Origin of the sequence: Duganella flavida (assembly GCF_009857445.1) — a bacterium.
Classification (GTDB): Bacteria; Pseudomonadota; Gammaproteobacteria; order Burkholderiales; family Burkholderiaceae_D; genus Rugamonas; species Rugamonas flavida.
The window spans coordinates 115,344-173,014 of sequence record NZ_WWCN01000001.1 but is presented as its reverse complement, the minus strand read 5'-3'; the positions used below and the strand labels follow the sequence as shown (position 1 = coordinate 173,014).

General features: G+C 63.0%; 43 protein-coding genes (2 of these 43 cut by a window edge). 25 read left to right on the top strand and 18 right to left on the bottom strand.

From position 1 onward, the window contains the following. Nucleotides 1-101, bottom strand: partial view of a hypothetical protein gene (locus GTP46_RS00710; RefSeq protein ID WP_161004729.1) — the 5' portion only. 214 nt of this gene lie to the left of the window's left edge; 101 of the gene's 315 nt are visible here — the first part of the coding sequence; it begins with the start codon at nucleotides 99-101; its stop codon lies beyond the left edge, outside the window. 386 nt (nucleotides 102-487) lie between these two features. Here GTP46_RS00710 and GTP46_RS00705 point away from each other — a divergent pair, with 386 nt between their 5' ends. From GTP46_RS00705 to GTP46_RS00675, 7 genes are all read left to right on the top strand, one after another. Then, the gene (locus GTP46_RS00705) at nucleotides 488-985 is read left to right on the top strand and encodes a winged helix-turn-helix transcriptional regulator (RefSeq protein WP_161004728.1); all 498 of its coding nucleotides are present in this window, start codon (nucleotides 488-490) and stop codon (nucleotides 983-985) included. Between the two features lie 222 nt (nucleotides 986-1,207). After that, the gene (locus GTP46_RS00700) at nucleotides 1,208-4,045 is read left to right on the top strand and encodes a diguanylate cyclase (protein ID WP_161004992.1); all 2,838 of its coding nucleotides are present in this window, start codon (nucleotides 1,208-1,210) and stop codon (nucleotides 4,043-4,045) included. Between the two features lie 4 nt (nucleotides 4,046-4,049). Continuing rightward, on the top strand, nucleotides 4,050-4,610 hold the full coding sequence (locus GTP46_RS00695; protein ID WP_161004727.1) for a DNA-3-methyladenine glycosylase I: 561 nt from the start codon (nucleotides 4,050-4,052) through the stop codon (nucleotides 4,608-4,610). Next, complete coding sequence (mnmC1, locus tag GTP46_RS00690) at nucleotides 4,610-6,256, top strand: FAD-dependent 5-carboxymethylaminomethyl-2-thiouridine(34) oxidoreductase MnmC1 (protein ID WP_202414096.1); 1,647 nt, start codon at nucleotides 4,610-4,612, stop codon at nucleotides 6,254-6,256. Before GTP46_RS00695 ends, mnmC1 begins: the two co-directional genes overlap by 1 nt. 56 nt (nucleotides 6,257-6,312) lie before the next feature. Further along, nucleotides 6,313-7,035, top strand: a complete 723-nt coding sequence (locus tag GTP46_RS00685) for a sensor histidine kinase (RefSeq protein WP_161004725.1) — start codon at nucleotides 6,313-6,315, stop codon at nucleotides 7,033-7,035. Between the two features lie 14 nt (nucleotides 7,036-7,049). Beyond that, nucleotides 7,050-8,771: a tetratricopeptide repeat-containing response regulator gene (locus GTP46_RS00680; RefSeq protein ID WP_161004724.1), complete on the top strand. Its 1,722-nt coding sequence runs from the start codon at nucleotides 7,050-7,052 to the stop codon at nucleotides 8,769-8,771. Nucleotides 8,772-8,894: 123 nt separating this feature from the next. Next, nucleotides 8,895-9,110 carry a hypothetical protein gene (locus tag GTP46_RS00675; RefSeq protein WP_161004723.1) on the top strand — a complete coding sequence of 72 codons (216 nt, stop codon included), beginning with the start codon at nucleotides 8,895-8,897 and terminating at the stop codon, nucleotides 9,108-9,110. 5 nt (nucleotides 9,111-9,115) lie between these two features. On the opposite strand, the gene GTP46_RS00670 is transcribed toward GTP46_RS00675, so the two are convergent. Next, nucleotides 9,116-9,814 (bottom strand): PhaM family polyhydroxyalkanoate granule multifunctional regulatory protein, encoded by a 699-nt coding sequence (locus GTP46_RS00670; RefSeq protein WP_202414089.1) that lies wholly within the window; start codon nucleotides 9,812-9,814, stop codon nucleotides 9,116-9,118. 120 nt (nucleotides 9,815-9,934) lie between these two features. On the opposite strand from GTP46_RS00670, the gene GTP46_RS00665 reads away from it, so the two are divergent. The 5 genes from GTP46_RS00665 (at nucleotide 9,935) to GTP46_RS00645 (ending at nucleotide 16,811) form a co-directional block, all read left to right on the top strand. Further along, nucleotides 9,935-11,053 carry a DUF3108 domain-containing protein gene (locus tag GTP46_RS00665; protein WP_161004722.1) on the top strand — a complete coding sequence of 373 codons (1,119 nt, stop codon included), beginning with the start codon at nucleotides 9,935-9,937 and terminating at the stop codon, nucleotides 11,051-11,053. Further along, on the top strand, nucleotides 11,050-11,787 hold the full coding sequence (locus GTP46_RS00660; protein WP_161004721.1) for a DUF3108 domain-containing protein: 738 nt from the start codon (nucleotides 11,050-11,052) through the stop codon (nucleotides 11,785-11,787). Before GTP46_RS00665 ends, GTP46_RS00660 begins: the two co-directional genes overlap by 4 nt. A gap of 82 nt (nucleotides 11,788-11,869) precedes the next feature. After that, nucleotides 11,870-13,231, top strand: a complete 1,362-nt coding sequence (locus GTP46_RS00655) for a hypothetical protein (protein ID WP_161004720.1) — start codon at nucleotides 11,870-11,872, stop codon at nucleotides 13,229-13,231. Next, entirely contained in the window at nucleotides 13,224-13,973 is a 750-nt protein-coding gene (locus GTP46_RS00650) for a hypothetical protein (protein WP_229258745.1), read from the top strand. The genes GTP46_RS00655 and GTP46_RS00650 overlap by 8 nt, the downstream gene beginning before the upstream one ends. A 3-nt stretch (nucleotides 13,974-13,976) precedes the next feature. Then, nucleotides 13,977-16,811, top strand: a complete 2,835-nt coding sequence (locus GTP46_RS00645; protein WP_161004719.1) for an ATP-binding protein — start codon at nucleotides 13,977-13,979, stop codon at nucleotides 16,809-16,811. Here the strand turns inward: GTP46_RS00645 and GTP46_RS00640 are convergent. Together GTP46_RS00640 and GTP46_RS00635 are read right to left on the bottom strand one after the other, a co-directional pair. Beyond that, nucleotides 16,808-17,305, bottom strand: a complete 498-nt coding sequence (locus GTP46_RS00640; RefSeq protein WP_161004718.1) for a hypothetical protein — start codon at nucleotides 17,303-17,305, stop codon at nucleotides 16,808-16,810. The genes GTP46_RS00645 and GTP46_RS00640 overlap by 4 nt on opposite strands. Before the next feature lie 65 nt (nucleotides 17,306-17,370). Further along, on the bottom strand, nucleotides 17,371-17,895 hold the full coding sequence (locus tag GTP46_RS00635) for a CcdC protein domain-containing protein (RefSeq protein WP_229258744.1): 525 nt from the start codon (nucleotides 17,893-17,895) through the stop codon (nucleotides 17,371-17,373). Nucleotides 17,896-18,016: 121 nt separating this feature from the next. Here GTP46_RS00635 and GTP46_RS00630 point away from each other — a divergent pair, with 121 nt between their 5' ends. Beyond that, on the top strand, nucleotides 18,017-20,473 hold the full coding sequence (locus GTP46_RS00630; RefSeq protein ID WP_161004716.1) for a S9 family peptidase: 2,457 nt from the start codon (nucleotides 18,017-18,019) through the stop codon (nucleotides 20,471-20,473). 145 nt (nucleotides 20,474-20,618) lie between these two features. Here GTP46_RS00630 and GTP46_RS00625 read toward each other — a convergent pair whose 3' ends face one another. Next, on the bottom strand, nucleotides 20,619-25,100 hold the full coding sequence (locus GTP46_RS00625; protein WP_161004715.1) for a translocation/assembly module TamB domain-containing protein: 4,482 nt from the start codon (nucleotides 25,098-25,100) through the stop codon (nucleotides 20,619-20,621). Beyond that, on the bottom strand, nucleotides 25,100-26,839 hold the full coding sequence (locus GTP46_RS00620; protein ID WP_229258766.1) for an autotransporter assembly complex protein TamA: 1,740 nt from the start codon (nucleotides 26,837-26,839) through the stop codon (nucleotides 25,100-25,102). The genes GTP46_RS00625 and GTP46_RS00620 overlap by 1 nt, the downstream gene beginning before the upstream one ends. Nucleotides 26,840-27,019: 180 nt before the next feature. On the opposite strand from GTP46_RS00620, the gene queC reads away from it, so the two are divergent. Beyond that, nucleotides 27,020-27,727, top strand: coding sequence for a 7-cyano-7-deazaguanine synthase QueC (gene queC, locus GTP46_RS00615; protein WP_161004713.1), 708 nt, complete (start codon nucleotides 27,020-27,022; stop codon nucleotides 27,725-27,727). Further along, nucleotides 27,728-30,781: a CHASE domain-containing protein gene (locus GTP46_RS00610; RefSeq protein ID WP_161004712.1), complete on the top strand. Its 3,054-nt coding sequence runs from the start codon at nucleotides 27,728-27,730 to the stop codon at nucleotides 30,779-30,781. It abuts the gene before it with no gap. Between the two features lie 4 nt (nucleotides 30,782-30,785). Here GTP46_RS00610 and GTP46_RS00605 read toward each other — a convergent pair whose 3' ends face one another. Then, nucleotides 30,786-31,178: a hypothetical protein gene (locus GTP46_RS00605; protein WP_161004711.1), complete on the bottom strand. Its 393-nt coding sequence runs from the start codon at nucleotides 31,176-31,178 to the stop codon at nucleotides 30,786-30,788. A 201-nt stretch (nucleotides 31,179-31,379) separates the two neighbouring features. Here GTP46_RS00605 and GTP46_RS00600 point away from each other — a divergent pair, with 201 nt between their 5' ends. Beyond that, the gene (locus GTP46_RS00600; RefSeq protein WP_161004710.1) at nucleotides 31,380-31,619 is read left to right on the top strand and encodes a hypothetical protein; all 240 of its coding nucleotides are present in this window, start codon (nucleotides 31,380-31,382) and stop codon (nucleotides 31,617-31,619) included. 58 nt (nucleotides 31,620-31,677) lie between these two features. Here the strand turns inward: GTP46_RS00600 and GTP46_RS00595 are convergent, their stop codons facing one another. Both GTP46_RS00595 and GTP46_RS00590 read right to left on the bottom strand, forming a co-directional pair. Then, on the bottom strand, nucleotides 31,678-32,313 hold the full coding sequence (locus tag GTP46_RS00595) for an Npun_F0296 family exosortase-dependent surface protein (RefSeq protein WP_161004709.1): 636 nt from the start codon (nucleotides 32,311-32,313) through the stop codon (nucleotides 31,678-31,680). Between the two features lie 124 nt (nucleotides 32,314-32,437). Further along, the gene (locus tag GTP46_RS00590) at nucleotides 32,438-33,505 is read right to left on the bottom strand and encodes a porin (RefSeq protein ID WP_161004708.1); all 1,068 of its coding nucleotides are present in this window, start codon (nucleotides 33,503-33,505) and stop codon (nucleotides 32,438-32,440) included. 80 nt (nucleotides 33,506-33,585) lie between these two features. Between GTP46_RS00590 and GTP46_RS00585 the strand changes: the two genes are divergently transcribed. From GTP46_RS00585 to GTP46_RS00575, 3 genes are all read left to right on the top strand, one after another. Beyond that, nucleotides 33,586-34,074, top strand: a complete 489-nt coding sequence (locus GTP46_RS00585) for a hypothetical protein (RefSeq protein ID WP_161004707.1) — start codon at nucleotides 33,586-33,588, stop codon at nucleotides 34,072-34,074. Nucleotides 34,075-34,264: 190 nt separating this feature from the next. Next, nucleotides 34,265-36,208: a GAF domain-containing sensor histidine kinase gene (locus GTP46_RS00580; RefSeq protein ID WP_161004706.1), complete on the top strand. Its 1,944-nt coding sequence runs from the start codon at nucleotides 34,265-34,267 to the stop codon at nucleotides 36,206-36,208. A 67-nt stretch (nucleotides 36,209-36,275) separates the two neighbouring features. Then, on the top strand, nucleotides 36,276-36,821 hold the full coding sequence (locus GTP46_RS00575) for a hypothetical protein (RefSeq protein WP_161004705.1): 546 nt from the start codon (nucleotides 36,276-36,278) through the stop codon (nucleotides 36,819-36,821). A gap of 1 nt (nucleotide 36,822) precedes the next feature. Here GTP46_RS00575 and GTP46_RS00570 read toward each other — a convergent pair whose 3' ends face one another. The 3 genes from GTP46_RS00570 to GTP46_RS00560 all read right to left on the bottom strand — a co-directional run bounded on the left by GTP46_RS00570 (nucleotide 36,823) and on the right by GTP46_RS00560 (nucleotide 41,771). Next, the gene (locus GTP46_RS00570; protein ID WP_161004704.1) at nucleotides 36,823-37,725 is read right to left on the bottom strand and encodes an SAM hydrolase/SAM-dependent halogenase family protein; all 903 of its coding nucleotides are present in this window, start codon (nucleotides 37,723-37,725) and stop codon (nucleotides 36,823-36,825) included. Between the two features lie 12 nt (nucleotides 37,726-37,737). Beyond that, nucleotides 37,738-40,176 carry a TonB-dependent receptor plug domain-containing protein gene (locus tag GTP46_RS00565; protein ID WP_161004703.1) on the bottom strand — a complete coding sequence of 813 codons (2,439 nt, stop codon included), beginning with the start codon at nucleotides 40,174-40,176 and terminating at the stop codon, nucleotides 37,738-37,740. An 89-nt stretch (nucleotides 40,177-40,265) separates the two neighbouring features. Then, nucleotides 40,266-41,771, bottom strand: coding sequence for a response regulator (locus GTP46_RS00560; protein WP_161004702.1), 1,506 nt, complete (start codon nucleotides 41,769-41,771; stop codon nucleotides 40,266-40,268). Between the two features lie 311 nt (nucleotides 41,772-42,082). Here GTP46_RS00560 and GTP46_RS00555 point away from each other — a divergent pair, with 311 nt between their 5' ends. After that, nucleotides 42,083-43,006, top strand: coding sequence for a LysR family transcriptional regulator (locus GTP46_RS00555; protein WP_161004701.1), 924 nt, complete (start codon nucleotides 42,083-42,085; stop codon nucleotides 43,004-43,006). Nucleotides 43,007-43,776: 770 nt separating this feature from the next. Here the strand turns inward: GTP46_RS00555 and GTP46_RS00545 are convergent. Both GTP46_RS00545 and GTP46_RS00540 read right to left on the bottom strand, forming a co-directional pair. After that, a complete protein-coding gene (locus GTP46_RS00545; protein WP_161004699.1) occupies nucleotides 43,777-45,438 on the bottom strand; it encodes a methyl-accepting chemotaxis protein in 1,662 nt (553 codons plus the stop codon). A gap of 184 nt (nucleotides 45,439-45,622) precedes the next feature. Then, nucleotides 45,623-46,543: a LysR family transcriptional regulator gene (locus tag GTP46_RS00540; RefSeq protein WP_161004698.1), complete on the bottom strand. Its 921-nt coding sequence runs from the start codon at nucleotides 46,541-46,543 to the stop codon at nucleotides 45,623-45,625. Between the two features lie 101 nt (nucleotides 46,544-46,644). Between GTP46_RS00540 and GTP46_RS00535 the strand changes: the two genes are divergently transcribed. Then, the gene (locus GTP46_RS00535) at nucleotides 46,645-47,850 is read left to right on the top strand and encodes an MFS transporter (protein WP_161004697.1); all 1,206 of its coding nucleotides are present in this window, start codon (nucleotides 46,645-46,647) and stop codon (nucleotides 47,848-47,850) included. 92 nt (nucleotides 47,851-47,942) lie between these two features. Then, on the top strand, nucleotides 47,943-48,434 hold the full coding sequence (locus GTP46_RS00530; RefSeq protein WP_161004696.1) for a DUF3016 domain-containing protein: 492 nt from the start codon (nucleotides 47,943-47,945) through the stop codon (nucleotides 48,432-48,434). A 3-nt stretch (nucleotides 48,435-48,437) separates the two neighbouring features. Here the strand turns inward: GTP46_RS00530 and GTP46_RS00525 are convergent, their stop codons facing one another. After that, nucleotides 48,438-48,881: a thioesterase family protein gene (locus GTP46_RS00525; RefSeq protein ID WP_161004695.1), complete on the bottom strand. Its 444-nt coding sequence runs from the start codon at nucleotides 48,879-48,881 to the stop codon at nucleotides 48,438-48,440. A gap of 118 nt (nucleotides 48,882-48,999) precedes the next feature. Here GTP46_RS00525 and GTP46_RS00520 point away from each other — a divergent pair, with 118 nt between their 5' ends. Together GTP46_RS00520 and GTP46_RS00515 are read left to right on the top strand one after the other, a co-directional pair. Then, nucleotides 49,000-49,464: a hypothetical protein gene (locus GTP46_RS00520; RefSeq protein WP_161004694.1), complete on the top strand. Its 465-nt coding sequence runs from the start codon at nucleotides 49,000-49,002 to the stop codon at nucleotides 49,462-49,464. Between the two features lie 55 nt (nucleotides 49,465-49,519). Next, nucleotides 49,520-51,355 carry a GGDEF domain-containing protein gene (locus GTP46_RS00515; protein WP_161004693.1) on the top strand — a complete coding sequence of 612 codons (1,836 nt, stop codon included), beginning with the start codon at nucleotides 49,520-49,522 and terminating at the stop codon, nucleotides 51,353-51,355. Here GTP46_RS00515 and GTP46_RS00510 read toward each other — a convergent pair. From GTP46_RS00510 to GTP46_RS00500, 3 genes are all read right to left on the bottom strand, one after another. Beyond that, on the bottom strand, nucleotides 51,352-52,047 hold the full coding sequence (locus GTP46_RS00510) for a dienelactone hydrolase family protein (RefSeq protein WP_161004692.1): 696 nt from the start codon (nucleotides 52,045-52,047) through the stop codon (nucleotides 51,352-51,354). The genes GTP46_RS00515 and GTP46_RS00510 overlap by 4 nt on opposite strands. 53 nt (nucleotides 52,048-52,100) lie before the next feature. Then, complete coding sequence (locus tag GTP46_RS00505; RefSeq protein ID WP_161004691.1) at nucleotides 52,101-55,286, bottom strand: DUF6701 domain-containing protein; 3,186 nt, start codon at nucleotides 55,284-55,286, stop codon at nucleotides 52,101-52,103. Nucleotides 55,287-55,350: 64 nt separating this feature from the next. After that, nucleotides 55,351-56,958 (bottom strand): M28 family peptidase, encoded by a 1,608-nt coding sequence (locus GTP46_RS00500; protein WP_161004690.1) that lies wholly within the window; start codon nucleotides 56,956-56,958, stop codon nucleotides 55,351-55,353. Between the two features lie 66 nt (nucleotides 56,959-57,024). Between GTP46_RS00500 and GTP46_RS00495 the strand changes: the two genes are divergently transcribed. Continuing rightward, nucleotides 57,025-57,671: the 5' portion of an SDR family oxidoreductase gene (locus GTP46_RS00495; RefSeq protein WP_161004689.1), read on the top strand. Its footprint extends 157 nt past the window's final position; only the first 647 of its 804 coding nucleotides appear in the window; the start codon lies at nucleotides 57,025-57,027; its stop codon lies off the right edge, out of view.

Here is a 57,671-nt window from a genome sequence, read left to right as displayed (position 1 = left end):
AAGGTCACTTGCATGGAGGCGCTGGCGCTCTTGCCAGCAGCGTTGGCCAGCAGCGGCAGGGTGATCAGCGAGAGAGCAACGATTTTAGTAAAAGTTTTCATATTTCACACACGTTTTCGGGGTGCGTAGCTATCGGTTGAGAGCCACGTTATCCGGGTAGCCCTCAAGGCCGCGGAAGTTAATCTACAGGAAGAATTTTATCCTGAAGGAACATTCTCGCGAATATTCACATTTTACATAGAAATTTACGTGTGGAAATATCGTGATTTTTGGAGAGTTTTTGATGTGCGTTTTTGGCCTATTTTGGAAGCTAAGAAAAACCGCCGAAAACCAGGGTTTTCATAGGAGAAATCCATAAAAAAGCAGTGCAAAAAAGGAGGCGAAATTGGCGCTTGAATATACACACATTGTCACTGATGTTGCATCACCTAAAAAAGTCACACTTTCTTGCATCAATCATGCAAGTCACCCTTAAGGAGCCGCAAACATGAAACATACCGACTTTGGCAGCATGCCTTGCCCGATCGCTCGCAGCCTGGGGAAAGTAGGCGAGTGGTGGAGTATCCTGATCCTGCGTGACGCCTTCTACGGCTTGACGCGGTTTGACGAATTCGAGAAGAGCCTGAAGATCGCGCCTAATATGCTGACCCGCCGCCTGGCCGGGCTGGTCGAGGGCGGGCTGATGGAACGGCGCCAGTACAGCGCCCGTCCACCGCGCTATGAATATGTGCTGACCAAGGCCGGCCGCGACTTCAAACCGGTGCTGTTGGCCTTTGTGGCCTGGGGCAACGATCACCTGGCGCCGGAAGGGGCCAGCCTGCTGGTGGTGAGCCGTGAAACCGGCAAGCCGGCCGACCAGGTGCTGGTGGACGCCAACAGCGGCCTGGCCATCAACGACGAGGACTATATGTTCGCGCCGGGCCCGGCGGCCACCGAGGGAATGCGCTCGCGCCTGATCCAGATCAAGCAGCCGGCCAACGTCTGAGCGCCAGCAAGTCGAAACGGCGCCGGCGCTCCCCGCCGGCGCCGTTTTTTTGTCCGTAAATCGTGTTGCTTCCATCAAACTAGTTTCCGTGAGGAACTAAAAACGCTTTGATATCAGGCACTTAAAAGCGAGCACCAGGACTGCCTGCAAACTGTGGAATAATGCGGTAGCAGCGCAACGGCGCGCTGCGGCGACACAGTAGAGGAAAGTCACTTGGTGGACATGTTTGCGCTCGACGAAGAGCTGGCGCAGTGGGATTCAATATTGCAAGAAGCGCAAGGCGCAGGGCGGCTGCCGCCGCTGGCCTCGCTCGCTTGGCATTTACGCCAGCGCGATCCCGCGCGCGCGCAGCAATTGTCGGTCGAGATCACGCCGTTGCTGGACCAGTTGCCGCCTGCCGAAGCTGCGGTGCAACGTGCCCGCCTGCTGCTGGTCGCCGCTGAACAGGCCTGGCTGCGCGGCGAACTCGATACCGCCCAATACCACCTTGAACAGGCGCTGCTGCTGTGCGAACAGGCCGCAGCGGCACTGCCCACCGCCGCTGCCGCCTGCCGCGCCGACGCTTGCTGGACGCTGGCCTGGGTCTCCAACGACCGCGGCGTCAGCGCCGCTGGCGATAGCTGGCTGCGCAAAGCCGCCGCCGCCGCCCGCATTGCAGAAGACCCGCTACGTATCGATGTGATCGACGCCGCTTCCGGCATCTGCGACGCCTTTGGCGACTGGCAGGCCGCGCAGCAGCACTGGAACGGCCGCTTCGGCACCGACCTGACCGGCGTGCCACCGATTGCCGCCGGCTGGATCAGTGACTTCTTCGGCACTTGTGCCTTCCAGCGCAGCGAATACGGCCGCGCCATCGGCCACCTGATGCTGAGTTTTGAAACGGCGCTGGCCACCGGCCAGATCCGCCGCGCCATCATCGTTGCCACCAACATCGGCAACGGCTTCACCAGTCTGAATGCGCACGAAGCGGCGCTGGAGTGGATGCAGCGCGGCCTCGATCTCGCGCGTCCGACCGGCTGGCCGCTCAGCATCGGCATGTGCTTGATGCAGACCGCCGAAACCCTGCGCCAGCTGGGCCAGCGCGACGCCGCGCAAAGCCTGCTGCGCGAAGCGCTCAACACTTTGTCGCTGCTATCCGGTTCACGCGCCTATGCAGTGGCGCTGGAGTATCAGGGCGACCTGGCGCTGGACCTTGGCAACCACGTGGCGGCGCTGGACAGCTTCACCCGTCTGGCCGCGCGCGGCGATGCCTTGTGCCAGAACGATTTCCAGAGCAGCGCGCGGCGCGGCCAGGCGCACGCGCTGTCGCACCTGTCGCGTCCCGACGATGCGCTGGCTGCTGCACAAGCGGCGCTGGCGCTGGCGCGCGATCATGGCGATGCATCGAGCCAGATCGCTGCCTTGAATGTGCTGGCCGATATCCACACCCGCCACGACTTGCCGGGCCCTGAACTGATGATGGCGCCCAACGCCGTGCTGCACTACCTGCAGCTGGCGCTGGAAATCGCCGCCACCATCGAGGGCTACACCGTGCCCGGCGCGCTGCTCGACGTGGCGGCGCGCGAGTACGCCGCCATCGGCGATTACGAACGCGCCTACACCATCGCGCTGCGCGCCAACGCCGCACGCGACCAGACGCACAGCAAGGAAGCCACCAACCGCGCCATCGCAATGCAGGTGCAGTATCAAACCGAGCGCGCCCAGACTGAGGGCGAGCACCATCGCCAGCTGGCAGCCGCCGAAGCGCAGCGCGCCGAAGTGCTGCAACAAACCAGCGCCACGCTGGAGCACTTGAGCGCGATCGGTCAGGAGATCACCGCGCATCTGGATGCAGCGGCGGTGTTCCGCGCGCTGGATCGCCATGTGCATGGCCTGCTCGATGCGACGCACTTCTCGATCTTTCTGCTGGAGCCGGACGGCGAAACGCTGGTCTGCACCTTCGGCATTGAAGCAGGCAAGCCGTTGCCGGCGCTCCGCGTGCCACTGTCGTCGCCGAGCGCCAACTCGGCGCGCTGCGTGCGCGAACGGCGCGAGATTTTGATTGAACTGGATGAGAAGGGCGTCACGCCGCACCTGATCCCCGGCACCTTGCCGACGTTGAGTTTGCTGTTTGCACCGCTGCGCGTGGGTGACCGCGTGCTGGGCGCCATGACGGTACAGTCGCTGCAAGCGCATTCCTACGGCGAGCGCGAACGCCTGATCTTCCGTACGCTGTGCGCTTACGGTGCGATCGCGCTGGATAACGCCAGCGCCTATCGCCAGGTAGCGGCAACGCAGGAGCAACTGCTGGAAAAGAACCTGGAACTGGAGCAGGCCTACAAGGCGCTGGAAGAAGTCAGCCTGACCGACCAGCTGACCGGCTTGCGCAACCGCCGCTTCTTCCTGCAGAACGTGGATGCCGACGTGGCCTTGTCGCTGCGCGGCTACGAGGCTGGCCAGCATCGTGAACTGACCGAGTGCGATATCACGGCGCCGAAGGACCTGGTGTTCTTCATGGTCGACCTGGATCACTTCAAGGAAGTGAACGACCGCTATGGCCATGCGGCCGGCGACTCGATCCTGGTGCAGATGCAGGAACGGCTGCGCGAAGTGTTCCGCGAATCGGACTATGTGATTCGCTGGGGCGGCGAGGAATTCCTGGTGCTGGCGCGCGCCACCCATCGCGATGAAGCGGCGGGTGTGGCGGAGCGTATGCGCCGCGCGGTGGCCGAGCGCGATTTCGAATTGCCGGATGGCGGACGCTTGGCTAAGACATGTTCGATCGGCTTTGCGTGCTTCCCGTTCCTGCCGGATCAACCGCGCTTGCTGTCATGGTCACAGGTGGTGGAGTTGGCGGACCAAGGGTTGTACATCGCCAAGCGCTCCGGCCGCAACGCGTGGGCGGCGCTGTACAGCACCGAGTCCACGCGCGCCGAGGGTGTGTTCCCACGCCTGATGCAGCAGTTGGGAGATGCAGTGGCGGACGGCGAGGTGCGCCTGGTCACCAACCTGGAAGGCCCGCTGGTGCTGGGCGGCGAACGTCGCCGCATCGGTTTGTCGAGCGATCTGGAACTCGGTTAATTTCATGGAAAAGACGCGCTGCAGCTGGGCCAATCCGGCTAATCCTTTGTACCTCGACTATCACGATACGGAGTGGGGCGTGCCTTGCCACGACGAGCGCCGTTTGTTCGAGATGTTGAACCTGGAAGGCGCGCAGGCGGGTCTGAGCTGGGAGACCATCCTCAATAAGCGCGAGAACTATCGCGCAGCGTTCGACCAGTGGGATGCGGAGAAGATTGCGGCGTATGGACCTGAGAAAGTGGCGGAGCTGCTGGCCAATCCGGGCATTGTGCGCAATCGCCTGAAGGTGGCGGCGGCGATCACCAATGCGCAGGCTTATCTGCGCTTGGTGGAGAGCGGCAGCAGCCTGGATAAGCTGCTGTGGTCCTACGTCGGCGGCAAGCCGATGGTGCGCGGTAAGGAAGCGCGTCCGGCGAAGACGGAATTGTCGGACCGAATTTCCAAGGACCTGGCCAAGCTGGGTTTTAAATTTGTCGGCTCGACGATTATTTATGCTTACATGCAGGGCATCGGCATGGTGGACGACCATGCGCCGGATTGCTTTTGCAGGAAGGCGCGTAAGTGATGATGCGGGTGGTGCTCGACACGGAGTTTTGTGGCGAGCGTTTTGCAGCGGCGCGCGCGCAAGGCGGGCGTTTGCATTACATCGCGGTGGCGACGACGTTGCCGCAGCCGCCGGCCGGCATGAGCGCAATGTGGCCGCTGAATGTTCCCGGCTTCCATCGTGTAATCCTCAATGATGACGTGACGCTGGACCTGCTGGTCGGCGCGGCGGATGCCGTGCTGCCGCAAGTGACGGCGCGTGTGAACGAATTCCATCTCGCCTCCGGCGCATCGCCCGCGTGGGCGCGTATGTTCGCCAAGCTGGCAGTACAAGGCGCGACATTGCTCGCGCAAGCAGCCGATGAAGCGCTCGTATGGGCGCTGACGGCGGCAGGCTTTGTGTGCCGGCTGGCAGGCGAAGCGGACATCGCAGCAGTTTATCGCAGCTGCCGGCCGCAGCCTGCGCTCGCGCCGGAGCCGGAGCCGGTACGGCGGGCGGTGGTGATTGGTGCTGGGCTGGCTGGATCGTCGGCGGCGCATCGCTTGTGCGCGCGTGGCTGGCAGGTCACGCTGGTTGAGCGCCACGCGCAGCCAGCGCAGGAGGCATCCGGCAACCTGGCCGGCATCTTCATGCCGCTGCTGTCCAAGGACGACAACATTCCGACGCGTTTGAGCCGCGTCGCCTACCTGTTCGCGCTGCGCGAGTGGCGGCGTCTCGGCGGCGTTGGCCGCGCATTTGAAGGCGCCGATTGCGGCGTGCTGCAACTGGCGCGCGACGCGCGTCACGCAAGTGTGCAGCAGGAAGCGCTGGCAGCATGGAACTACCCACAGGAATACGCCCGCTGGGCCGACGCACAGGAAGCCAGCTCCTTGATCGGCGCAGCCACGCCACACGGCGGTTGGATGTTCGAGCAGGGCGGCTGGGCGCGGCCAGCGTCGCTGTGTGAGGCGATGCTGGCGGCATGCGGCGATCGCCTGCAACGCGTGTTCTGCACCGAAGCTTTGAACCTGCAGCGCGTGGACGGAGAATGGCAAGTGCGCGGTGCGGACGGCGCGTTGATTGCGCAAGCGCCAACCGTGATCCTCGCCAGCGGCGCTGCCGCCAACAACATCGTACAGGCCGCCGAACTGCCGCTGTCCAAACTGCGCGGCCAGGTAACCCACCTCGCGGAAGATGCAGGACCACCGATGCTGCCGCTGGTGGTCTGCCGCGAAGCATACGTGACGCCGGCCGCCAACGGCATCGTCTGCGCCGGCGCCACCTACGACAATGACGACGATCCGCAACTGCGCGCCAGCAGCCAGCTGGAAAATCTGACACGCCTCGCTGAAATCATCCCCGGCGAAGACGTCGCGGCACTGGCCCACAGCGCACCGCTCGACGGCCGCGTAGGCTTCCGCTGCGCGGCGCCGGACCGCCTGCCGCTGGCCGGCGCGCTGCCGGACTATCCCAACGCCGGCCGCCTCGAATTCCTGCCCGACGTGCCGCGCCACGAGGGCCTGCATTGCCTGCTGGGCTACGCCTCGCGTGGCCTGATCTGGGCGCCGCTGATGGCAGAACTGCTGGTGTCGCAACTTGAACACACGCCGCCACCGCTGGAGGCCGCGCTAATCGACGCCCTCGACCCCGGCCGCTTCCTGCTCAAACAACGCCGCCGCAGCCAATAAACGCTATAATCGGCTTCAGAACAACCATCCCGCGCCGTTAGTGGAGAATCACCGCAATGGATGAACAAGAAGCGCCGCAGAACGAGGGCTCACCGGAGCTGTTCATGTTTTTGGCGTCCACCGTCCACGACATGAAAAATTCGATCGGCGTCCTCAGTGGCACGCTGGAGAACCTGCTCGCCGACCATCCATCCAACAGCGCCCCCGAATACGGCCAGATGGCGCACATGCTGTACCAGACCAAGCGCCTCAACGACAACCTGATCCAGCTCCTCGCGCTGTACAAAGACGTCGGCAAACCCGGCTACCCCTTCGACCCCGCTCCGCGCAGTGTGCGTGAGCTGGTAGAACAAGTCTCCGGCCAGGCTCACATGCTGCTGCAATCGCGCGGCATCGCCTTCGACATCGAATACCCGCAGCACGCCATCTGGACGCTGGACGAAGACCTGGTGATCGGTGTGCTGGTCCACGCCATTAACAACGCCATCCGCTACACGCGCGATCGCGTGCGCCTCGCCATCCACATCGACGGCGATTTTCTCGAACTGCGGGTGGAAGACAACGGCGACGGCTTCCCCGCCGCCATGCTGGAAGCAGGCGTCAGCGCGATGGACCCGCAGCGCGCTCACATCGACTTCCTCAGCAACAGCAGCGGCCTTGGACTGTACTTCTCCAGCGAAGTGGCGAAGATGCACAAGCACCGCCAGCGCAGCGGCAGCATAGCGCTGGACAACGGCGGCACGCTGGGCGGCGGCTGCTTCATCCTGCGGCTTCCATGATAATGAGCGAAATCATGACCTCCTCCTCGAATCCTGCAGAAAGCGGCATCGACTGGGCGGAGAAGCGCTACCTGATCATCGACGATTTCGTCGGCATTCGCCAGCTGCTGCGCGAGTCGCTGCGCAACCTCGGCGCCAAGCATATCGACCAGGCTTCCAGCGGCGGCGAGGCGATGGTGCTGCTGGCCAAAACCCGCTACGACGTGGTGCTGTGCGATTACAACCTCGGCGACGGCAAGAACGGCCAGCAGGTGCTGGAAGAAGCGCGCATCCGCAACCTGATGCTGCCATCCAGCGTGTGGCTGATGGTCTCCGCCGAAAAAAGCGTGGAGTCGGTAATGGGCGCAGCCGAGCACCAGCCGGACGCCTACATCATCAAGCCGATCACCGAAGGCGTGCTGCTCACGCGCCTGAACCGCGTCTGGATCAAGAAGCAAGTCTTCCGCGAAATCGACCAGGCCTTTGCAGATAAGGATTACCTGCGCGCGGCCAAACTATGCGAAGAGCAGATCACCCATCATCCGCTGCACGCGATTGACCTGCACCGCATGCGCGCCACGCTGCTGCTCAAGAGCGGCGATATCGAACGGGCAGGCCTGGTCTACGAAGATGTGCTGCAAGAGCGCGAGTACAACTGGGCACGTTGCGGCCTCGGAAAAATCCGCATGGCCAACGGCGATCCCGATGCGGCGCGCATGATGTTCCAGGCCGTGATCACTGATAACCGCTTCTACATCGACGCCTTCGACCAGCTGGCCGAATCGTTCCAGCAGCAAGGCAAGACCGAAGAGGCATTCGACGTGCTGCAAAAGGCTGCCAAGCTGTCGCCCAATTCGGTGCCACGCCAGCGTGCGCTGGGCACCACGGCGCTCAAGCTGGGGAATATCCCGGTGGCGGAAAAGGCCTTCCGCAAATGCATCGAGATCGGTGAATTCTCGGTGCGCAAAACGGTGGATGCATATCTGGGCCTGGCCCGCGTGTGCGGCCAGAAAAACGACACCAAGGAAGCCATCCGCCTGCTGAATGCAGCAGTCCATCAATTCGGCGGCGACCAGGTCACGCTGCGCGCCAAGATCACCGAAGGCCTGGTGTATCACGAGAGCGGCGACTTCCGCCGCGCGCGCAAATCTGGCGATGAACTGGAAGTGATGCTGGCCGACGAAAACCGCCAGCGCCCAGACACGGAAACCTGTCTCGATATGGCGACCCTGCTGTTTGCTGTCGGCGTGAAGGAAGCGCCGGTAAATCTGCTGTGCTATGTCACGCGCAACAACCACGATAACGCGCCACTGCTGGAAGACGTGCAGAAAATTTTCGAGCGCGCCCGCATGGCCGAAGAAGGCCAGGAACTGATCAAGTCCGCGCGCCAGGAAGCGGCGGACCTGATGAACAAAGGCGTGCTGCTGTGGAAGACCGGCAAACTTGCAGAAGCGGTGGCGTGGATGCGCGACGCGCGCAAGCAGCTGCCGCACAATATGCGCATCCTCTTCAATTCGGCGCAGATTCTGATCTCCCATTTGCAGGAAAACGGCTACGACCGCGCGCTGGCCGATGAAGCCATTGCGGTGCTGATGCACGTCGACGCGCTGGCGCCAGGCCAGCAGCGCTTCGCCCAGCTGATGGAACAGCTGGCGATGCTGGCGCCGGTGTCGGGCGTGGTGGCTGCAGCAGCTGCTAGCGAGTATGAAGCGGCCAACGGCCCGGTGCCGGAGTCAACCCGCTGGAGCGGCGATTGACCGTCCGCGCCACGCAACAGCAAGCTTGTTTCAACGCCCCCAAATGATTACACTGATTTTGGCGCAGCCCTGTCTGCGCTTGATACGCTGTCAATATTAAGGGCAAATTAAGGGCACAAAAATATGCGCGATATCGCACAAGAAGTGTACAAAAAAATGAAGGTGGGGAGTGTGGCGTGGATACGTCCGGTCAGCGCCAAAGGAGATACCGTGGACAGTTTTCAGTCCGCCCACGACAGCGCCAAGCTGCTCGAAGAAGAGGGCCTGATCGATATCGAGAAGGTGCAGCGTCAGGCCGACGGCTTGATCGACGCCATCCGCATCCAGCGGCTGGCGTAACTCCGTTACGGTTTTTCCGCAGCCGGCTTGGCGGCGGCTTTCTTGGCGGCCGGCTTTTTCGCGGCTGGCTTCTTGGCTGCTGCCGGTGCTTTACCTGGCGTGGCGGCACTGGACGCATCCGCTGCCGGCTTGGCCGCTGGCGGCGTACTGGCGCCGGCTGCGGCGGCGGCGAATTTGACGGCGGCATCGGTCATCATGGACTCGGACGCCATCGCAGTCGATACGGCTTGCTTAAACTGGTCCTGTAGCAGGTTCCACCACGCGTTAGGCTGGGCGCCGGCTGCGCTGGCGGTTTGCTTTGGCGCTTCCGGCTCCGGGGAGGCCTTGGCTTCTGGCGCAGGCGCAGGTGCTGCCGGTGCGGCTTGCGTCTTGTCGGCTTCGCGCGCATGGTGGAAGAAGGCGGAGGCGTATGGATTGGCATCGAAGATCGATTTGTCGCTCGCGCCGGTGTTGACCGCGGAGGCCAAACTGGCGCCCACCGATTTCAACGTGGCGATGGTGCCGCGCTGGACTTCCAGCGCCTGTATGCTCCCGCGCAGCATGCTCATATTCAGATTGAGCCAGGTTTCAACGGCTTTAAGGTCGTTGATTTTTTTGTCCAGTTCTTCCACCGACAGGGTGGGAGCGGTCAGCCCTGGCACGCTCATGCTGCCCCACAGGTTTTTTACGAAATCCAGCGTGTCGTTCATCGGGTTATGCGGCATGACAATCTCCTGTGGGATGTGGGCTTAGCGTAGCAGATATTTGTTTTGCATTCAAAAGGTTTTGACAACATTTCAGCGCCGGTTCGGTTGAGATGGTGGATACCGTTTAAACTAGCGGCCATGACGATTGCCTCCTTCCTTTCCCGACACCGGCGCGTAGTGGTTTTGTGTGCCGTTACGGCGGTGCTGCACTATGCCGCCATTGATTGGGTAGGCGGGCGACTGAGCGCGCAGACGCATCGGCCTTCGGAGCTGCCAGCATCGTTGATGACGGCGCAGCTGCGGCTTGCGCTGCCCAAGCGGGTTGAAAGCGCGCGGGAGGTAACGGTCGAACCACTTGCGGCCGCACCGCGCAAGCCGGCCGTCCCGAGCCGGCCGGTGGTCGAGCCAGTCGTTGCGCCCGATGCCGCGCCGACCGCTGTGGTGGAGGAGGTCGCGGCGGCGATGGGCAGCATCGAACAAACCGGGGCGGCACAAGCGCAGACTGGTACGCCGCCGCCGGCGGTGGCGCAGGGCGAGACGCCGGCGGCTGTGGTGCCCGAGCCCGCGCCGCTCCAGGGCATGCGCCGTTACAAGGTCAACCTGCCGCCGTCGGCCGTCTTCGACATGTCGGTCGACCGTGTGGATGCCGACGGCACCAAATGGACGGGCTCCGCGACCATGACGTGGCATACTGACGGCAGCCGTTACCAAGCCTCGGTGGAAGCCGGCGTCAGTGTGCTGATCACGCGTATCAACCTGCTGGTGCTGCGCAGCGAAGGCGAGATCGACGACTACGGCATTGCCCCTGCCAGCGCTACCGAAAAGCGCGCGCGCCGTGCCGAAACCGCGACCCACTTCAATCGCGCCGACGGCACCATCACCTTCTCCGCGTCGGAACGCAGCTACCCGCTGCTGGTCGGCGCGCAGGACAAGACCACGGTGCCGTTCCAGCTGGGCGGCATCGGCCGCGCCGATGTCAACCAATTCGGCAGCGACATCGATATACAGGTGGGCGAGGAAAAGGAAGCCACCATCTTCCGCTTCCAGCTGGTGGGCGAAGAGGAAATCGACACCAAGCTGGGCAAGCTGGTGACCTGGCATTTGAGCCGCCCGCCGAAACCGGGCACCTATTCATCCAGACTGGATATCTGGCTGGCGCCGGGCATGAACTGGTATCCGGTCCAGATCCGCAACACGGAGGCTAGCGGTGCGCTAACGACGCAGACCGTCTCCAATATTAAGATGACTGACAAATGAAAAACCTGAGTACTTTATGCGCGGCCTTGATGCTGTCGGCCGCAGTTCACGCAGCCGATGAACACCCGAGCGCCAAGCGCCCGACCAACCCGCCGCCATCGGCGGACTTGAGCTACAACCTGAAAATCAAGCAAAGCGGCCTGTCGCTGAGCGGCGTGGCCACAGTGCAGTGGCGCGCCGGCGATGGCAAATACAGCATCGTCACTGAAAGCCGCGCCGCCATCTTCGGCAAAGTGGTGGAGAACCGCAGCGAAGGTGCGATCGACGATTTCGGCCTGGCGCCGGTCTCCTTCTACGAAAAGCGCATCCGCAAGGACCCGTACACCACCTCCTTCAAGCGCGCCGAGAAGACTATTGCATTTACTGAAAGCGACGTCACCTACCCGATATTGGGGGGTGAGCAGGATCGCAGCAGCGCCCAGTGGCAACTGGCCGCGATGGCGCGTGCCACGCCGGACAAGTTCAAGCCGGGCAGCGAGTGGCATCTGTTTGTGGCCGGCCGCCGTGACGCCGAGCAGTGGAGCTTCAAAGTAGTGAAGACCGAGACCGTGGACATCGGCACGGGCGAGGTTAGCGCGGTTCATCTGGTCAAGGCGCCGCCGCCGGACGACAAGGGCCAGCAGGTCGACCTGTGGCTGGCGCCATCGCTGGACTGGTATCCGGTGCGCGTGCGCTTTAACGACAACGACGGCGACTTCGTCGACCAGACACTGGAAAAGGTCGTGAAAAAGTAGCCGCCTGCTATACTGGCGCCCCCGCGACAATGACGCTTTAATTGCAATTAATGCAATGGCGGGGAGCACAGAATGGCAAAGAATGATCGAACCTATAACTAGTGAAGCCGCACCGGACCCGCAGGTTCAAGACAGCCTGCAGGCCCACTTCCAGCCGCACATATCCGCCGACGAGATCGAGCAGGTCTACCACCTGAAGCGCGCGCAGCCGCTGCTGCAGGTGTTCACGGCCCTGTTCCACGGCGGTTTTGATGGCGTGCTGGTACGCCTGCTGGTGCTGCGCGAGCTGGCCTCGGACACCGCGTCGACCAGCTTCACCCGCCCGGACATCAACACCCGTCTCGCGTACCTGCTGCCAGAGTCGCTGGAGACGGTGCTGATGCGCCTGCGCTCCAACCAGCTGCTGGCCTGGGATGCGCAGCAGGCCGTGTACCGCGTTACGCCGATGGCGCGCAACGTGCTGTCGGCCATCGACGCGCTGCTGGCCTTGGGCAAAGAAGAAGACGACAACGCCGAAATGGGCTTCCTGCTGTCGCAGGTGGCCGGCGCCCAGGTGATGGGTGGCGTCACCGTCGACCAGCTGAATCACCTGCTGGGCCGTCTGGTGGAACTGACCGAGGAGTTTTCGGACGCGATTGCATCCGGCTCCGAATTCCGCCTGCGGGCCTCGCAGGCCAAGTGGCATATGGCGTGCGACTGGGTGGAGAAGGGCTCGGAAATCCTGCGCGCCATCACCACCGACGAAAACGCCGACAGCGCCACCCACAAGGCGGCGCAGGCCATCGGCCGCGCGCAATCGGCGCTGCTGAACATGCAGGGCATGTTCTCGCGCGCCCTGAACCAGATCGAGCGCCAGCGGGTGCACCTCGGCCAGTCCGGCCTGTCCACCACCGACATCAAGCGTTGGCTGCTGGAACACGAAGACCTGGCCTCGCTGGCCATGGACGCCATCGACCAGCCGGTGGTCCCGCTGTTCATGACGCCCGCAGAAATGATAGACGTAGCAGAAACTGAATTAATGGCCGACCGCGTAAACACCATCGTATCCAACGGCCTGCCGACCGGCACCGATGCACCAACCACCGTCAGCGAAGGCCCTGCCATGCAGCAGGAGCTGGACGACTGGCTGGCGCGCCTGTCCGACTTTGCCGCGCTGGGAAATTTCCCGAGCATCGCGGAAGAAGCACCGAAATCCATCCAGGCGCACGAATCGCTGCTGCCGGCATCGTTTGCCGTGGCCTCTTACCGCGCTTCGCTGCTGCCGCTGCTGGGCGACGCGGACGAAGCACGCCTGCAAGGCGCTACCGCCGCGCTGGCGCGCCTGCCGGTGAAGTTCGCGCCGCAAGATGAAATGGTCCAGCTGCCCGACCTCGAAGTAGCCGCCATGTCCCTAGCCTCCCTCTCACTGTCTTTGAATCCGGAAGGCGACAAGTCTGATGAATGACGATTCCCAAATCCTGATCGCGCGCCTGCTGTCGCATCAAACCCTGCGCCGCGACGATAAACTCGTGAAGCGCGTGCTGTCGGACGAACAGTTCCGCACCGAAGTTGACGCACGCCTGCTGGCCGTTGGCCTCAAGCTGCTGGACAACGTCTATGCCGACCACGTAACGGTGGCCCTGCACCGCGCCATCGAGCCGAAGATTTTCGGCGCCAAGGACGTCTGGCAAAACAATAATTTCGGCTTGTCGCGCGATGGCGTGGCGCTGCTGGTGGTGCTGTGGGCGCAGATCATCTTGCCCAAGCGCGAACGCCAGGAGACCCACCAGCACGCGGAGGACAATCAGAACGACATGTTCGGTACCGACAAGCCGCTGCCGCGCGCGGAAGACACTTCCATCGGCATTGCCTACAAGGCGCTGCTGGCGGACTTCGGCGATAAGCTGGGCAAGAAGACCCGTCTCGATATGAATCTTGGTATTTTGTCCAAGCTCGGTTTCATCGAGCGTCGCGGCGATGTGATCGTCGAAGGCCCGCTGCTGGACCTGCTGATGGATACCGACGTGCTGAAAGAGCGCATCGTCAACGGCGCGCTGGCCGACGTGTTTAAACGTTCGCCGCCGCAGATCGTCGCGGTGCCGCGCAGCGAGCCGCCGATTGAAGTTGAAGAAGAAATCCTGCCCGTCTTCGACGCGCCGCCGCCTGCACCCATCGTCATCGACGAAGACACTCCAGCCAAGGACTAAGCCATGTTTCACATTAAATCGCTAGAACTGGTCCACTGGGATTACTGGCAACGCATCAAGAACATCCCGCTGGACGCCAAGATCATCACCATCGCGGGCCAGAACGGCTCCGGCAAGACCACCTTGCTGGACGCGCTGCGCACCCTGTTCGGCCTCGATTGTTCGATGGGCCGCACGTATAAACACTATGCGCGCCACAGCGGCCAGCAAACCGCCTGGCTGCGCGCCGTGGTGGACAACAAGTCGATGGGCCGCCAGCTGTCCAACCGTCCGTTCCGCAGCTCCGGTTTCTTCAGCGATGATGAAGTCACGCTGTTCTGCCAGATCCAGAAAAACGGCGGCGACTGGAAGCGCCAGTACCTTATGCGTCCTGGTAACGTGCAGATAGAAGACATCGGCGAACCAGTCGGCGACTGGCTTGGCGTAGAAAACTACCGCAAGCGTTTGGCCATGGCCGGCCTGTCGCCGGCCATGGCCAAAGTGCTGGCGCTGGAGCAGGGCGAAACCGATAAGCTGTGCGAATACGCACCGCGCCAGTTGCTGGACCTGGTGTTCCAGGTGTTCGGTGACAAGGAAGTGCTGGACGCCTACGACGAAGCGAAACGCCATCAGCGCGACACCGAGACGGAGCTGAAACGCTTTGAAGCGGAACTGGAAGCTTCCAAGACCAACCTGGAAGGCCTGCGCCTGCGCGTCGCCAACTATCACCAGTGGGAAGACCTGAACAAGGAGCGCCGCAATCTGCAAGAGGAAGTGCTGCCGTCGCTGGAATATCACGAGGTACGCGAGAAGCACGCCAACATCAGCCGCCAGCTGCGCGAAGCACGCAAGCCGCTGATGCAGGCCGACGCGCAACTGGCCGACAAGCGTTCCATGCTGGCTGCACAAGCCAAGGCGCTGTCGGACGCGCAAAGCCACGAGACGGTGCTGGAGCAGGAATCGACCTCGCTGCAAACCCGCCTGACGCACATCAACGGCAAACTGAAGCCGCTGGAAAGCCTGATGGAGCAAAAGGCGCGTCTGGAAAAGCTGGCGTCGGACTCCGGTTCGGACCTGGCCGAAGTGGCGAAGACGCTGCAGGAAAAAGAAATCGAACTGGCACGCCAGCGCACCGCGCGCGACGCCGTCGCATCGAAGATCGCCGGCGAACTGTCGACCATCGCCGCGCTGCAAGGCAAGACTGCGATGCCGGAACCGGAAGCACAGCGCTCCATGCGCAAGGTGCTGAACGACGCCGGCATCGGCCACATGATGCTGTCGGACGTGGTGGAAGTGACCGATCCGAAATGGCAGGGCGCGATTGAAGGCGTGCTGTCTGGCTATGCCTCCGTGGTGCTGCTGGATAAATCGTCGGATGCCGCATCGGCTTACCGCCTGGCGGAGAAGGAGCGCTATCGCCACTTCATCGTGCCAGACCTGGTGAATGCGCCGAACGTCAAAGACGACACGCTGATGTCGGTGGTGAAGTTCTCGGCCAAGGTGCCGGCGTGGCTGGTAGAGCAGCTGTCGCGCATCACCCGCGTGGACAGTGTGGACCAAGGCGCCAAGCTGGGTAGCCATGAAGAATGGATTACGCCGGAAGCCTACCACCGCGAGCGTCGCGGCGGCCGCTCGCTGTTCGTGGAAGTCTCGCGCTACCGTTTCGGTTCCGCCGGCCGCACGCAGCGTATGGAAGCGATCCAGAAATCGCTGCCGGCGCTGGAGGCACAGGAAGATCAACTGACGCTGCAAGTGTCCAAGCTGGCGACCGAAATCAGCTCGCTGAAAACTCGACTCGCCGGGGTGGACGCAGCCAAGGAACTGGCTGCTCGCGCGGAAGAATTCGACGAAGCAGTACGCAATGCCGGGCCGCTGCGCGCCGAGCGCACCGAAGTTGGCGCGCGTTTGGGCGAGCTGCAAAACCTGGTCAAGACTGCCGTGGTCACGCGCACCCGCGCGGACACCACTTGGCAGAACGCGCGCTTTGCTTTGTCGGAAGCGGAAGCCGGTATGCGCCTGAATCACAAGCGCCAACTGGAGCAGCGCAGCGATCACGCCAAGGTGTTGCTGGGATTACGCAAGAGCTGGCGCAATATGCCGCAAGGCTGGCGTCGTCCTGCGCGCCGTGCCGCGCTGGTGAAGGAACACCAGAATGCGCACCAGGTCACGCTGCGTGTCCACAGCCTGGAAGCGAGCCTCGCGCGCAGCGACTGGGAACTGGACGCCACCGTGATCGACCAGTACCAGCGCCTGAACGACCAGCTGCATGCACGCCAGTCGGAAACCGAAGAGCGCCGCTACCAGAACAACCGCGCCATCGAAGCGACCGGCAATGCACGCGGCGCCTACATGGAGCGCCTGCGCTACACCATCAAGACCTACGCCGCCAACATCAAGGAGCTGGGGCAGCTGGCTGGCATTGAGGTGAGCGCGGATCCGGTGCGTCTGGAGAACGATGACGTGCAGCTGTCGCAAGCCGGCCTGCACGTGCGCTTCAAGTTCGACGGCAAGGGCGTGATCGGCATGAACGACGGTGAAGCGTCGGGCGGTCAGCAGGTGATGAAATCGCTGGTGCTGCTGATTGGCTTGCTGAAGTCGGAAGATGGTTCCGGCGGCTTCGTGTTCATCGACGAACCGTTTGCCCACCTGGATATTCGTAACATCCAGCTGGTCGGCGAGTTCCTGAAAAACACCGACGCCCAGTACCTGATGACGACGCCGCTGACCCATAACACCGACGTCTACGACCCTTCCGAACTGACGCTCATCACGAGCAAAAAGAAGAAGGACACGGAATGGGCGGCGCCTATCTTCGTGCTGCAGCGTCGCAAGCAGGAAGCAGAGAAGGCCGCAGCTTAATTCGCGAGTAGTTGATCGAGTTGCTGTGCCAGGAGGGCCGCGGTATCGCGGCCCTTTGCTTTTTGGACGGCTTCCACGTAGGGATCGCGCAGCTGGCGCAGTTCATCCACCGAACCGGCTTTTTCCACTTTCAACTGCAGGGGAAAGCCGCGCAGGCCCATGGTGCTCTTGATGGTCTTGTTATAGAAATCGTAAACTGAACGGAATTGCTGCACCGGGTCGGCAGCGGAGGGCGGCTCGGGCGGCGCCACTTCCTGCTCAGGCTCCGGCAACGAAATATAACTGGTAGCCAGCAGGATGTAGCCCTGCTCCTGCAGCTCCTGCAAGGCACTTTCCGTCAGGCCGAGTCCCGCCACATTGCGCAGCAGTTCTTCCTCCGGCCTGTGGCCGTCCACCAACACCAGCAAGGCACGCAAGCGCGAGGCAAGCTGGTATTTGCGAGTGGCAATTTCCTCGCGGCCCTTGGCGGTTTTATCGTAAATAGACGTGTTCATAACAGTGCTATGTGTTGCCATGCGGATATATCCAGCATATCACCAACTAAGATAGCACCGCCGGTTTATTTGATGTCGAAAATGTCAATTGGACGCGGTACCGGTTTCTGCGTGCGGCGCCACTGGACCAGCTGCCACGAGTACAGGCCGTAGAAACCGCCCAGCAAACCAAACAGCCACGGCGAAATCGGGTTGTCGAAGAAATCCGTCAGCGGCAGGCCGTTGTGCATGTGCAGGTAAGCCTCGAACAGGCGGTGGATCAGGCGGCTGATGAATAGCATCACCACCAGCAGGCCGAGCTTGCGGTCCTGGGTGTAGAAAAAGCCGTCCGGGCGATTCTCGAGGCGGCTGCGCTTAATACTGCGCTGGCCCAGTAGGGCACCCACCACCGCGCCAGCCGCCAGCGCTGCCATGGCGATCCAGTTGCCGAACACTTGCACGGCCACTGCCAGCACCATCCCCACCATCACGGCCAGCGTGGCATAGTGGCGCCACAACTCGGACTTGGTGCGCCCCAGTACCACCTTCAGGCGCGAGTAAATGCGCCAGACCGCCAGTGGCACCAGCAACAACAATACGAGTGTGGTCATTTCCATAATCTGTCCGAATGCGAAATCTTTAAAACCGTGATTGTACGGCACTCCATTGACAATCTCGGCTGGCATCAGCAAACTGGACCGCAGCAGCCCCGTTCGGACCGAAAGGATCTCCATGAACAAACCATTACCAATGCTGCCCCTGAATTTAGGCCTGATGGCCGCCTCGCCGCAAGCCGGCGCCCAAGAGGGTGGCTATCGCCTGCCGCCTGCTGTCTTGCAAGCCATCGTCGACGCGCCGCGCGCACCTGCCCTGAGCCTGAGCCCCCAACGTAACATCGTCGCAGTAGTGCAAACGCCGCCGCTGCCCGGCATCGCCGAAGTGGCGCAGCCGGAACTCAAGCTGGCTGGCTTGCGCATTAATCCACGTACCTGTTCTTCCTCGCGCTTTTCGTTCGGCACCGACTTGTCGCTGCTGGATGTGGGCACGCGCAAGGAGAGCCGCTTGCGCGGTTTGCCGCGCGGCTTGCGGCTGGCGGATTTGAGTTGGTCGCCGGACCAGCGCTATCTGGCTTTCACGCACATGGCGCTGAAGGGCGATCGCGGTGCGGTGGAGTTGTGGGTGCTCGATATCGAAGCACGCAAGGCGCGCAAGTTGTCGCCGCAGCCTTTGTCTGCGGTGCTCACGCGCGGCTTTAACTGGCTGCCGGATAGTAGCGGGCTACTGGTGCACTGGCGTCCGTCCGGCATCGGTAAGCCGCCGGTGGCGAGCGGAATTCCATTCGGCCCGATAGAGCAGGACAGCACGTCGGACGGCCATGTGCGCCAACTGCGCACCTATCAGGATTTACTGAAGAACGAGGAAGACGCGCGCCTGTTCGAGTACTACATCACGGTGCAGATGGCGATTCTGGATTTGCACGGCAAGGCGCGATTGGTCGGTGCGCCGGGGCAGTACTCGCGCACTTCGATTGCGCCGAGTGGAGAATACCTGCTCACGCAAAGTATCACGCGGCCGTATTCCTACATCGTGCCGGCATCGAGTTTCGGCGAGCGGCTGGAAGTGCGCGACATGCACGGCGAGGTAGTGCATCAAGTGGCCAACCTGCCGCTGGAAGAAGGCCTGCCGCCTGGGAACGACGCGGTGTCGGAAGGCGTACGCCATGTGTCGTGGCGTGCCGATGCGCCGGCTTCGCTGGTATGGACCGAGGCACAGGATGGCGGCGATCCATCGCGCGAAGTGATCGATGGCATCCGCGACCTGGTGCTGCTGCATGCGGCGCCGTTCCGCGAACCGCCGCGCGTGCTGGCACGCCTGACGATGCGCTACGCCGGCATCGCATGGGGGCGCGACGATGTAGCGCTGATTAATGAGCGCTGGCACAAGACGCGCGACTACAAGCAGTGGATGATCACGCCCGGTCATCTCTCCACGCCGCCGGAGTTAATTTACGCCGGTTCGTACGAAGACCGTTACAGCAGCCCCGGTTCGCCGGTGATGCGGGCGGATGTGAATGGCTTCCCGCGCTTGCTGATCGGCCCCGGCACCACACTGCTGCTGGATGGCGCGGGTGCGACGCCGGAAGGCGACCGTCCATTCATCGACCGTTTGAGTTTGACCACCAAGCAGAAAGAACGCCTGTTCCAGAGCGCCGCGCCGTATTTTGAAAATGTGGCAGCGGTGTTGAACGACGAAGGCACGCTGCTGCTTACCACACGCGAATCGCCGACCGAGCGGCCCAATTACTACCTGCGCGATTTAACCAAGCCGGAAGGCGAGCAGCTCACCGCGCTGACCAACTATCCGCATCCAACGCCGCAGTTGAAGGATGTGGTGAAAGAGCAGATCCGCTATCCGCGCAATGATGGCGTGGAGATGACAGCCACGCTGATGCTGCCACCGCAGTACGATGCAGCGCGCGATGGTCCGCTGCCGATGCTGATGTGGGCTTATCCGCAGGAGTTCAAATCCGCAGGCGCTGCCAGCCAGACCACGGGATCGCCGTATCGCTTTAACTCGGTCAGCTACTGGGGACCAGCGGTGTTCCTGGCGATGGGCTATGCGGTGCTGGATAACCCGTCGTTCCCGATTGTCGGCAGTGGCGACGATGAACCTAACGATACTTATCTGCCGCAGTTGGTGGCGTCGGCCGAAGCGGCGGTGGAGGAGGTGGTGCGGCGCGGTGTCGCGGACCGGCATCGCATCGCCATCGGCGGGCACTCATATGGCGCGTTCATGACGGGGAATTTGCTGGCGCATACGCGCCTGTTCCGCGCCGGGATCGCGCGCAGCGGCGCCTATAACCGTACGCTAACGCCGTTCGGTTTCCAATCCGAGGAGCGGCCGTACTGGAAGGCGCCGGATGTTTACCAGACCATGTCGCCGTTTAATAACGCCGACAAGATCAAGGATGCGATGCTGCTGATCCACGGCGCGGAAGACAGCAATTCCGGTACCTTCCCGCTGCAGAGTGAGCGCATGTTCCAGGCCATCAAAGGCTTGGGCGGCACGGCGCGGCTGGTGATGCTGCCGAACGAGTCGCACGCCTACCGCGCGCGCGAATCGATTATGCAGATGCTGTACGAAACCAATGCCTGGCTGGAGAAATACGTGAAGCACGCAACGGCGTAGAATGGACGCACAGTTCTTAGCCAGGAGTGATGATCATGAAATTATTCCACCGTGCCCCGGATCCTGTTCCCGTGGATGATCCTGCGCCGCCGCATGCTCCGCATCCGGTGCCGCAGGACGATCCGGTCCCGGATCATAATCCCAGCTAGTCGAAGGCCCAGGTGTAGAGCACATCCAGCGCGTTGTTGGTGCCGGTCTGGAATTGCAGCGTGATGCGCGGGTTGAGTTTGTATTTGAGCTTGACCAGGCTGGTCGCCGTTCCCGCACCCTGTTCAAAACTCAGGTAGGCGCGCGATGAGATACGCTTGCCGACTGTGACCACGGTATTCTGCAATCCCGTCGCTGCGCCGGCGGTTGAGGTACCTGCTGCTTGCCCCACGCCCAGTTCATCCACGCCCAATGCGTTTGCCAGTTTGCCTTGTCCCGCGCCGCCGAACAGCGCACCGGCCGCGGTGCTGAGCAAGGCCATATCATTTCCCGCCGTGTTGTCGATGCCATGGCCCAGTACCAGCCACGCCAGCTTGTCGCTGTCCGAGACGGTCGGCGTGGACACCAGCTTGGCCTGCGGTGCCAGTGCGGTGCCGCGTACTTCCACGCCGGCTTCCACATTGGTTTCACTCAGTGCTTCGCCTTCGGGGCGGCGGCGTACGGCGAGGATGTTGAGGCCCGGGTTGTCGTAGGCGCCGGTGAAGTTGATCACGCCGCGATCAATCGCCAGCTTCTGTCCATACGCCGCATAGGTGCCGCTCACCACGCGGATGCTGCCGTTGACGCGCGGTGGGCGGCGGTCGGCCACGCGGATGCGCACCGTGCCTGCCAACTCGGCGTCCAGCCCTTTGCCTTTGAGTTTGAAGTCGTTGCCGAGATCCGCTTCGACGTCGATATTTAGTGGCATGCCTTGCTGCGTTTTCACCGGTGCTTTGCCTTTGCCGAGGATCACCACGTCGTCGCTTAGTGTTGGCGTGTCGGCGCCGGCCAGTTCGATGCTGGCGCGGTCGGCGCGCAGTTTGCCGTCCAGCTGGAAGTGCTTGGCGTCGCGTGTCAGGCTGGTGGTGCCGCTGATGGTGAGGATGCGGTCGGGGCGTGACAGTACTTCGAGTTTGTCGGCGCTGAGTTTGAGCTGCATGGTGGCTTCGTTGCCGGCGTAGCGTATCCAGCCATCGGCTTGGGCACGTCCTTCTGCACCGTCGAAAGCGAGTTTTTGCAGTTGCAGCTGGTCGCCGGTGAGGTGGGCTTGCAATTGGCCGTTGCGTAGCTTGATGCCTTGGTCCAGCCAATTGACGCTGAGTTTTTCACCGGTGATGTCGCCGGCCAGCTGCGGTGCGGCGATGGTGCCGGTACCGCTGATGGCCATCTTCAGCGTGCCGTCGATTTCGAGGCCGGGCTGGCCGGCCAGTGGCGCGAGCCAGGCGAGGGAGCCCATATTGGCGCTGCCGTTTAACGTGAAGGTGCTGTCGTCGGCCAGACGGCCGTCTTGCAGCTGGGCGCTGCCTTCGAGTTTGGCTTGGCCGGCGCGGGTGCCGTCGACGTTGAGCTGCACGCGCAGCGTGCCGTCGTTGACGTCAGCGCGGGCGTCCAGCGTTTTCAGGCCGAGGGCTTGCGGCAGGTCGGCGCCGGTGATGGTCAGGTCGCCCTGCTCGCGGTAGACGTGGACGTTGCCGGCCAACGTGCGGGAGGCCGCTTGCAGGTTGATGCCCCAGTCGGCGCCGATGGTCATGCTGCTGCGGACGTTGTCGCGCCAGGCTTCGGAGAGTTGGGCCAGGTAGTTGACCGGCACGCCGGCGGCTTGGCCTTTGCTGCGCCAGGTGCTGGCGTTTTTTTCGAGGTAGTCGATGCGCACCGAGCCGGCGGGCAGGTTGATGGTGGTGCTGCCCAATGCGATCTGTTCGGGCTTGAGCAGGCCGGCGACGCCGGTGTCTTCCGGCGCGACCAGTTTCAGCGGCGCTGGCGCGGCGAGGGTGAGGGCAAAGCGGCCACGGTTTTGCAGGGTGTCGATGGCGCCGGTCCAGGTGTCGTTGGCCCAGTTGCCTTTGACGCGCAGCGCGGCGTCAAAGTCTGGATTGGCGGCGTTGAGCTGGATGACGTGCGCCGAGCGCGTGCCGCTGGTTTGTAGCCGCAGCTTGTCGAGCGAGATGGCTGGCGACACGTAGCGCGTAATCTCAATGTCGCTCACCAGCGGCACGTCGGCCATGACCTCAGCCGCCGCGCCACCGCGCACCGCGCTACGAGCCGCGCCGCCCGTCGCACCACGCGCTGCATCGGCCGCCGCTATGCCGCCGGTCGCGCCGGTTGCCATCGCAATCGTGTTGCCGAGCGTGGCGTTGCCTTTGATGCTGCCGATTTCCTGCTGGCCCGGTGCGCGCAGGTTGCTGCCGTTGAGGGTAAGCGCGAGGGCGGGGCGGGCGCTGGTGCCGGACAGGGTGCCGCTGGCTTGCAGTGCGCCGCCGAACTGCGGTCCGAGCGCGCCAAGTTGCGGCGCGTCGAGCTTCCACTCCAGCTTATCGAGCGCGCTGCCAAAGCTGCCCTTGGCCTGCAAGCTGTTGGATGCCAGATGCAAGTCCACATCCGCATTGCTCACACTCCCTTTGGATGCCGACAGCTTTGCATAGCCCGACAACGGCGCATTGGCAAACGTCGAGGGCTGCAAGGTCAGGTTCACGCCCGCGCGCCAATCGCTGGTCAACCGCGCTTCCGCGCTGAAGGCCGCATTCACTGCACCCGCCTGCGCCGCGCCAAACGACGCAGGATTCAAGCGCTGCACGCTGCCGTTCATTTTCAACTCCGGCGTGCCCTTAGCCACCACCACATCGCCGCTGGCGTGAATCAAACTGTCCGACGGCCGCTTGGCCGACGCAAAGCCTAGTCCTTTGGCGTCAGCTTCAAAGCTGCTGCGCGGCGCATCGAGCGTGCCGGTGACTGCGCCGCTGGCGGCAATCGCGCCAAGCAAATCGCTGCTCACTGCCGACAGCTGGCGTGCATCGATCTTCCAGCGCAGTTGCTCGCCTGGCGCGCCGAAGCTGCCGCTGACATCTGCCGTGTTCTGCGCCAGCGACAGGTGCGCATCCACGCCGCTGATGTGCTTCGCGTCCGCATTCAGCTTGCCGTTGCCAGCCAGCGGTTGGCCCATCAACTTGCTGGTCTTGATCTGGAAGCTTGCTGCCACCTGCCACGCCGGCGTCAGCGCGCCGCTGGCGTTGATGTCCGCATTCAGGTCCGCAATTGGGTAGCCGCTGCCTAGCGCGGACGGATCGAAATGATCGGTGGTCAGTTTGGCGCTAAAGGCTTGTTTGTCTTTCAGTGACAGCTGACCGGTGGCGCTGATGCTGCCTTTCTTTGCTTGCAGGCGTGCCTGATGCAGTTGCAGCAGCGCGTCGGCCAGCGTGGCTTGCAGGTCGAGGCGCAGGCCTTTGTCGGCCAGTGCCGCAGATAGCGTTTGCTTCTTCGGCGTGCTGGTGAGCGTGATGTCGCCGGCGACGGCGGTTTTATTAATGCTGGTGTGGAGGTTCTTCAGGTCGATGCGGTCGGTGTGCAGCTTGAAAGTGGCGGCGTCGATGCCGGCTTCCGGGCCGCTGCGCTGGATCTTACCGCCGCCGGTGAATTTTCCTGCCGGGCCGAGGTCTAGCAAAACGTTGTCCAGCAGGGAGGTGGTGAGGGTGCCGTCCAGGCGTCCGCTGAAGGTTTGCAGCGGCAGGCCATCGCGGTCCAGCGGTGCGGCCTTGCCTTGGTTGATCAAGGCGAATTGGCCGGAGAGTTTTTGGTCTTTGGCGATAACGGCGTTCAGTTTGAGCCCGAATTTCGCCTGCGGCCAGGCGGCGTCGAAGCCCGCAGGGTCAAGATCGCGGCCGGTCAGGTCGATGGAGTGCAGGATGATCGTGTCGAACGGCGCCAGCGTCACCAAGGCCTCGCCGCTCGCGCCATTGGCCGAACCCTGCGCCTTCAACTGCAGCAGCGCCAGATCGCCGCTGGCCTGTACCGCCAGCTGCGCGCCGCCCGCCGTCGCGCCGCTGGCCAGCGTCGCTTTGCCTTGTAGTGCGAAGGGCTTGGCGCCGGCGATGGCGGCTTCTGCATTGATGTCGCCGAACGCCGTGTGTGCGGAGGCGTCCTGCACGTGCCACGCCGTGCGATCACCATCGAGCTTGAAGCGCAGGCGCTCAATCACATCGCTGCCACTCTCGCTGGTCAACGTCAGCTTGTCGAGCCGCCCGTCGGAGATGCTAAGTTTGATCGGCGAGGCCAGTGACGCAGGCATGGTCGACGGCGTTGAAGGCCCCATACTCTGCACGAGCAAGCTACGCGCATGCAGCTCGCTAATCGTCAGCCCTTCCGAAAAATACTGCAACGGCGACCAGTTGATATCAATCTGCTCCGCCGTCACCACGGTGCCTTCACTGCGATACACCAGCTTATCGATATGCATGCGGTGATACAGCGAGCCACTCACACCGGTTACCGTAATCGTGCCACCGCTGGCAGTGGAAATCCGCTGCACCAGCTGCTGCAAGGTCGACTCCCGTCCCAGCAGCCAGAAAGCACCAAACAACAGCGCGGCCAGCAGCGTAAATCCGATCGCCAGACGTTGCGGCCAACGCCGGCGTGGCAAAACTGCTTTGTCGTCTTGATCAGCCATCAGAAAGTGAATCCCAGCGAGAAGTGCAAACGATATTTTTGAACCGCGTGGCCATACGCGATGTCCACATTGATCGGCCCCACAGGACTCTTCCAGCGCGCGCCAACACCATAGCCCGATTTTGGATGCAAGGAACTGAAGGTATCACCCGCATTACCCGCATCGTAGAAAATCGCCGCGCCATACGCAGGCTTGAACCAGTACTGGTATTCCGCACTCGCCGTGGCCAGATAGCGCCCGCCAGTGGTCGCGCCATTCACCGGTACGCCCAGCTCTTGGTAGGCATAACCGCGCACCGACTGGTCGCCACCGGCGCGGAACAGATACACCGCTGGCACGCCACTCTTGTCGCGCGACGCCAGCGCCCCAGCCTCGCCACGGAAAATTGCATTCGAACTGGAACCCAGCGGCAGGTAGGCCACGCCGCGCAGATAGCCGCGCACAAACGCTTCATCGGTCAATATCGGCAGCAGCGCGCCGCCCAGCTGCGCGTTCAAGGCGTAGCCCTTGGTCGGGAACAGCAGATTATCCAGCTTGCGCCAGGTAACGCCATACGTCAGCGGCAAACTCTTACTCTGGCTGGACGGGATGCCGCCGATAGACTTGGTCTCGGTCAGCAGCTCCAGCGTCAGGTTGCGCTCCAACAGCGGCGTGCCCCAGGTGCGCTTGCCGGCGATACTGGCCACGCTGGTCACCTCGCCCGAAATATCGCTACGCTCAAAGGACGCGCCGATACTGTCGTTGTAGCCTTCCGGCGTAATCGGGAAGTAGAAATTGCTGCTGGCCGTCTGCTTCTTGGTCTCCAGCGTCAGCGCGCTCTTCATGCGCAGGCCGAACACCGACAAATCGTCATACGTCAGCGATGCACGGTTACCCGTGTTGGTCGAATAACCCACACCGGCGCTGACGTTCTTGCGCTTGTTCTCCACCACGCGCACCAGCAGCGGCAGGGGCGCCATCGTTGCCGCTGCATTCTGCTCCGGCGTCATCGAAGCCGCGTCCAGCTGCTCGCTCAGGATCGCGCTCATGTCGCCGCTCACTTCCACGCTGGCGAAATAGCCGGTGTCCTGCAAGCGCGATTGATACGACTGTAGCGCTGCCTCGCTGTAGTAGTCGCCGGAATGAATCTGATTCAGGTTGCGCACCACCGACTCGGGATAGCGCTTCAAGCCCTCGATGCGCAATTCGCCGAAGCGCATCTCCGGCCCGCTGTCGATCACCACGTGCAGGTTAGCCAGACGCGCCTCCGGATCGACCGTGGCCTGGCTATCCACCAACTGCGCGCGCGGGTAGCGCGTCTGCACCACCGAGCGTAACAGCGTGCGCTTGGCCGATTCCCACTCATCCTGCCGGAACACGCGGCCTTTCTTCAGCGTCCATGTGTCCTTGAGCGCATTCACTTCGGGATTGGCGGCAAAGCCTTGCAGTTCGAGATCGATTTCGCCCACGCGCACCGGTTCGCCCGGCTCCGCCTTGACCTGCACCAGCGGCACGCCGGTCTCGCGGTCCAGCCGCGCGCTGATCACTGGCGAGTAGTAGCCATCGGTCGCCACCAGCGTGCGGATTTGTTCCGGCGCCACGCGCACCAGCCGTTGCAGCTGTTCGCGGTCGATGCGGTCGTTGCCGCGAAAGCGCACCAGGTCCAGGTTATGCTCCAGCAGTTCGCGCACATCGCCCGGGGCATCGATATGGACCTCGTACTTGAGGCCTTCCGCTGCCAGCACCGACCCGGCCAGCATGGCCGTAGCAAGGCCGCCGGATACTTTTGCCACAACTTGTGCCAAAATTCGTGATCCTGCCCGTTTTTTTGCTGGCGATGCCGGTAACATGAGACTCCATAAGGTGTACGCTAGTGAGTATGTTACCGGATCGCCCCAAAAGATGGCGTACTAATAATATTGCTTCATCTGGAAAGAACTATGCTGCCTACCGATTCCGCCCTGGTCCTGTTTAGCGGAGGTCAAGACTCCACCACCTGCCTCGCCTGGGCGTTGAAACATTACGCGCGCGTTGAAACCATTGGTTTTGACTATGGCCAGCGCCACGCGGTCGAACTGACTGTGCGTCCGACACTGCTGCAAAGCCTGCGCGAACAATCATCCGACTGGAACGCCAAGCTGGGTGAAGACCACATGATCGACCTGTCGCTGATTTCGGCTATCTCGCAAACCGCGATGACCCACGATATCGCCATCGAAACGCAAGCCAATGGCCTGCCGAATACCTTCGTCCCGGGCCGCAACCTGCTGTTCATGACCGTTGCTGCCACCGTGGCCTATCGCCGCGGCCTGACGGTGCTGGTGGGCGGCATGTGCGAAACCGATTTCTCCGGCTACCCGGACTGCCGCGACGACACCATGAAGGCGCTGCAGGTCGCCCTCAATCTCGGCATGGACACCCGCATCAAGCTGGAAACGCCGCTCATGTGGCGCGACAAAAAGCAGACCTGGGAACTGGCGCAGGAACTGGGTGGCCAGCGCCTGGTGGACCTGATTCGTGACGGCACCCACACCTGCTACCTCGGCGAGCGCGGTGCGCTGCACGATTGGGGCTATGGCTGCGGCACGTGCCCGGCCTGTGCGCTGCGCGCCCGCGGTTATCACCAGTACGTGGGCACCGAGGTGTAAATGCTCACCAACCCCCAGGCACGGCTGCGCCGTTTGCTGCAGGATCTGCTGTCACCAGCGATCTTGCCGGCATTGGTGCTGAGCGGCTGCCTGGGTGTGACGGCGGTGTTGTGGCATAGCGCCACCGCCGATGCGGAGCAGGATGCGCAAGCCGATTTCGATGGCCGTGTGCGTGAACTGGTGAATAACCTGGACCAGCGCATGCAGACCTACGTACAGGTGCTGTATGGCGTGCAGGGTTTGTTCACCAGCTCCCAGCACGTCGACCGCGACGAATTCGAAACCTACCTCACCGGACAGGACCTGGATCACCACTTCCCCGGCATCCACGGCGTCGGCTACATGCAGCTGATCGGCACCCACCAGCTGGACGAGCACGAGGCCATCGTGCGGCGCAGCGGCTATCCCAGCTACCACGTGTTCCCGCGCAGCGCGCGGCCGTGGCATGCGCCCATTGTCTACCTCGAACCGTTTAACGAAAACAACCGTCTCGCCTTTGGTTTTGACGCCGCCTCGGAACCGAGCCGCCGCGCCGCGCTGGAGCAGGCGCGCGATTCCGGCCAGCCGGCCATGAGCGCCAAGGTGCGGCTGGTGCAGGAAGCTGGCACGCCGGAGCAGGTGGGCTTTTTGATGGTGCTGCCTTTGTATAACCATCCGCAGCCGACCCACACGCTGGCGCAGCGCCGCGCCGCCATCAGCGGCTGGGTGTTCGCACCGTTCCGCACTGGCGATTTGATGGCCGGCCTTGGCGGACCGCGCGCCGCCGCGCTGGATGTGGAAATCTACGACGGCGACGCCGTCTCGCCGGAAGCGCTGATGTATGACAGCGTGTCCAATGCCGGCGCCAAGCTGCGCTCCACACTGCAGCAGATCAGCACCGCCAATCACCGCTGGACGCTGCGCATCTCGATGCTGCCCGTACCGGCATCGGCGCGTAGCGACAAGGCACAGCAGATTGCCGCTGCCGGCATAGCACTCAGCATGCTGCTGGCGTGGCTCACATGGCTGCTGGCGCGCGGCCGCGTGCGCGCGCGCGAAGGGCTGGAACGCAGCCACGCGCTGGCCGAGGAACTCAAGGAAGGCCAGGCCACGCTGATGGTGATGGCCGACAGCGCGCAGCGCAGCCAGGCGGTGTTGCGCAGCATCCTGGACTCTACTATCGACGGTATTTTGGTCGATAACCTGCGCGGCACGGTGCTCAATTCGAACCGGCGCTTCCGCGAGTTGTGGAATGTGCCGGAGCAGCTGGACTGGCAAAGCGACGGCGCGGTGCTGATGACGCATATGTGCGCGCAGCTGCGCCATCCCGAATGCGGCCTGCGGCTGGATGAACCGGCGCAATTGACGCTGCCCGGTGTGCAACGCGGCACGCCGGTAGAGGAGGAGCACGAAGTACTGCACCTGAAGGATGGCCGGGTGATCGAGAAGACCACCCGTGGCCTGCACCTGGGCAGCGAGCCGGCGCGCATCTGGTCCTTCCGCGACATCACTGAGCGCACCCGCATCGAACAGCGCGAGCAGACCCGCCGCCATGTACTGGAACTGCTGGCCACCGGCGCACCGCTGCAAACCATCCTGGAAAGCGTAGTGCAGGGCGTGGAGGCGGACAACGAGGAGATGCTGTGCTCCATCCTGCTGCTCGACGAACATGGCGAGCATTTGCTGGTGGGCGCGGCGCCTAGCCTGCCAGCCTTCTTCAACGCTGCGATACACGGCAAGGCGATCAACAGCGGCGTCGGCGCCTGCGGCCAGGCCATCCTCACGCGCAGTCGCGTGATCGTGGAAGATATCCGCAGCGCCCCTTCGTGGGCCGAGTACCGCGACCTCGCCATGCAGGCCCGTTTGGGCTCGTGCTGGTCCGATCCCATCGTCAGCACCAGCGGCACGGTGCTGGGCACTTTCGCGATTTATCACCGCGATGCGCGCTTGCCCAGCCTTGCGAATATCGCCCTGATCGAGCAGGGTTCGCGGCTGGCCGGCATCGCCATTGAACAAGCGCAGGCTGCGGTGGCCTTGCGCGCGGGCGAGGCGCGTTTCCGCAGCCTGTACGACCATGCGCCGGTGGCGCTGTGGGAGCAGGACTGGTCGGCATTGCGCAGCGCGCTGGCGGAATTCGAGCTGTCCGGCATCGACGACCTGGCTGCGTACTTGCAAGCCAATCCGAGCCAGCTGCGGCGGCTGGCGTCGCTGGTGCGTATCATGGACGTGAACGCGGCTGCGCTGGAGCAGGTGGCGGCGCCGCCGGGCCGCAAAGACCTGGGCCGCCTGACGCTGGCGCAAAACTTCGACGCCGCCGCCATGCCGAATTTTGCCCGCGCCGTCACCGCGCTGGCGCAGGGCCAGCACTTCTTCGCCTGCGAGGGCAGCTTCGAGCGGCTGGATGGCGTGGCCCGCCTCAACGAACTGACTTTGCTGGTGATGCCGGGCCATACCCATAGCCTCGATTTCGTGATCGTCTCGACGCTCGACATCACCGAACGGCGGCGCATGGACGATGAGCTGCGCGTGCTGGCCACCACCGACTTCCTCACCGGCCTGCCGAACCGGCGCGAATTCATGGGACGCCTGCAGGAAGAAGAGGGCCGCTTGCAGCGTGATATCGGCGCCTGCGCGGCGGTGCTACTGCTCGATATCGACCACTTCAAGCGCATCAACGACGAATATGGCCACGCCGCCGGCGACGCCGTACTGCGCCAGCTGGCCGATTTGATGCGCGAAGGCCAGCGCAAGATCGATATGCTGGGCCGCATCGGCGGGGAGGAGTTTGCGGTGCTATTGCCCGGCACCGATCTGGATGCGGCGGCGGTGTTCGGCGAGCGCCTGCGGCAGCGGGTGGCGCAGACACCGATGCAGCTGGATGACGGCCTGACGCTGGACATCACTATCAGCATCGGGATTGCGGCGATGGGCGGGAAAACCCCGGGCGGCGATCCTGCTTTGATCCGCGCCGACCAGGCTTTGTACTGCGCCAAGCGCGGCGGGCGTAACCGGGTGGAATTGATGGATGTGGAGGCGGATCGGCCGGGGCTTCAAGTCCCGGCCGCTTCCGGTTGAAACCTTAGACTGGTTGTTCCAGCATGGCTTGCTGGCGCAGCTTGCGTGGGCGGCTGACCAGCAGCCAGTACAGGCCGATCGGGATCAGCAGCGGCAGCAGCAGGGGCGAGACCGCCGCCACGGCCACCACAGCTGCCAGCGCCACACCGAACACGGCCAGGATGCCGAGGCTGGCGAACAGCACGCACAGGAAGATCGCCACGCACACCATCACCACCGCCGCCAGCAGCATGCCCATGCCGCCGAACATCACGCCCAGCACCGCGCCCAGCGGGCCGTTGAATTCATCGCCGTCGATGTTGACGGACATGCCGTCGCCGAAGATCGACTGGCAGGCCATCGTGGCCAGCAACAGGATCAAGGTAGCGAGTATCAGTTTTTTTGCGGTGCTGTTCATAGCGTTCCCCGGTGTGTTTTGTTGATGGTTGAACTGTACCGGCGCGGGCCGGCACGGGCCATCGGATTGCGACGAAGTGGCGGATTGGCGGGATGGAACGCCTGCCAGCGAAGACAAGCGGTGAAGGGCTGAGAACGGACCTTGATTTAAAGTTATGGTGGTCTAAACTGATAATCTCACTTGCACATGGAGGGCATCAACATGGCTTGGCTAGCATTGAGCGAGGGGCAATCGATCCCTTCCTCCCGTCCAACGACGAGGCGCCAGCGTAGCGCCCAGCGCCTCTCAGGTGGTCCCAAAGGTCCGCCGTCGGCGCCTCCAACGATACCGCCGATCATCATCACGCCATTCAGCTACCAGATGCCGGAGCCGGCGATTGACCCGCGCATCACGCCGCTGAAGCCGCCCATCACCGAGCGGCCGCCCTGCATGACCTGTTGAGGTTGCCAAGCGCCAAAAGAAAAAGCCCGCTGCTGCGGGCTTTTGATGTTTTGCACGCTTATGCGCGGCGGCGCCGTGCCGCTACACTCACCAGGCCGAGGCCGGCCAGCAGCATGGCATAGGTTTCTGGTTCCGGTACGGCGGCGATGTAGGAGTGGTTGTCGGTCTCGAACGCGTCCTGGTTCGAGCTGAAGGTCACTTTGGTGATCGGCGCGGCGCTGTAGAAGTTCATGTAGAAGCCTACGCCCTGGTTGCCGTCCACTGCCACGCCGGCTTTCCCTGCCATCTGGGTGCCGGTGATGGTCTCCGCACCTGCACTGGTGTAGAAGGTGACGGTGTTATAGGTGTCAGGCGAGCTCATGTAAAAGCCGAAGTAGCTGACGCCGAGGCCGCCAAAGGTCACGCTGGACGAAGATACCTGCCCGTGCGAGGTGCCGACCGAGAAGAAGTCGGTGGTGTCGTTGAACGGCTCAGCGGCATAGCCTGAATTACCCGGGGCGGCGATCAGCGCAGCGGCGCTGTCGTAGGTGGCAAAACCGGTCGGCAGCACCTGGCCGTCGAAGGTATTGGTGACCAGGCCAGGGCCCGGGTTCAGCGAAGTCAGGCCCGACGTGGCGTTATAAGTCACGGTAGCTTGGGCGCCGAGCGCGGCGCCTGCCAGGCTCAGGCCCAGCAAGAGTTTGGCGATGGTCATGAACATTCCTCTATTTTCATTTGGAAACGGGTAATTGCAAATTAATAATAGTAATGATCAGGATGCAATTCTATTTGAGTTTTAGAATGTTTCGTCGGTAAAAGTGTCTTTTAACGTAAAACTGTTAAAAATTATGACGCCAGCCCAGTACGGCGCCCTTGAGCGTGGCGCCAGCTTGCGTGCCCAGGCTATTGATCGCGAAGTCCGTCACACCGTTGCGCCGGTTCGACAAATGGCTGTAGTAGGCATAGGCAGCGGTGCGCTTGGAGAAGCTGTACTCGTAGCCAGCGGTGGCGTGGGTGGCGCCGGTTTCCGCACCCTTGCGAAGGTAGCCGATGGTGGCGCCGTCCGGCGCACTGCCGCTGCCATCGCCCGCATGGCCGACGCCCAGCTTGAAGCCGTGGCGGCCACGCTGGTGAGTCAGTGAGAGGTAGAGGTCGCTGCGCTCCAGCGTGCCGGCAGCGGTCTGGTAGCGCAGCCGTTCCGCCGCCAGCGCCACACGGGTGTCGCCGTAGCGGTAGGCGGCCGCCAGCTTGGCGGCACTGTCGTTCAGGCCCACGCCCTGGTATTCGTGATGGCGTTCATAGGCGGCGCTGGCATACCATGGGCCTTGTTCGTAGATCACGGCGCCCGAGCTCAGGGACGGCTTGGCGCCATTGGGCGGGCGCTCTTCGCTGACGCCTTGCGCCACGCGCAGTTGCAGGCCGTTCCAGAGCGGCGTCCAGTAGTGCACGCTGTTTTGTTGGCGGCGGTCGAAGGAGGCGGTGTCGCTGGTGTTGTTGACGGTGGCGGCGGCGCCATTGCCCATGATGCTCATGTAGCCGGCTGTGGTCGGGTACCAGGGATCGAGTCCGGCGGTGGCGCCGTTGTAGGGCGTCACCCAGTTGCCCGCAAACAGGGTGCCGGCCGGGCTGCTAATGCCGATGCGGGTGTCGCGCGCGGCCGGGCTGCCGGCGCCGGTGTCGGGCGACAAGGTGCCCTCGATCTGGAACAGCGCCTTGAGGCCGCCGCCGAGGTCTTCCTCGCCGCGGAAACCCAGCACCGAGCGATTATTGCTCAGGCGAGCGACGTGGGTACTGTCGTTTTGCAGGCTTTCCAGCCCGACATTCAGGCGGCCATAGACCTGGATAGCGTCTTGGGCAGAGGCGCTGCCGCACAGGGCGGTGAGCAGGGCGGGAAGAATTTTGCGCATGGTTGCCGGGTTCCTATTGTTGTTGCGGTGTGAGCCGCTTATTATTCCACCCCGACTTTTCTTTCGAAACGACCATAAGTATGAGCAACGATTACCCCGATTCAGATGACGGCGCCCCGGTGCAGGAAGACCGCCTTTGGCAAGGCAACGGTTGGACCGCGCGCGTGATTAAAAACGACGATGACGACGGCTGGGCCGTGGCCATGATCAAGGATGGCGAACCGGAACCGGCGCTGGTCGGTCCGTGGACCATGGGCCGCGACAAGAAAAATCCCAAGCCGCTGGACGTCAACGCCTTCAACACCCTGGTCAAGACCGCCAACGAAGTGATCCGCCGCCACGAGCAGCAGCTGCACGCGCAGTTGCACAAGAACGTCACGGTCGGCACTGACGACGGCCCGGTCAAGGTCTGCCTCGACATTACGCCGGACGAGGACGACCCTTACGCCACCCTCAGCGCCTTCGACCAGTACGGCGAAGAGCTGGCCAAGGTACGGGTTGCACCGACCTTTAAACTCAGCGTAACAAGCGCTTCCGCATGGATAGAAAACGGCTTCCGTAGACCCTAGGAAACGTGTAAATGGATGTCCTGGTGTTGAAAGGCTGGTCGGTGCGCTGGCTGCGCGACGACAGCGCAAATCGCAGGACCTGAGCTAAGCTGAGCTTCACGCCCCGCTTCACGGTGCTGGCCCAGCGGGGCCCTACCTGCTAGTATTTCCTATGCGCATGCCTCACATGGCTACAAACATAGGAAAATTGATGGAAAGTCGACTCTCCCGGCTGGAAGCCGTTCAAACTGTATTGCTCGAAATCGGGCAGAAATCCAGTAGCTGCACCGATATCAGTGAATTCCTGCAGGCCGTGCACGCGGCGCTGGGCCGCATCATGTATGCCGCCAACTTCTTCGTGGCGCTGAGCGACCATGAAAAGCCCGCCAATATGGTGCGCTTCGTCTACTTCGTCGACGAGCTGGACGAGGCGCCCAACCGCGACGAACTGTTTGAACTGGTGGCCGGCGAATCGCCGACTGCCGCCGTGATCCTGAGCCGCGAAGCCATCGTCATGACGGCAGCCGAGCACCATTCCAAACGTGAAGACAACGCCGGCTTCGGTATCGGCACGGTGGCCGAGCACTGGATGGGCTGCCCGCTGTTCGACCACAACCACCAGGTGCTGGGTGCGGTGGTGATCCAGAGCTACGACAAGCAACACACTTTCAGCGATGAAGACCAGGCGCTGTTCGCGTCGATCGCCAACCACGTCTCCAGCGCGCTGCAGGGCTTGCAGAGCATGGACCGGCTGGAGCGCGCAGTGCAGGAGCGCACCGTCCAGCTGCAGTACGAGGTGGCCGAGCGCCGCCGTGCCGAAAACATCCAGCGCGGCCTGTATGAGCTGGCCAATCTGTCGGCCACGGCCACCGGCGGCAGCCGCCTGAATATGCGCTTGCACCAGATCATCAGCGAGCTGGTGCCGGCCAAAAACTTCCTGATGGCGCTGTACCATCCGGACACGCAGGAAATCAGCATCCCGTATTTTGTCGATGAAAAGGACGAGCATGCGCCGGTCAAGCGCTTCGACTATGGCGTCGGCATGTCCTCGTATGTTTTGCAGCGCAAGCAGGCCATGCTGCTGGACCGCGCCAGCTTCCAGGCGCTGATCGATACTGGCGAGATGGAGCATCCGCTGGGCCACACCGGCATCGCCAGCTGGATGGGCGCACCGATGCTGCTGGGCGACCAGGCTTACGGCGTGATCATCGTGCAGAGCTACGACGACAGTGTGCAGTACACCCAGGCCGACCTGGAGATCCTGGCCTTCATGGCCAGCCACGTGGCGGTGGCCATCGCCCGCATGCAGGCCGACCGCCAGATCCGCCTGTCGAAGGAACAGCTGGAAGAGCAGAACGCCGCGCTGGAAAGCGCGCTGACCTCGCTGAAGGATGCGCAGGGCGAACTGGTGCGGCAGGAGAAGCTGGCCTCGCTGGGCCGCCTGGTAGCTGGTGTGGCGCACGAAATAAACACCCCGCTGGGGATCTGCGTCACCGCCACCAGCCACCTGGTGGAAGAGCTGAAGCTGACGCGTGAAGAGATGGCCAACGGCACGCTGGATGAAGATGGCCTCAACCAGTTCTTCGACATCATCGACCAGTCGCTGAAAATCATGACCACCAACACCCAGCGCGCGGCAGCGCTGGTGCGCAGCTTCAAGCAGGTGGCGGTGGACCAGTCATCGGACGACATCCGCAGCTTCAACCTGCGCAAATACCTGGACGAAGTGCTGCTGTCGCTGCAGCCCAAGCTGAAGGGCAAGCCGATCCACGTCGAGATTCAGTGCGAAGACCAGATCAACATGGCCAGCTTCCCCGGCGCCATTTCGCAGATCGTGACCAATATGGTGGTCAACTCGCTGGTGCACGGCTTTGAGGAAGGGCAGTCGGGCAAGATCAAAATCAGCGGCAAGGTCGATGGCGATTTTGTCGATTTCGAGTACAGCGACGACGGCGCCGGCATGGACAGCGGTACCCTGGCGCAGCTGTTCGACCCTTTCTTCACCACCAAGCGCGGCTCGGGCGGCAGCGGCCTCGGCGCTCACATCCTGTACAACCTGGTGACCGGTGCGCTGGGCGGCACGGTGAAAGTGGTGAGCGCGCCGGGCATGGGCTTGCATTACAAGCTACGTTTCCCAAAAATCAAACGGAAGTAGGACAAGTTTAACGAGAAGGCTGGCTGCGTCGCCTGTATCAATTGACCAGCCTCTCGAGAGACTTACCATGTTTTCCATTTCCGCCATCAGCTCCTCTTCTTCCGCGTCCAGCGACGCCTATCAGGATTTCCTGCAAAAGAAGGTGGAACTTGCCAAGAAAAACGCCGCAGCGCTGGATGCGTTGTCGCAGCGCGCCGACCAGGACCAGAAGGCGCTGGCAAGACAGCGCGTGGTCGAAATCAAGAAGGAAATTGAATCGCTGAGGAAGATGCTGGCGCTGTTTGGCGGCAAGGACGCCAAGGCCCTGTTGCAGCAACTGAAACAGCTGGCCAGCCAGCTCAAGCAGGCGTCCGGTATTCTGCGCGCTACGCCTGACAGCAGCGTGCCGGATGACCCCTCTGCCGGCAAGGACAGCTCCGACGGCTATGCCGCCTACGCCGAGCAGCAAGCCTCGGCCGATGCGGAGGCCGCCGGCTCCACCAATGTGCAGATTGCGCCGCCGGATATGCAGCGCGCGGAAGACGATAAATTGCTGGAAGGTGCTACCCAGGCGCTCAAGTCGCTGAAGTCAACGGCTGAGCGGCTGGTGAAGCAACAGGAAGGCCGCGCCTGAGTTACTTGGCCTTGCTGATTTCGATTTCCCAATCCACGCCGGAATCCACCTTGTACTTGGCGGCGTAATTGCCCTGGCTGATGGCCACCGCCACTTCCAGCAGGCTGTTCAGGTAGACCAGCGGTTTGCCCTTGGCCACGCCGCCAAAGGTGTGTTCGAACGGTGCCACCACCTTGTTGATCTCTTTGCCCTTGTGCAGGATGCGCACTTGCACCTTGTCGTGCACGCCGATATTCAATTCCGCAAACAGCGACTTCGGAATATTGGTCCACACATTGCCGTACTTAACGTCCAGCACCGGGATGATGCCGCGGATGGTGTCACCATTGCGCACCGCTTTTTGATACTGGATCTTCACCACCGAATCGCTCGCCAGCAGCGGGCCCACTTGCTCGTAGCTGATGGCGCCCGACGCCAGGCGCGCGCCGACATAGGCGTACACGTCGCGGCCGTGGAAGGTGTAGGACTCGCCGGAGCCGGCCAGGCGGTTGACCTTCTCATCGATCTCGCGCAGCTCGGCCACGCCGTCGCGCTCGGCGATCAGGGTGAACTGGCCATTGTCCGGGCCGACGAAGTAGCGGCCGGCTTTGGTTTTCAACACCACTGACTTGCGCGCAGTGCCCACGCCCGGATCGATCACCGACACAAACACCGTACCTTCAGGCCAGTAGTTCGCGGTCTGGAACAGGCGGTAGCCGCCGACCCAGATGTCGTAGTCGGGAATGTTGTGGGTCAGGTCGGCCACCGTCAGGCTGGCATCGACGCCATAGGCCACGCCGCGCATGGCGGACACGGCGCCGTCGGAGGTGCCGAAGTCGGTTTGCAGCACCAGCGCGTTTTTGGCGGCGAAGGCCGGCGAGGCCAGTGCGGCGCTCAGGGCAAGGGCGGTCAGCAGTTTTTTCATGGTTATCCTTGTTTAGAAAGTGTAGCGAATGCGGCCGTAGAAGTATGCACCGTTCACGCCGATCGGGTTGATGAAGTTGTAGGGCAGGGCGCCGCCGTAGGTGGCGTTGTTGGTCTCGCGCACGCGCTGCGGGTAGCGGTCCAGCAGGTTATCGGCTCCGATGGAGGCGGTCAGCTGCTTGGTCAGCTTGTATTGCGCTTCCACGTCCAGCGTCCACACGGCGCCGAAGCGCTGGGCGTGGACGCCGTCGATGACTTCGGCATCTTCGTCATACGAGAAGTCTTTCAGCGGGCCGAAGCGGGTGGCGCGCGCCAGCAAGCTCCACTGCGCGGCCTGCCAGTCGGCGCCCAGCACCAGCTTGTTCTTCGGCGAGGCATTGCGGATGCGGAACAGGCTGGTGTCGGTCAGCACGGTCAGCGTTGGATCGATCTTGGCCAAGGCCGCCGAGCTTTGGTGCACGGCATCGATGCCGGTGTGGTTGAGGTTGAGTGCTGCGCTCAGGTTCAGCTTGCCGCCGGCCAGTGGCAGGTCGTGGTTCAGCACTGCGTCCAGGCCGCTGGTGGTGGTGTCCAGCAGGTTGGCCAGGTAGGCCACCGACTGGATGTCGTTGCGGCCGATGCTGGCGAGGTAGGCGGTGGCCGCATCGCTTTGCAAATCGCTGGTGCGGGTGATGCGGTCCTTGATCTTGATGCGGTAGCCATCCAGCGTGAAGCTGGTGTTGCGCGCCAGCTTCCATGCCAGGCCCAGCGACAGGTTGGTCGACTTCTCCGGTTTCAGCGCCTGCGCGCCGAATGCGCGCGCCAATGGATCGCTGGCCGGCAGCAGCGAGGCGGTCTGCAAGCCGCTGCCGTCGCTATTGAAGTTGAGCGTGGAGAAGCGGAAGCCGGTCTGCACCAGCGCCGGCGCGCGGAAGCTGTTCGATACTGAGCCACGCAGCAGGAAGTTATCGGTGAACTTGTAGCGTGCCGACAGCTTGCCGGTGCTGGCGCTGCCGAAGTCGCTGTAGTCCGAGTAGCGCACGGCTGCGCCTACCAGCAGCTGCTTGCTCAGGTCGCTTTCGACGTCAGCGTACACCGAGCTCAGATGGCGGCTGCCGTCAAACGCGTCTTGCGGACGCAGGCCCGGGCCCGCTTGTGCGCCCGGCGGTGCATCAGTGACCGGACCGGCGGCGTATGAGGCAGCATCGCCTGGCGAGCTGGTGTAGGTCTCGCGGCTGTATTCCGCGCCCACGGCCAGGTTGACTGGCACGCCGCCGAAGTTGAGCTCGCGTGTCAGGTCGGCGTTCAGCGCATCCTGGCGATAGTCGAAGGTGGCGAGGTGGAAGCTGGTCGGGCTCTGCGCACCCAGTGAGGCGTTGGCCGAATTGCTCAGGTCGTAGTGGAAGATGTTGCCGCCATGGCGGGCGCTCAAGTCCCAGTTCCAGGCGCCGCTGGCAATGCGCAGGCCGGCCACCACGCTGACGTCGCTCTGGTTGCCATGCGTGACCGGGCGGTAGCCGTTAGGATATAGCGCCAGCACGTTCGATGGATCGCCCGGATAGCGGAAGTAGGCGCTGCCGTCCGATTGGCGCTTGTTCAGCGTAGCGAATGAGTAAGCGTCGACTCCCTCGCTCAACGGCAGCAGCGCGTTGTAGAAGGCGTAGTTGTTATGTGATTGCGAGTCGCCCGATTTGAACACCACCTTGTGATCGAGCGCGAGGTCGGCCGGAGTGGAATTCCACGAAGTCCAGCCCGCATCGCTGAAGCCGGCGCGCTGGGTTGGATTGCGGCTGCGGCTCTCGGCGCCGAAGCGCAGGAAGCCGGCATCGCCCAGCGGCACACCATAATCGGCGTTGACGATCTTGGTCTGGCCGTCGGTCTTCTTCTCGTTGGTCGGCTTGAAGTCGGTGTGGTTGGCGCCGTAGCTGACCGAGGCCGAGCCGCCGGTGCGCTGCTGCTTCAGCACGATGTTGATGACGCCGGCCACGGCGTCGCTGCCGTACTGCGCACCAGCGCCGTCGCGCAGGATTTCAATGTGATCGATGGCGCCTGGCGGAATCGCGTTGACGTCGACCGGCACGGTGCCGGCAAAGCTGCTCTCGGTATCCAGCACGGCGCTGGCGTGGCGGCGTTTGCCGTTGATCAGCACCAGCACCTGGTCGGGCGCCAGGCCGCGCAGCTGCACGCCGCGCACCGAGTCCGACGCGCCGCTCGATTCAATCCGTGGAAAATTGATGGATGGCGCCAGCGCCTGCAAGGCCGCGCCCACTTCGCCGCTGGACAAGGCGTTCTCCACTTCGCGCGCGCCAAAGCGGTCGATCGGCACGGCGGAGTCGAACACGGTACGGTTGCGCGCGCGTGAACCGACGATGGTGACCTGGTCGATGGCGGAAGTGTCTTGAGCTTGCGCGGCTGGCAGTGCTGCCAGCACTTCGGCTAACAGCAGGAGAGGAGGGAGTACGTGTTTGTGCATCGCGATTTCCTTGCGTGGTCTGGTGAGGCAGACCACGATCTTACGGGCAAGGAAATCGACTTCCTACGATCAATTGCAAATATGCTTATTCAATCAGGCAAGCGTTCATTGATGGCAAGTGCCTTGTCGATGTTCTTGATTAGCAGATCGACATACACCGGATCCAGATGATGGCCGGACACTTCGCGCAGGTGCTCAACCACCTTCTCGATCGGCCACGCTTCCTTGTAGCAGCGCTTGTGCATCAGCGCGTCGAACACATCGGCTACGGCAACGATGCGCGCGTACGGGTGGATGTCATGGCCCTTCAGGCCTTGCGGATAGCCGCTGCCGTCGAATTTTTCATGGTGCTGGTGGGCGATCACGGCGGCCGCTTTCAGGATCGGGCGCTGCGAGCCATCGAGGATGGACAGGCCGACCGCCGGGTGCTGTTTCATGATTTCCCATTCGGCTGCATCGAGCTTACCCGGCTTGAGCAGCACCGCGTCTGGCGTGGCGATCTTGCCGATGTCGTGCATCGGCGCGGCGTGACGCAGCACGGCCACTTCGTCCTCCGGCAGGCCGGCTTCCAGGGCCAGCAGGTGGCACACTTCCGACATGCGGCGCACGTGGTTGCCAGCTTCGTTGGAGCGCGATTCGACCACGTCGCCGAGGCGCAGGATCAGTTCGGCCTGGGTGTCGGTGATTTCCTGATTCAGCAGGATGTTGTCGAAGGCGATGGCAACGCCGGAGCAGAACACTTCCAGCAGCTTGGTGTCGATGTCCGAGATTTCTTCCACGCCCTTCAGCACCAGCAGCGAAGCCTTGCCGCTGCTGTTGGGGAAGTAGCCGATGTAGGTGTCGCCTTCCACGCGCGAGATCTTGTTGCTCTTGGCGGCGTCCAGCTGGGCCATCACTTCCGGCGTCAGCAGCGAGCCTTCCTCGTCGCCGATCTGGGCCAGGATTTCGTATTCGTTCTCGCCGCTGATGGCGGTGGCGCCGCGCAGGCGCAGCAGCATGCTGTGCTCAAGGCGCAGCAGCGCTACCACTTGCTGCAGCAGGCCGTTGGCGAAGTCTTTCAGGTTGCGTTGCTGGAAGATGTGAGCCGAGGCGGCAATCACGCGCTCCAGGCCTTCGCGGTAGTTGATCTGGGCGCGGTGCGCTTCTTCCACCTTCATGATGTCGCGGTAGGCGCGCAGGGCAGCGAAGGTGGTGGTGAACAGCTTGGTGCGGTCCAGTTCGGTCTTTTCTTTGTAATCGTTGATGTCGTAATTGACGATCACGCGTTCTTCCGGCGCCTGGCCGGGCTGGCCGGTGCGCAGCACGATGCGGGTGAACTGGTTGTCGGCGTCTTCGCGCATCCAGCGCGCCACTTCGAGGCCGCTGTCTTCTTTTTCCATCACCACGTCGAGGAACACCAGCGCGATGTCGGTCTCGCGCGCCATCACTTCCTTGGCTTCGGCGCCGCTGTAGGCGTGCAGGAAGGTCAGGGCACGGCCGTCGAGGCGGAAGCGGCTCAGGGTCAGCTTGGTGATGTCATGGATGTCCGGTTCGTCGTCGACTAACAGAACTTTCCACGGTGCTAACTTGGGCGAAGCAGAAGACAAAAAAGACATATGAACGAGTTCCGCAAAATGACACGACAGAGATGAATTTTCCGATTGTAGTCTGACCCACAGCCATTAACAACAGGCAATAAATATTCCCGTTGCTCTGCACAACACTTGATGAGAATTATTGTACGCCACAGTACTTTGCGACGGCGCGGCGTTAGTCTTCTGTAACGCGCACGGCACTCACAACAATACTTCGTTTTTGGCAATATTGCTATCGAAAAACAAAGATTTTTTGAAATTCTATTCGCCGGTGTGGCTACAATGGTTGGCGGGTAGTTATCACGTAGTCATCACCATTTCACGAGGCGCTCATGCTGTCCGAGGAAGAATTGGCTTTGATTGAGGCGATACGCGAGTGCGGCAGCCTGTCGCGCGCGGCGGCGCGGCTGGGGAAGGCGCCATCGACGGTGTCGTATAGCGCGCGCCAGCTGGAGGAGCGCTTCGACGCGCTGCTGTTCGACCGCCGCCGCTACCGGCTGGAACTGACGCCAGCTGGCCGCGTACTGGCCGACGAGGCGGCGCGCATGATGCAGGAGTCTTGCCGGGCGACGCAGCGCATCCGCCAGATCGCCAGCGGCTGGGAGGAACGGCTGTGCATCGTCAGCGACGAACTGTTTGAATTTGAAATCCTCGCGCCGCTGATTGCCGACTTCGACCAATTGCAGTCCGGCGTGTCGCTGCGGCTGACCACCGAGGTGCTGGGCGGGACCTGGGAAGCGCTGCGCAGCGGCCGCGCCGGCCTGGTGATCGGCGCCACCAACGAACCGCCGGCGATCCAGGACTTGCGCTGGTTCGAGCTGGGGCAGCTGGAGTGGGTGTTTGCGGTGTCGGCGCGCCATCCGCTGGCGCACGTGTGTGGCCCCCTGACGCGCGAGGCGATCCAGCAGCACCGCGCCGTGGTGGTGGCTGACTCGTCGCGCGAAGGCCAGGGCCGCGCTTACGGCAAACTGAACGGCCAGCCGGTGCTGGCGGTGGCCAGCATGCATGCCAAGATCCATGCCCAGAGTATCGGCCTGGGCGTCGGCTGGCTGCCGCGCAAACGGGTCGCCAGTCTGCTGGCGAGCGGCGACCTGGTGGAGAAAAAAACCGTCGACCAGCGCGAGCCCAATGTCACGTACGTCGCCTGGCGCGGCGATCAGGAAGGCCGCGCGCTGGCGTGGTGGCTGCAACGCTTGCGAGAGCCGCGCCTGACTGCTGCGCTGCTTGCTGGCCGGGATGTCGGCATATGTGACTGAGGCCGCTGCAGGTGGGCGGTGCGCTCTGCTGCTCATAGTGTTGGGCGATGCGCTCAAAGGTGCCATTGTCGTGCAGGGTATTGCAGGCGCTTTGCCATTTCTGCGCTTCGCGGTCTGGCATGCTGCGCGGCGCGGCCAGATATTGGCTGGCCGTTTGCACCCCCGGCCCGATACGCAAATCGTCCACTTTGCCGCCAACACCGCGCTGCTCAAACAGGGCGATGCTGCGCGCCGTGAACCAGACATCGATGCGGCCATTGGCCAGCTTGCGTGCATTGCTCGCTGCCGAGCTGACGGTTTCAATCTGCTGCAGGCCGGCGTGGCGCGCCGCCGATTCCGCCGGACCGCCCAGCAGCACGCCGACGCGCAAATGACGCACGGCCGCCAGCGAGCTGATGTCGTAGGTGGCGCCGCTGCGGGTGACCAATACCAGCTGATCCTCGGCCAGCTTGCACAGCCAGCGGTAGCGCTGTTCCACTTCGGCGAAGCGGGCCAGTGTGGCGAGCGTTTCGGGCTGGGATTCCAGCATCACTTGGGCGCGCCGCAGCGGCACCGGGCGGATCACGTACTCGCCGCCCACGCGGGCGCGCAGTGCGGCCAGCATGTCGTACAGCAGGCCGTGATAGCCGCCGTTGTCATTGTAGGCAAACGGCGCTACGCCGTTGACGTAGATCTGTGCCGGGCTGGCCGGCGCAGCGTGGGCTACACCGGCTAATCCGGCCAAACCGGCCAGCAGCGGCAGCATGATCTGAAGGTGGCGGCGCATGGCATCACGCTGCGGCGAGAGCGAGGCGAGGGCGGTTGCCTGCGCTGATGCTGGCGCGATGCGTGACGGCGTCCGCTTTGCGTGCCGGCCGCCCGGCTGGCGCTGCCGTCACCTCGGGCGCCAGCTTGAACACGCTGACTGCCGCTACCAGCGCTTGCGCCTGATCTTTGAGGCTGCCTGCTGCTGCAGCCGCTTCTTCGACCAGCGCGGCGTTCTGCTGGGTCATATCGTCCATTGCCAGTACGGCGGTGTTGACTTGTTCGATCCCTTCGCTTTGCTCGCGGCTGGCGTCGGAGATTTCGTGCATGATGTGCGCCACCTTGCCGACGCTGTCGACCACTTCCTGCATGGTCGTACCGGCGCGGTCGGCCAGCTCGCTGCCTTGCTCCACTTGCGTTACCGAGTCGGCGATCAGCAGTTTGATTTCCTTGGCGGCCGCAGCGCTGCGATGGGCCAGATTGCGCACTTCGGTTGCTACTACCGCAAAGCCGCGTCCCTGTTCACCGGCACGGGCCGCTTCCACTGCCGCATTCAGCGCCAGGATATTGGTCTGGAAGGCGATGGCGTCGATCACGCCATTGATCTCGGCGATCTTGCGTGAACTCTGGCGGATGCCGTCCATCCGTTGCACCACATCGTGCACCACTGCGCCGCCACGGCTGGCGATGCCGCTGGCGGTGACGGCCAGTTCGTTGGCGCGGCGGGCATGGTCGGCATTCTGGCGCACGGTGGCGGTCAGTTCTTCCATTGAGCTGGCGGTTTCTTCCAGCGCGCCGGCCTGGTGCTCGGTGCGCATCGACAGGTCGGCGTTGCCGTTGGCGATTTCGCCCGATGCCACGCCGATGGTTTCCGAAGTGGTGCGCACATGGCTGACCAGCTCGGCCAGCTTGCCGGTCATCTGTTCCAGCGCAGTCAGCAGCAGGCCGGTTTCATCCGTTGCGGTAGTCCGCGTCACCACGCTGAGGTCGCCGCCAGCCACACGTTGCGCCATCTGCACCGCCTGCTGCAAGGGACGGGTGATCGAGACAGCGATCAGCCACGAGCTAACAGCCACAAATACCACCATCAGCGCAGTCAGCACGCCCATCAGGCGGCGGCTGCTGGCGTAGGTTTCCTCGATGCCAGCCGCCATTTCCTGGATGCGGCGGCGCTGCTGGTCTTGCAGGGCTTGCAGGGTATCGCCGTAAGCGGTGGCAGCCGGGCGGAATTGTTGTTCCAGCACTTGGTCAGCCTCGGCCGCCTTGCCGTCTTTCTTCAGCTGGATCGCCTGGTTGCGCAGCGCCATGTAGTTCTGGCGTACGGCCAGCAGCTGCTGCCACAGCTGTTTTTCTTCCGGGGTGTTGATGTGCTGCTCGATTTGCTGTTGCAGCGCCGTGGATTGCCGCGTCGATTCGGCGACTTCCTCGGCAAAGAAGGCCGCCAGGCTGCCGTCGTTGTTTTTGACGATGGCGAGGTTGCGGCGGATGCCGGCGTAAATGATGCGATTCCAGTCGCTGACCAGGCGTTCGGTGGCCAGCGGTTCGTCCAGCAGCTCGCGGCTGGCTTCGGCCACGGCGCTCAGGCGCGACAGCGCCACACCGACCGCGAATAGTGCGCACAGCAGGAGTACCGCGAAACCCATCAGCAGGCGCTTGGCAATGCTCAGTTTGCTCAGTATCGACATCATATTCTCCCCAGAAGTGGGATAACCGTGGAGATCAGGCTAGCATCCGCCCGTGCGGCAAAAATTGGCCTTATTGGCAAGCTTTCCTGTCGAGCGGGTGGTTTCCCTCTGGGGCGGCGGTGCGCACCGTCCAACCCGTTCGAAGCTATCGAAGGGTTGCAGCGGTTTGGTGAAACGAGCGCTTATCTCAAGCGCGGCCCAGCGTAGGCCACGCGGTCTCCGCCACACGCATGGCGTCGGCCAGGTAGTTCACCATCGAGGCGACCTTGGCCGAGACGGTCGAGTGCTGGTAGTACACCGCATGCACCGGCTTGAGCCTTTCCTGCGTCAGCTGCGGCAGCACTTCCACCAGCCGGCCTTCGGCCACATCCACCGCCGTCATGAAGTCGGACATGCTCATGATGCCCATGCCTTGCAGTGCCAGCTGGCGCAGGGTTTCGCCGCTGGGCGAGGCCAGTGTCGGCGTGATTTGCAGCGGCTTGCCGTCGGGACGCAGCAAGGGCCATTGGTTGAGCATCTCCAGCTCGCTGAAGCCGAGCAGCTCGTGCCGCGCCAGGTCGGCCACGGTGTGCGGCGTGCCGTAGCGGGCCAGGTAGCCGGGGCTGGCGGTCAGGCGGATGCGGGTGTGGCCGAGCAGGCGGCTGTACAGGGTCGAGTCTTTCAGCTCGCCGATGCGGATGGCCATATCCACGCGCCGCTCCAGCAAGTCGATAAAGCCCTCGTTGCTACTGAGCTTGAGCTCGACCTTGGGATGCAGGGCGCGATAGCCGGGCATCAGCGGCACCATCACATGCAGCATGAAAGGCGTGACCGCATCCACCCGCAGCGGCCCGGACAGCTGGCCGCGCCGCTCCATCATGCGCTCTTCCGCGCTGCAGACGGATGCCACGATGTCGCGCGCGTCCTGGATGAAGGCGTGGCCCTCGTCGGTCAGGTCGAGCCGGCGTGTGGTCCGGCGCAGTAGCGAGGTTTGCAGCTTGTCTTCCAGCCGTGCCAGCAAGCGGCTGACGTTGGATACCGGCTGTCCGAGACGGTCGGCCGCAGCCGTCAGGGAGCCGCTGTCGACCACCGCCAGGAATACCGATAGTTCATCGAGCACGAGTTTCATTTTTCCAGAATCAGCAAAAGTATTTTGAGGATTATGCACTTTATTTGGGAAAGTCGTTTCCTCATAATGCTCTCATCAGAAATCTCTCCGGGACTACCCACATGAACACCACTACTGCTTCAGAACGCAGCGCCGCCTTGCCCTTGCTGGCGCTGGCCATCGGCGCTTTCGGCATCGGCACCACCGAGTTTGGCCCGATGGGCATGCTGTTGACGATTGCGCAAGGCGTCAACGTGTCGATTCCCACCGCTGGCTTGCTGGTGTCGGCCTACGCCATCGGCGTCACCATCGGCGCGCCGTTCATGACACTGTTGCTGGCGCGCTGGCCGCGCCGCAAAGCGCTGATCGCCCTGATGGCGATTTTCACCGTCGGCAACCTGCTGTCGGCCTTCGCTCCCGGCTATGCCAGCCTGCTGGCGGCGCGCGTCATCACCAGCCTGACCCACGGCGCCTTCTTCGGAATCGGCTCGGTGGTTGCTGCCGGCCTGGTGCCGCGTGAAAAACAGGCCAGCGCGGTGGCGGCGATGTTCCTCGGCCTGACCATCGCCAACATCGGCGGCGTGCCAGCCGCCACCTGGCTGAGCGACGCCATGGGCTGGCGCGCATCGTTTGGCGCCATCAGCGCGCTGGGCGTGCTGGCCATGGCTGCCTTGCTGCTGTTTCTGCCACAAGGCAGCGCCGGCCAGGCGCCAGATGTGCGCAAGGAGTTGAAAGTGCTGCTGCAGCCGGTCGTGCTGCAAGGCTTGCTGACCACGGTGCTGGCGTCGGGCGCGACCTTCGCGCTGTACACCTACATCAATCCGGCGCTGCAATCCTTTACCCATGCCACGCCGGGCTTTATTACCGCCATGCTGGCGTTGATCGGCATTGGCTTCACCATCGGTAATTCGGTCGGCGGCAAGCTGGCCGACCGCTCGATCAACAAGACGCTGGTCGGTTTCCTGCTGCTGGAAGCGGCCACCATGCTCGCCTTCCCGTGGCTGGCCCAGACGCCGGCTGGCGCTGCGGTAGGCTTGCTGGTGTGGGGCATCGCTGCCTTCGCACTGGTGCCGCCGGTGCAGATGCGCGTGATGCGCGCTGCCACCGAAGCGCCTGGCCTGGCGTCGTCGGTCAATATCGGCGCCTTCAATCTTGGCAATGCGATTGGTGCAGCGCTCGGCGCCGCCGTGCTGAACGCCCACCTCGGTTATGCAGCGGTGATGTATGCCGGCGCCAGCCTGACTGTGCTGGCCCTGCTGCTGGTGCTGTGGGGCGCCCGCCAAACCGGCGCGCAACCGGCGGGCGCGCTGGCTGCCGAATTGCACTAACGAGGCAATTGGTAACAAACTTATTCAGCACGGGCATGGTGCGCCGAAACGGGCTATATTGTTCGCATGAACTACTGTGAAGGAGAAGCACCATGCGCCTGTTGAATAAATCCATATTGGCCGCCGCTGCGGCGATGCTGGCCACCAGCGCCGCCTGGGCGCAAGTCTCCGTCAGCTACGTCAAGCCGGAAGACTTCAGCGACGTGCCGCGCGGCGTGATCGACCGTGACCGCACGCTGCAGCAATTTACCGACTACTTCAAGTCGCTGGAGAAGAAGCTGCCCGCCGGGCAGTCGCTGAAGATCGAGGTGCTGGATATTGACCTGGCCGGCCGCCTCTATCCGCGCCGCGCCGCCGAAGACATCCGCGTCATGAATGGTGGCGCCGACTGGCCGCATATGCACCTGAAATACACGCTGGAGCAAGATGGCCAGGTGCTGCGCAGCGGCGATGAAGAACTGTCGGACATGAATTACCAGAACCGCTTCGGCGCCCATTTCGACAGCGATCCGCTGCGCTATGAAAAGCAGATGCTGGACGACTGGTTCAACAAATCCATCGTCCCTAAAGTCGCCAAGCGCTAAGCCTTAATCGAGGCGGTTCACTTTCGGGAACTTGGCCAGGAACTCCGGCGGCATGGGGGTGACCTGGCTGCTCTTGTAGTTGAAGAAGACGAAGCCATACTTGGCCATCGCCACCAGCTTGCCGTCGCGCGGACGGCTGATGCGGAAAATGATGTCGCCGCCGTACTGGTTGAAATCCATTACCCCCACTTCAAACACCAGCTGGTCGCGCGCATGCGCTTCGGCGCGGTAGGTGGTGGCCAGGTCGGTGATGATGATGCCAACGCCATCGGCGCTGGTCTCCTGCACGCCGTGATCGTACAGGAAGCGCGCCCGTGCTTCCGAGATCATGGAAATCATCGAGTCGTTGCCGAGGTGGTTGGCGCCGTTAATGTCGGTCACCCGCACCGTCAGCTGGGTGGAAAAAATAAACAACTCGTCCGGGAAATCCAGTTTCAAACGCGCCATGATGTAGTCCTCAACAATGATGCCGCCATTTTAACGCAGCCGGCAATAGCTCTTTCGTGGTAAGACCTCAGCTGTAATAATGTGTACGATCTAGCCACCAACCTTGAAAGGATGCGCAATGATCTACGGTCTCACCTATTTGGGCGTGCTGCATACTTTGATCAGCCTGGTGGCGGTGGCGGCGGCCGTGGTCGCCTTCTTCCGCGACAAGGGCATCGATCCCGGCAACTCCCTCGGCAAGCTGTACCTCTGGACTACGGTGCTGACCTGCGTGACGGGCTTCGGCATTTATCAACATGGCGGTTTTGGCAAACCGCATGTGCTGGGCATCATCACCTTGCTGGTGCTGGCCGCAGCGTGGAAGGTCAAGTCGCTGAAGGTGACCACGGTCCTGTATTCGCTGACGTTTTTGTTCCACATGATCCCGGCCGTGACCGAAGCCTCTACCCGCCTGCCGTATGGCGCGCCCTTGCTGGCCAGCGCCGAGGCGCCCGAGCTAAAAGGCGTGACCGGCGTGCTGTTGCTGCTGTTCCTGGTGGGCGTGACTTTGCAGCTACGGCGCCTGAAAGCGCTGGGAAAATAGATGCAAACGCTACCGTAATATGTCACCATGCAAGCTAGCCTTTGAGGGAGCGAGCATGGAGAGCAGCGCCTTGCAGGAACCCGAAGCCGAGCAACGGCGCTTGGCTGAACTGTCCCGTTACGCCATCACGCTGGACGAATCCGACCCCAAGCTGGACCTGATTACCGAACTGGCCATCAAATCGGTGGGCGCGGATATCGGCGGCATCAGCATCGTCTACCAGTCGCAGATCTGGCTGCCGTCGCGCGTGGGCGTGGAAGTGCGCCATGTACCGCGCGCCGGTTCCTTCTGCACCTGGGTGGTGGGCGCCGCCACCGAATCCGATTTTTTCGAAATAGAAGACGCCGATGCCGATGCGCGCTTCCGCACCAATCCGCTGGTTACCAACGCACCATTCCTGCGCCATTACGCCGCCGTGCCCTTGCTGGGCGCGCGCGGCTACCTGCTGGGCACTTTGTGGGTGATGACGGCGCGCCCGCGCAAGCTGGCGCGCGAGCAGCGCATGATGTTGCAGGGCATGGCCCGGTTGGTGGTTGACACGCTGGAGCTGCGCTACTGCGATGAAGTTACCGGCATGTCCAACCGCCACGTGTTCCTGCACCACCTGCAGCTGGGAGTGGAGCAGACCACGCTGTCGCACGTGGTGGTCGGCTACGTCAACCTGGCCGGCTTCCGCCGCCTCAATGATGTGTTCGGCCGCCTGCAGGGCGACCAGGTACTGCGCGAGATGGGCCAGCGGCTGGCCGGATGGGCCGGACCGGAAAACCTGGCCGGCCACCTTGGCGGCGACCATTTTGCGTTTGCCCTGTTTGGCGACCGCGACGAGCATGCGATCCAGCTGGAGCAGCTCAAGGACCTGCTCAGCGCGCCGTTCTTGCTGGGGCAGGGCGGCGCCCACACGCTGCACGCGCGGGTCGGCATCGAGCATCACGACACGCCGTACACCGGCTCGGCGGTAGCGCTGCTGGATGCGGCCGATACGGCCTCGTCGTCGATAGTCGGCCACCTGCAGCGCACCACGGTCAAGGAATACGGCGCCGAGCTGCTGACGCGCTCGCACATGGTGTTCGAGCTGCAGGGCGCGCTCGACGGCGATGCGCGCCACGGCGTGCTGATGGCGCACTACCAGCCGCAGGTCGATTTCACGCACGGCACCTTGATCGGCATGGAAGCGCTGGTGCGCTGGCAGCACCCGGTGCGCGGCATGGTGTTCCCGAACAGCTTTATCCCGCTGGCGGAGAGTACCGAAAAAATCTACCAGCTCGACATGCTGGTGCTGGTGCAAGTGTGCCGTGATATGCGCGGCTGGCTCGATGCCGGCTTGCCGGTGGTGCCGGTGTCGCTGAACTTCTCGCGCCGCTCGCTACTGCATCCGCAAGTGATTGCCGACCTGACCGCCGAGCTGGAACGTTACGCCATTCCCGGCCATATGCTGGAGTTTGAAGTGACCGAGAGCCAGCTGCTGGAAACGGTGGAGCTGGTAGCGCCGCGGGTGGCAGAATTCCGTGAACTGGGAGCGCGCATTGCGGTCGATGATTTCGGCACCGGCTATTCCAATCTGGATGCGATCAGCAGCTTCCCGTTCGATCGGCTCAAGGTGGACCGCCAGTTTGTCAGCGGCGTGGCCGGCAGCGAGAAAGTGGCCGGCCTGTTCCAGCTGATCCAGGGCATCTCGGAACTATTCAAGGCCGAGCTGCTGTGCGAGGGGCTGGAAGAGGAGGCCGACCTGCTGTGGCTGGCCGCGCATGGGGCGGACCGCGTGCAAGGCTGGTACTTCAGCGCAGCGCGCACCCCGGATGCCATCGTGCGCATCCTGACGGCGCTGCGCGACCGCGCGGCCGATGAACAGCCGCTGTCGGTGGCGCAGCTGCGCGCGCTATTGCAGAATTAGATCTGCTCGCTCAGGAACACCAGCGAATTGCCGCGTGCTTCGGCGGCGGCGCGCTGGTGGTACGAACCACGGTGGTTGCAGTTAAAGCCGTGTTCGGCGCCTTCGTAGACGTGGATCTCAACCTGCTCATTGTCTTCAAAGCGTTCGGCGATGCTCTTCACCGCGTCCAGCGGGATGTGGCTGTCGGCGGCGCCGAAGTGCATCAGCACCGGCACCTTGATTTCCGGTGCGCGGTCCAGCGCGTTCTGGATGCCGCCGCCGTAGTAGGCCACGGCTGCATCCACCAGGCCGTTGGCCGCAGTGTGGTAGGACAGGCGGCCGCCGAAGCAGTAGCCGACCGACGCCACTTTATCCACGCCGTCCAGGCTGCGCAGCACTTTGATGGTGGCGGCGATGTCTTGTTGCGCGATGGCGAAATCGGTGGCTTGCATCAGCGCGACGGCGCGTTGCCAGTCGTCGCCATCGTAGCCCAGTTCGATGCGGGCACCCTGGCGCCAGAACATGTCCGGCGCCAGCACCACGTAGCCGTCGGCGGCGTACTGGTCGGCGACGTTGCGGATATGCTGGTTGACGCCGAAGATCTCTTGCAGCAGCACGATGCCCGGACCCTTGCCGCCGCGCGGCAGCGACAGGTAGGCGCCGAACTTGCCGTCGCTGGTTTCAATATCGATCCACTGGGAATTGGTTTCCATGATGTTCCTTGCTGGGTGGTTCAGAAAGTGGGCATCCTACTCTGTTTTGCGGCTTAGTATATTTCGCGCGTGTAAATCACCGGTCCGGAGCGGTAGACGCCGAAGGTGACGCGCCCGGTGGTGCTGGGCAGGAAGGGAATCAGGTCGGTAGTGCTGTTTTTCAAAATGACATCGGCCGATCCGATGCCGCTGATGGTCGGCGTCGGCGCCGCCAGCGTGAATTTGCCGGTGCCGTTGGTGATCGTCAGCAGCGAGTTGGTATCGTACAGCTTGAGCGTGCCGCAGTAACCGGCCAGCGCTTTCTGGCAATTGCTGAAGGTGATGTAGCTGCTGATTTTGCCGGCACTGGTGGCCTGCGCCAGCGGGTTGGACACGTAACCGCTCGACAAGAAATACTGGGCGCTGACCGGCACCGGCAGCGACGAGGTCGGCGAGCCATAGGCATTGGTCACCAGCAGGCGGCCATTGACGACGGTCAGCGGCGCTTCCACGGAATTGCCGGCTGAGGTGCGCAGGGAGCTGACACCGTCGACATCGTTGGCGCGCAAGTAGATGGTGACCGGCAGCGGGCCGGGGCTGGTAGCAAGGTAGGTGCTGGTGAACACGTAAGCCGGCAGATTGGCGGTGCTGACGCCGGTCATGTCCAGCGTGCCGGTGCCGCTGGTAAAGGTGTAGCGGGCGGGTGCCGGGGACGGCACTGGTGGGCCTTCCTGGCTCCAGCTAAACGCGCCTTTGCTGTCCACGGTGCTGCCACCCTTGGCCGTCATGGCTTGCAGGGTGATGGCTTTGGCCAGCGATCCGGCGTAATTGGCGGTCAGCGCCGGCGTGGCGGCGCCGTTGTAGGCCAGAACATTCACGAAGAAGTTCTGTTTCGAGTGCGTGAAGGTGGTATTGCCGCTGCACGGATAAATGCTGGACGTTGGCGACGGGCAGGCCATGGTGGCAAGATTGGCCGGCGTGCTGCCGGTGTTCGCCACCAGCACGGTATCGAAGTGGTCGGGCACGAAGCGGGCGACGTATAGCGTGCCGCTGGTCTGAAAACTGGCCAGCGTTTGTCCGAGGTAGTAGGGCAGCGGCGTGGCGGTGCCGTCGTCCAGCGAAACCACCAGCTTGGTATAGCCAACGTCGTCGAAATTGGCGCTGGCGCTGCTGGCGCCGCTGGTGAAGGCCGGGAAGGCATAGGTCAGTGCACCGCTGCTGCCGGTGCCTGACGGCACTGGCGCCGCGATCGGCGAGTCATTTCCTTTGTTGACAGTCGGCGTCACCTTCACTTTCGACGCCGTGGTCTCCTTGCCGAAGTTGGGCGTGGCCGTGCCGTTGTAGTTGACGGCAGTAACGGCTAGCGTGAACGCCTCGCTGGCCTTGGCAAACACGGTATTCGGCATGGCGTTCTGCGCATTGGAGTCGAGGGTGATGGTGTTGGCGGCATTGGTGGCGGTGACCCGGAAGCGCGCCGGCGCGGCATAGAACGTGCCGTTGCCGACGGCGCCGAGGCTGGAGGTGGCATAACTGGCGCTGATGCCGACCATGCCAACGTCGGCATACGACAGCGCAGCCGTGGCCTTGCCGCTGGCGTCGAAGGTCAGCGGCACCGGCACTGTAGCGCCAAACGCATTGGGGCCGCAGGCGGCGTTTTTCGAACCGATGCCGACGGTCAGCGTGCCGCTGGTGGGATTCTGGTAGCTGCACGCCATGTCCACGTTCACCGTCTTGTTGGCGATTAGCGGCACGCAGCTGGGCTGGCCGGACGAGGCGGTCAGCGCCTGGACCGTGACCAGCACGCCGGGCGTCAGCGAGACGTGGTTGGTGGCGGTAACGGTCAGGCCGGTGTCCGTGAACACCATGTCGCACGCCGCACCGCTGCCGCTGTTGACGCAGGTGGTGGCGTTGGTCACGCCGCTGGCGGTGGCCGACAGCGTGTAGGTGCCGGCGGTCTTGGACTGCACCGTGGCCGCGCTGTTGACGCCGCCGCTGACGGTGAAGGTCTGTCCGCCCGGCTGCAAGGTGACATCGATATTGCTGGTGAAGTTGGGCGCGGTGCAGGCGGCGTTGGCGCAAGCGGTCACGGTTACGGTCTGCGGCTGGCAGGTCAGGGCGCTGCCGCTGTGGTTGATCTTGAAGTGATGCGGCATGCCGGCCGGCGCTGCGCCGCAGGTCGGGTGATAGTTGGGATCGGCCGTGGTCACGCAGCTGCAGCCCGAGGCACTGGGGCCGGTGCAGGTGATGGTCTTGGAGACGCTGTCGCCCCAGTCGATGTAAATCGCGTTGACCGATGCGTTGCCGTTGATGGCGGCGCTGCTGGAATGCATGGTGACGTTGTGCGCCGACAGGTCGCCGTTGATGCTGGTGCCTGAACCCATGTCGACATCGCCGGTCATGGTGGCGCTGCCGTTGATCACGGCATTAGAGGCGCGCAAGGTCAGCGAACCGCCGGTGACGCTGCCGGTGATGGTCACGCCGCTGCCGACGTCGAGCGAATTGCTGGCGCTGATATTGCCTGTGACCGTGCTGTTCGATGGACTCAGCGTGACGGTCGGCGAGGTGATGTTGCCGGTCACCGTGCTGCCCGACGCCAGCGTGAAAGAGGTGGTGGCGTTGACATTGCCGGTGATGTAGACCGGCGAGGTACTGGTAATGGTGGTGCCGCTGACGTTGCCGCCCACGGTCAGGCTGGAGCCCATGGCCACCGTGGTGGCGGAGGTGATGGCGCCGCCGATGGTGCCGGGCGAGTTGGTCTTGACCGCGTTGGCCGTTACGCTGCCGTTGATCTTGATGCCGGAGCCGAGGTCGGCCAGGCCGCTGACGGTGACGTTGCCGGTGATGGTGTCGCCTGAGTTGGTGCTGATGCTGCCGGCCACCACCGAGCCGTTGATGGTGGTGCTGGAGCCCAGCGTGAAGCTGCCCGCCGCCTTCAGCGTGCTGCCGCCAGTGCTGACGTTGCCGGGATTGATATTGGACAGGTCGATGCTGCCGCTGCTTTGCAAGGCGCCGCCGCTGTTGATGGTCAGGCCCTGGTTGTAGCTGGGCGAGAAAGCAGACGTCACCACGGTATAGCCGCTGGAGATGACGACGAAATCGGTGGCGCCCATGGCAATGCCGGCGGCGCAATTGTAGGTGCTGCCGCTCAGTGGGCAGGCAGGGATGCTGCTACCGTCGAAGTTGATGTTGGCCGCCGAGGCGCTGCCCATCAACATGGTTAAAACGATAAGCCACACGAATTTGATGCAGTTGGATGTCATAGATCACCTGGGCATGTCTGCCTGAATTATAGGCGGACATGCTGTGTATCCGTGTGGCAGTTTATTAACGCTTCACTTTGCCGAAGGCGTCGCCGGCTTTCCAGGTCTGCATTTTCGGCGCGTTGGCCACTTCGTAGCCGAGGTTGAGCGTGAATTGCGCCTGCTGCACCATGCCCGACAAATCCCAGTCCGCGTGGTATTCATCGCTCGGCTGGTGGTAGTCCTGCTTGAAGGCCACCAGGCGGGCGCGCGACTTGTCCTGATCCTTGATGAAATCAAAGTAGCCGTCGCCCGAGAACACGGCCGAACCGACGTTAAACGCCGGCACCCCGGCTTTGGCAAAGCTGAAATGGTCGGCGCGGAAGTAGGCGCCCGACAGGTCCGGGATGGACGGCGCCAGCTTCAGGCCCATTTTCTTCGCGACCACGGCGGCGGCGTCATACAGGCTGCTGCGCTCGGCGCCGGCGACGCCGATGTCGCGCGTCTTGCCGATGAAGTTCATCGAGTCGAGATTCAGGTCAGCCGAAGTCTTTTCCAGCGGCCAGGCCGGATTGCGGATGTAGGCGCTGCTGCCAAGGAAACCAGTCTCCTCGCCGGCCGGCCACAGGAACACTTGCGTGCGCTTGGCCGGATGCTGGACGGCGGCCTGCGCCATTGCCAGCAGGGCGGCCACGCCGGAACCATTGTCGATGGCGCCGTTCCAGATATTGTCGCCTTGCTTGTTCTCGTCGATGCCGAGGTGGTCCCAGTGGGCCGAATAGACCACCGCTTCCGACTTCAGTTTGGCGTCGGTGCCGGGCACGATGCCGACCACGTTGTACTGCTCGATCTGGCGCACCTTGCTCTTGATTTGTGCATGCATCTTCAGCTTGAGATCGACCGGGCGGAAGTCGCGGCGTTCGGCTTGTGCGCGCAGCGCGTCCAGATCGAAACCGCTGGCGGCAAACAGGGCGCGCGCCGTGTCTTCCTGCAGCCAGCCTTCCAGCTGGTTGCCGCTGCCGGCCAGGTGGAAGCGTTCGTGGCCGAAGCTGGTGGCCGGCACGCTCCAGTCGTACGATGCGGACGGCGTGGTGTGGATCAGCAGCGCGCCGGCCGCACCCTGACGCAGCGCTTCCTCGTACTTGTACATCCAGCGGCCGTAGTAGGTGTAGGCCTTGCCGGCGAAGCGGTTCGGTTCCTCGGCGGTTGGCTGCGGATCGTTGACCATCATGACCAGGATCTTGCCCTTCATGTCCTGGCCCTTGTAATCGTCCCAGTTTTCTTCCGGCGCAACGGCGCCGTAGCCGACGAACACCAGCGGCGCATCGATGCTGAGGTCTTCCTTGCCGCTCATGGTGCCGAGCAGGATTTCCGGGCCGGTGGCCGGGGTCAGAATCTTGCCGTTATCGGCGCTGAAGCGCGCGAAGCTGTCTGGCAGCAGCTTGGTGCCTTCGGCCTTCACCAGCTGGCGGTAAGTGCCGTCGGCCAGCGGCTTGAGGCCGAGGACAGCGGCTTGCGTTTCCAGATAGCGCACCGTCAGATCGCCGCCGCGTTGGCCGGTGCCACGGCCTTCGAACAAATCGTCGGCCAACAAAGACAGGTGGGCGCGCAGCGGCGCTTCGGCGACGACGGGTTGCTGGGCGTGGGCTTGCAGGGCAAGACCGGCGGCAAGAGCGATGACTGGCAAACGCATATTTACTCCATGTTGTGAGGCAGAAGGCGGTAATCTTACTGTAATTCGTTCAAACAAAGGAGACCTATGAAAACCATCATCATCACCGGGGCATCGGACGGCATCGGCGCGCAAATCGCGCGGCAACTGGCGCGCAAGCATGGCGCCGGCGTGGCGCTGGTGCTGGCGGCGCGCAATGCCGAACTGCTGGAGCAAGTGGCCGGGCAGTGCGCAGCGCTCGGTGCGCAGACGCTGGTGGTGCCGACGGATGTATCGGTGCAGGCGCAGTGCGTGGCGCTGATTGAGGCGAGCGTGGCGCGCTTCGGCCGCATCGATGCCTTGATCAACAACGCCGGCCGCTCGGCGCATGCGCTGTTTTCGGAGGTGGTGGATTTGGCCTGGTACGAAGAACTGATGCGGATTAATTTGTGGGGCAGCGTGTGGTGCACGCACGCGGCGTTGCCGCACCTGAAGCAAACACGCGGCAGCATCGTCGCGGTGTCCTCGCTGGCGGGGCTGGTGGGCGTGCCTGGTCGCACCGCCTACAGCGCCACCAAGTTTGCGATGGGTGGTTTCTTCGAAGCGCTGCGGACGGAATTGAAGCCGTACGGCGTGAGCGTGACGACTGCGTATCCGGGCGTGGTGGCAACCCAGATCCGCCACCGCGGCTTCAACGCGGCCGGCGGTGCCTTGGGCAGCAGCAGCCTGAAAGAAGACCAGGCCATGTCGGTAGA

Coding starts and splice junctions, on each gene's coding strand:
- GTP46_RS00705 (WP_161004728.1), top strand. CDS start 488: ATGAAACATACCGACTTTGGCAGCATGCCTTGCCCGATCGCTCGCAGC.
- GTP46_RS00700 (WP_161004992.1), top strand. CDS start 1,208: ATGTTTGCGCTCGACGAAGAGCTGGCGCAGTGGGATTCAATATTGCAA.
- GTP46_RS00695 (WP_161004727.1), top strand. CDS start 4,050: ATGGAAAAGACGCGCTGCAGCTGGGCCAATCCGGCTAATCCTTTGTAC.
- mnmC1 (WP_202414096.1), top strand. CDS start 4,610: ATGATGCGGGTGGTGCTCGACACGGAGTTTTGTGGCGAGCGTTTTGCA.
- GTP46_RS00685 (WP_161004725.1), top strand. CDS start 6,313: ATGGATGAACAAGAAGCGCCGCAGAACGAGGGCTCACCGGAGCTGTTC.
- GTP46_RS00680 (WP_161004724.1), top strand. CDS start 7,050: ATGACCTCCTCCTCGAATCCTGCAGAAAGCGGCATCGACTGGGCGGAG.
- GTP46_RS00675 (WP_161004723.1), top strand. CDS start 8,895: ATGCGCGATATCGCACAAGAAGTGTACAAAAAAATGAAGGTGGGGAGT.
- GTP46_RS00670 (WP_202414089.1), bottom strand. CDS start 9,814: ATGCCGCATAACCCGATGAACGACACGCTGGATTTCGTAAAAAACCTG.
- GTP46_RS00665 (WP_161004722.1), top strand. CDS start 9,935: ATGACGATTGCCTCCTTCCTTTCCCGACACCGGCGCGTAGTGGTTTTG.
- GTP46_RS00660 (WP_161004721.1), top strand. CDS start 11,050: ATGAAAAACCTGAGTACTTTATGCGCGGCCTTGATGCTGTCGGCCGCA.
- GTP46_RS00655 (WP_161004720.1), top strand. CDS start 11,870: ATGATCGAACCTATAACTAGTGAAGCCGCACCGGACCCGCAGGTTCAA.
- GTP46_RS00650 (WP_229258745.1), top strand. CDS start 13,224: ATGAATGACGATTCCCAAATCCTGATCGCGCGCCTGCTGTCGCATCAA.
- GTP46_RS00645 (WP_161004719.1), top strand. CDS start 13,977: ATGTTTCACATTAAATCGCTAGAACTGGTCCACTGGGATTACTGGCAA.
- GTP46_RS00640 (WP_161004718.1), bottom strand. CDS start 17,305: ATGAACACGTCTATTTACGATAAAACCGCCAAGGGCCGCGAGGAAATT.
- GTP46_RS00635 (WP_229258744.1), bottom strand. CDS start 17,895: ATGACCACACTCGTATTGTTGTTGCTGGTGCCACTGGCGGTCTGGCGC.
- GTP46_RS00630 (WP_161004716.1), top strand. CDS start 18,017: ATGAACAAACCATTACCAATGCTGCCCCTGAATTTAGGCCTGATGGCC.
- GTP46_RS00625 (WP_161004715.1), bottom strand. CDS start 25,100: ATGGCTGATCAAGACGACAAAGCAGTTTTGCCACGCCGGCGTTGGCCG.
- GTP46_RS00620 (WP_229258766.1), bottom strand. CDS start 26,839: ATGCTGGCCGGGTCGGTGCTGGCAGCGGAAGGCCTCAAGTACGAGGTC.
- queC (WP_161004713.1), top strand. CDS start 27,020: ATGCTGCCTACCGATTCCGCCCTGGTCCTGTTTAGCGGAGGTCAAGAC.
- GTP46_RS00610 (WP_161004712.1), top strand. CDS start 27,728: ATGCTCACCAACCCCCAGGCACGGCTGCGCCGTTTGCTGCAGGATCTG.
- GTP46_RS00605 (WP_161004711.1), bottom strand. CDS start 31,178: ATGAACAGCACCGCAAAAAAACTGATACTCGCTACCTTGATCCTGTTG.
- GTP46_RS00600 (WP_161004710.1), top strand. CDS start 31,380: ATGGCTTGGCTAGCATTGAGCGAGGGGCAATCGATCCCTTCCTCCCGT.
- GTP46_RS00595 (WP_161004709.1), bottom strand. CDS start 32,313: ATGACCATCGCCAAACTCTTGCTGGGCCTGAGCCTGGCAGGCGCCGCG.
- GTP46_RS00590 (WP_161004708.1), bottom strand. CDS start 33,505: ATGCGCAAAATTCTTCCCGCCCTGCTCACCGCCCTGTGCGGCAGCGCC.
- GTP46_RS00585 (WP_161004707.1), top strand. CDS start 33,586: ATGAGCAACGATTACCCCGATTCAGATGACGGCGCCCCGGTGCAGGAA.
- GTP46_RS00580 (WP_161004706.1), top strand. CDS start 34,265: ATGGAAAGTCGACTCTCCCGGCTGGAAGCCGTTCAAACTGTATTGCTC.
- GTP46_RS00575 (WP_161004705.1), top strand. CDS start 36,276: ATGTTTTCCATTTCCGCCATCAGCTCCTCTTCTTCCGCGTCCAGCGAC.
- GTP46_RS00570 (WP_161004704.1), bottom strand. CDS start 37,725: ATGAAAAAACTGCTGACCGCCCTTGCCCTGAGCGCCGCACTGGCCTCG.
- GTP46_RS00565 (WP_161004703.1), bottom strand. CDS start 40,176: ATGCACAAACACGTACTCCCTCCTCTCCTGCTGTTAGCCGAAGTGCTG.
- GTP46_RS00560 (WP_161004702.1), bottom strand. CDS start 41,771: ATGTCTTTTTTGTCTTCTGCTTCGCCCAAGTTAGCACCGTGGAAAGTT.
- GTP46_RS00555 (WP_161004701.1), top strand. CDS start 42,083: ATGCTGTCCGAGGAAGAATTGGCTTTGATTGAGGCGATACGCGAGTGC.
- GTP46_RS00545 (WP_161004699.1), bottom strand. CDS start 45,438: ATGATGTCGATACTGAGCAAACTGAGCATTGCCAAGCGCCTGCTGATG.
- GTP46_RS00540 (WP_161004698.1), bottom strand. CDS start 46,543: ATGAAACTCGTGCTCGATGAACTATCGGTATTCCTGGCGGTGGTCGAC.
- GTP46_RS00535 (WP_161004697.1), top strand. CDS start 46,645: ATGAACACCACTACTGCTTCAGAACGCAGCGCCGCCTTGCCCTTGCTG.
- GTP46_RS00530 (WP_161004696.1), top strand. CDS start 47,943: ATGCGCCTGTTGAATAAATCCATATTGGCCGCCGCTGCGGCGATGCTG.
- GTP46_RS00525 (WP_161004695.1), bottom strand. CDS start 48,881: ATGGCGCGTTTGAAACTGGATTTCCCGGACGAGTTGTTTATTTTTTCC.
- GTP46_RS00520 (WP_161004694.1), top strand. CDS start 49,000: ATGATCTACGGTCTCACCTATTTGGGCGTGCTGCATACTTTGATCAGC.
- GTP46_RS00515 (WP_161004693.1), top strand. CDS start 49,520: ATGGAGAGCAGCGCCTTGCAGGAACCCGAAGCCGAGCAACGGCGCTTG.
- GTP46_RS00510 (WP_161004692.1), bottom strand. CDS start 52,047: ATGGAAACCAATTCCCAGTGGATCGATATTGAAACCAGCGACGGCAAG.
- GTP46_RS00505 (WP_161004691.1), bottom strand. CDS start 55,286: ATGACATCCAACTGCATCAAATTCGTGTGGCTTATCGTTTTAACCATG.
- GTP46_RS00500 (WP_161004690.1), bottom strand. CDS start 56,958: ATGCGTTTGCCAGTCATCGCTCTTGCCGCCGGTCTTGCCCTGCAAGCC.